This is a genomic window from Micromonospora sp. NPDC050397 (assembly GCF_044901685.1).
Lineage (GTDB): Bacteria > Actinomycetota > Actinomycetes > Mycobacteriales > Micromonosporaceae > Micromonospora_G.
Genome location: NZ_JBJDPS010000004.1, coordinates 279,330 through 336,574, shown reverse-complemented (window position 1 = coordinate 336,574; position 57,245 = coordinate 279,330). Strand labels below are relative to the sequence as shown.

Genomic DNA, 57,245 nt, shown 5'->3' with positions numbered 1-57,245 from the left:
AGGTGGCGCCGAAGATGGTGTCCGGCCGGGTGGTGAAGACCCGGATCGGCTCCACCTCCGCGCCGGTCTCGACCGGGGCGGCGACCGGGAAGTCGATGTGCGCCCCGGTCGAGCGGCCGATCCAGTTGCGCTGCATCAGCTTGATCGGCTCCGGCCAGTCCAGCCGGTCCAGGTCCGCCAGCAGCCGGTCGCCGTACGCGGTGATCCGCATCTTCCACTGCTTCAGGTTCCGCTTGAACACCGGGAAGTTGCCCCGGTCGGAGCGACCGTCGGCGGTGACCTCCTCGTTGGCCAGCACCGTGCCCAGCCCCGGGCACCAGTTGACCGGCGCCTCGGAGACGTACGCCAGCCGGTGGTCGTCGACGACGACGCGCCGCTCCGGTCCGGTCAGCTCGGACCAGGCCCGGCCGTCCGGGGTGGGCCGGGTGCCGGCCTCGAACTCGGCGACCAGTTCGGCGACCGGCCGGGCCCGGCGGGCGGCCGGGTCGTACCAGGAGTTGAAGATCTGTAGGAAGATCCACTGGGTCCAGCGGTAGAAGTCGACGTCGATGGTGGCCACCGAACGCCGGTCGTCGTGCCCCATGCCCAGCCGGCGTAGCTGCGCGCGGTACCGCTCGATGTTCGCCTCGGTGGTGGTCCGGGGGTGGGTCCCGGTCTGCACCGCGTACTGCTCGGCCGGCAGGCCGAACGCGTCGAAGCCCATCGTGTGCAGCACGTTGCGCCCGGCCATCCGCTGGTAGCGGGCGTACGAGTCGGTGCCGATGTAGCCCAGCGGGTGCCCGACGTGCAGCCCGGCACCGGACGGGTACGGGAACATGTCCAGTACGTACAGCTTCTCCGCCCCGGCCCGGGGGTGCTCCGGGTCGGCCAGCGGTCCGACCGGGTTCGGCGCGTGGAAGGTCCCCCACTTCTCCCAGCGGTCCTGCCAGCGCTGCTCTATCTCCCCGGCCAGCCCGGCGGTGTACCGGTAGGGCGGGGTGTCCGCCGCCGCCTCGGCCATCTCACTCATGTCGTCTCCTCGCCGCGCTCACCGTCGTGGGTCTCGCCGGGCACGCTCTGCACATCTGCGCGGGCGCGCGTTCGGTATTTCAGGCATGCTTTTTTCGGGCACAAAAAAGCCCCTCACGCAGGAGGGGCAGCCGTGCTGTCGCGCCAGTCAGCGTCAGCACGGCTCGCTAAGGAGCAGGTAGGCCCGGGCCATACCGGCTAGTCTACGCCCTCGGCCGACGGGCTGTCGCGCCCGGTTGCCCGGTCGGCGTGGTGGGGCCGAGCGGTCAGCAGGACCGACGTGTGGTCGGCGCGAGCGCGAGTTACGGCTAGCCTGATTCCAAGCGGGTGATCCGGGCGAGCCCGGCGTGCGTATTTTCCCGTGAACCTTTCGGCCGGCCCAGCAGGTCTGGACAGAGAAAGCCGTGCAGCGACGAGGAGGAGGCCCGTGACACAACAGACGTGGGACGAGTTGGGCGGCGCGCTACAGCCCGACGAGTTCCGTACCGCCAGCGAAGCCGTCGTGGCCAACATCGAACAGGTCATCGAGGGCAAGACCGCGACGGTACGGCTCGCGCTCGCCGTCCTGCTCGCCGAGGGCCATCTCCTGATCGAGGATGTCCCCGGGGTCGGCAAGACCAAACTCGCCAAGGCCCTGGCCCGATCGATCGACTGCTCCGTGCGACGCATCCAGTTCACCCCCGACCTGCTGCCGAGCGACGTGACCGGGGTCAGTGTCTACAACCAGGAGACGCACGACTTCGAGTTCAAGCCGGGCGCGGTCTTCGCCAACCTGGTCGTCGGCGACGAGATCAACCGCGCCTCGCCGAAGACCCAGTCGGCCCTGCTGGAGTGCATGGAGGAGCGCCAGGTCACGGTCGACGGGGTGACCTACGAGTTGCAGACCCCGTTCATGGTGATCGCGACCCAGAACCCGATCGAGATGGAGGGCACCTACCCGCTGCCCGAGGCCCAGCGCGACCGGTTCACCGCCCGGATCGCGATGGGTTACCCGGACGCCGGGTCGGAGCTGGCGATGCTCGACGGGCACGGCGGGGTGGACCCGCTGCGCGCGCTCCAGCCGGTCGCGGACGCCGCCACCGTACGTCGCCTGATCGCGACCGTACGCGACATCCACGTCGCGGACGCGGTCAAGCAGTACGCGGTCGACCTGGTCACCGCCACCCGCGAGGCGCCGGACCTGCGCCTCGGCGCCTCCCCCCGGGCCACCCTGCAACTGCTGCGCACCGCCCGCGCGGTGGCCGCCCTGGAGGGTCGCGACTACGTCCTCCCGGACGACCTGCAGTCCCTCGCCGTTCCGGTGCTGGCCCACCGGGTCATCCCCACGGCGGACGCGCAGCTCGCCCGGCGGACCACCGACGCGGTCGTCGCCGACCTGGTGCACCGGCTGCCGCTGCCGCACGAACGGCAGCAGCGCTCGCAGTACGACACCCGTCCCGCCACCCCGCCGGACGGCAAGGGCCGATCCCAGTACGAGCCGCGGAGGCGGTGACCGTGCGCGAGGCACTACGCGGCCTCACCACCCGCGGCCGGTCCTTCCTGGCCGCGGCGGTGGCGGCGGCGATCTCCGCCGCGATCCTCGGCGAGCGGGACCTGCTCCGGGTGGCGGTGCTGCTCGCGGTCCTGCCCCTGCTGGCCGCGGCGTACGTCGGACGCAGCCGCTACAAGCTGGCCTGTAGCCGCTCGCTCGAGCCGCAACGGGTGCCGATCGGCGCCAGCTCCCGGGTGGTGCTGCGCCTGCAGAACATGTCCCGGCTGCCGACCGGGACGCTGCTGCTGGAGGACCGGCTGCCGTACGCGCTGGGCAGCCGGCCCCGGGTGGTGCTGGAACGCCTCGGCGCGCACCAGGCCAGCTCGGTCGCGTACACGGTTCGCGCGGACGTACGCGGCCGGTACGAGGTCGGCCCGCTGGTGGTCCGGCTGACCGACCCGTTCGGGCTCTGCGAGCTGACCCGGGCCTTCCCCAGCGTCGACCGGCTCACCGTCATCCCCCAGGTCACCGCCCTGCCCACGGTCCGCCTCGCCGGTGAGTACGCCGGTGCCGGCGAGAGCCGGGCCAGGTCGGTGGCGGTGCACGGCGAGGACGACGCGGCCACCCGGGAGTACCGGCGCGGCGACGACCTGCGCCGGGTGCACTGGAAGTCGACCGCCCGGACCGGCGAGCTGATGGTCCGGCGGGAGGAGCAGCCCTGGGAGAGCCGGGCGACGGTGGTGCTGGACACCCGGGCGGTGGCGCACCGGGGCGAGGGGCCGACCGCCAGCTTCGAGTGGGCCGTCTCGGCGGTCGCCAGTGTCGCCGTACACCTGCGGCAGTCCGGCTACAAGCTGCGGCTGGTCACCGGCTCCGGGATGGACGCCGACGCGACCGAGGGCGGCGGCGAGGGGCTGCTGCTGGACCACCTCGCCGACGTACGGCTCAGCCAGCGCGGTGACGTGGCCACCCTGGTCGAGCAGGTACGGCAGCGTTCCGACGGCGGTCTGGTGATCGCCGTCCTGGGCGCGTTGAGCACGGCCGAGGCGGAGGTGCTCGGCGGCCTGCGCGGCAACGGGGCGACCTGCCTGGCCTTCCTGGTCGACAGCAGCACCTGGCTCACCCTGCCGGCACCGGCACGGGCGGAGGCCGAACACGCCCACGGCGCGGCCGTGCTGGCGCTGATGCAGAGTGGCTGGCGGGTGATCGGCGTCGAGCACGGCAGCCGGTTGCCGGCGCTGTGGCCGCAGGCCGCCCGCGGCTCGCAGGGCTTCGCCTGGCGGGCCGCGATGGCCGAGACGGTAGCCGGAGGGATGCGATGAGAGGACGCCGTCACCTGGGGTTCGTCGCCGCTGCGGCGACCCTGCTCGCGGCAGCGCCGCTGTCGGCCATCTTCGAACGGTGGACCTGGCTGCTCGACTCGGCGATCGTGGTCGCGATGATCGCCGGGGTGGCCACGCTGACCCGGTCGCTGCGGGCACCGGTCTGGGCCCAGGTGCTGAGCATGCTCGGCGCGCTGCTGCTCGGGCTGACCTGGCTCTTCCCCGGCGACGGGGAGCTGCTCGGCGTCATCCCCACGCCGGACACGTTCGCCCACTTCGGCGCGCTGCTGAGCAACTCGGCGGCGGACATGCGGTCGTACGGGGTGAAGGTGCCCGACACCGACCCGTTGCTCTTCGTCACCGTGCTGGGGGTGGGCGGGGTCGCGATCGTGGTGGACCTGCTCACCGTCGGGTTGCGCCGGCCGGCGCTGGCCGGGCTGCCGATGCTGGCCATCTACTCGGTGCCGGTGGCGGTCTACGTCGAGAACGTGCCGGCGTTGCCGTTCGTGGTCGGCGCGGTCGGCTTCCTCTGGCTGCTGGCCGCCGACAACGTGAACCGGGTCCGGCACTTCGGTCGCCGGTTCACCGGCGACGGCCGCGACGTCGACATCTGGGAACCGTCGCCGCTGGCGGCGGCCGGTCGCCGGCTCGCGGTGGTCGGGGTGGTGCTGGCGGTGCTGCTGCCGCTGGCCGCGCCGCAGATGACCGACGGGCTGCTCAACCGCTTCACCAACACCGGCACCGGGCTCGGCGAGGGCAACGGCCGGGGCGGGCCGGGCGGCGGGGTCCAACTCTTCTCGGCGCTGCGCGGTCAGCTCAACCAGACCGCGGTGACCGACTACGTCAAGGTCACCACCAACGAGGAGGATCCCTTCTACCTGCGGTTCGGTACGGCCGACCGGGTGCGCTCGTCCGGCTTCGAGGACCGCGCGCCGACCGGCTCGCCGCTGAACCAGTTGCCCGACCCGAGGGCCAACCCGGCTCCCGGGGTCTCGTTCCAGACCTACCGGGCACAGGTCGAGGTGGCGAACTTCAACATGCCGCTGCTGCCGATCTACGCCAACCCGATCGGGTTCTCGAACGTCGACAACAGTTGGCTCTACGACCGGGGCATGCAGGTCGTCTTCTCGAACCGACGGCAGTCCAAGGGCAAGAAGTACGCCTTCGACTACGTCCGGGCCACCTACACGCAGAAGGTGCTGGAGTCGGTCCAGCCGCTCCAGCCCACCGACCCGATCCGCAAGCAGTTCGCCGAGGTGCCGCCGGTGCCGCAGGTCGAGGAGCTGGTCGGCCGGCTGACCCAGGGCAAGACCACGGACTACGCCAAGGTCCGGGCGATCTACGACTACTTCTCCCGGGACAACGGCTTCAGCTACAGCCTGACCACCGAGGGTGGGACCGGCAACGACGACATCGTCAACTTCCTCACCAACAAGGTCGGCTTCTGCCAGCAGTACGCGAGCGCGATGGCCTGGCTGGTCCGGCAGGCCGGCATCCCGAGCCGGGTGGCGTTCGGCTTCACCGTCGGCGGCGACCGCCGGGAGAACACGTACACACTGACGAACCTGAACATGCACGCCTGGACCGAGGTCTACTTCAACGGTGTCGGTTGGGTGCCGTTCGACGCCACCCCGGCGGCGAACGTGACCGGCTCGACCCGTACCGACTGGGCACCGGACACCGACGCCCCGGACCCGGTCGCGCCGGCCCCGGCACCGAGCACGGCACCGGGGGCGGACCCCACGGCGGGAGCGGCTCCGGACGACCGGCTCGACCGAGGCTTCGACGACGGGAACCTGGTCGGCGGGGACTCGCCCGCCGCCAGCCAGAGCACCTGGCCATGGTGGACCGCGGGCGGGGTGTTGGCGCTGCTGCTCCTGCTCGCCGTACCGGCGTTGCGCCGGTCCGCGCTGCGCCGTCGGCGACAGTTGCTGACGAACACCGCGACCAACGCGGCCGTCGCCGGGGGCGACCCGCCACCGGGCGTGATCCAGGTGGTGGTGACCGGGGCGGAGGCCGACCGGGCCCGAGCGGACGCGCACGCCGCCTGGGACGAGTTGATCGACACGATGGTCGACTTCCGGGTGGAGGTGGACCGGACGGAGACGCCCCGGGCCACCGCCGAGCGGTTGGCCGCCGAAGGGCTCGGTGCCAGCGGGGACGAGGCCGCCCGACTGCTCGGCCGGGCGGAGGAGCGGGCCCGTTACGCCCGTACGCCGCTGACCGGCGGGGAGTTGAACCCGGCGCTGCGGACCGTACGTCAGTCGCTCGCCGCGCGCGCCGACCGCCGGACCCGGCTCGTGGCGGCGGTGCTGCCCCCCTCGGTGCTGCTGCACTGGCGGGTGGCGGTGATGGACGCCTCCGAACGGTTCGTGGCCGCCGTCGGGCAGTTCCGTGACGGGCTCCTGCGGTGGAGCCCACGCCGACTGCTCGCCAATCGGGCAGCCCGGTAGCGGGCGGGTCCGTACGTCAAAGCCCGTGGCATCCCGGACGATTCCGGGATGCCACGGGCTTTTTGTCGGCACCTTGGCGGGAGCCTCAGTTTTGGGGCAAACCAGCACAAAACTGTCGGAACAGGGCGGAGAAGGTCAGCCGACAACCGCCGGAGGACTGCCCGGCGAGCCGCCACGCGGGCGAACCCGCGGTGGCGGAGACGCCTGTGGTCAGCGGTGGCCTTCCGGCCGCTGCCGCCACCGATCCTCGAGACGGTCGATCAGCGACAGGCGACGACCCCGCGTGCGACGGCTGGTGGAACCGCCGACCACACGGAGATCGGGTGCCTGCGCCTTGCGGTGTGACTGCATCGCGAACGCCGCCGCGCCGAGCATGACCACGAAGCCGGCCACCCCGAGCAGGGGCGTCTTGCTCACCGTGCCGTAAACGACCAGTGCAAGGCCAGCGATGATCACGCCCGCGGCGACGAGCAGACGACGGCGCGCGTGGAAGCGCGGGTCGCTGGCACGCACAGCCGAGGCGAATTTGGGGTCCTCGGCAAGCGACTGCTCGATCTGCTCGAACAGCCGCTGCTCGTGCTCCGAGAGCGGCACGGTACTCCTCCCCGGTCACGTTGAGTCGGTCCGGTCGGACCGACAGACCGTGGCAGCCAACCGGCTGCTTGACGCAAGTCTACGAGGGGGCTCGCGCCTCGGAAAGCGGGACGACCTACGGTCGCGCCTGATTTTCCGTCCGGCGCAGGTCATCGCGCCCCAGAAGGCTCGCTGGGCGCACCACCGAACGACCGAAACGGGCCGCGGCGGCGTCCGCGGCGGCCTCCGCCTCCCGCCAACCGTGCTCCGGCTCGCCCAGGGCGAGCTGTCGGGGGGTCTCGCGCGCGTCGGTCAGCCCCTCCATCCGCACCCCCACGAGCCGAATCCGCTCGGTCGACCGGAGTGCGACAAAGAGCGCCCAGGAGACCTCGAACAACTCGTGCGCCACATCGGTCGCACCGGGTAGCGTCCGGGAGCGGTTCACGGTGCGGAAGTCGGCCAGCCGTACCTTGATCGACACCGTCCGCCCCACCTGCCCCGCTCGCCGCAGCCGTACGCCCACCTTCTCGGCGAGCGCGAGCAGCGAGCGCCGGATGACCTCCGGGTCGTCGACGTCGGTGTCGAAGGTGACCTCCGCACCGATCGACTTCTCCACCTGCTCCGGGCTGACCGCCCGGGGATCACGCCCCCAGGCCAACTCGTGCAGGTGCCGGGCCGCCGACTCGCCCAACGCGCCACGCAGCATCTCGAACCGGGCCTGGGCCAGATCGGCGACGGTGTTCAGGCCGAGCCGGCGCAGCGTCTCGGCCGAGCGCTCCCCCACCCCCCAGAGCGCCTCGACCGGCAGCGGGTGCAGGAACTGCAACACCCGCCCCGCCGGCACCACCAGCAGTCCGTCCGGCTTGGCCCAGGTCGACCCGAGCTTGGCGACAAACTTGGTCGGTGCCACCCCGACCGAACACGTGATCCGCTCCTGCTCGGCCACCCGTTCGCGGATCATCCGGGCGATCTCGACCGGACGCCCCAGCAACCGCCGCGCACCCGCCACGTCCAGGAACGCCTCGTCCAACGAGAGCGGCTCGACCAGCGGGGTGACCGCCCGGAAGATCTCCATCACCGCCCGCGAGGCCGCCGAATACTCCGCGAAGTCCGGTGGCAGGAAGACCGCCCCGGGACAGAGCGCCCGCGCCCGCATGGTCGGCATCGCGCTGCGCACCCCGTAGCGCCGGGCCTCGTAGCTGGCCGAGCTGACCACGCCGCGCGGCCCGATGCCGCCGACCACCACCGCCCGGCCCCGCAACTCCGGCCGCTTGCGCACCTCGACCGCCGCGAAGAACGCGTCCATGTCGACGTGCAGGATCGGACACCCCTCGTCATCCCCGTCCGGCCCGAACCCGCCGTTCCCACCACCAGGCTGACCAGGGCGGCGCTCACCGCCGCCGCGAACCGCCTGACTCCGCCCCATAACCGCAGGCTAGACCCCCGGTACGACACCTCCCGGCACCCATCCGCACCAGCCACCCACCGCCGCCTCCACCCACCCCGTCCGGAGCGTTGACTTCGAGTGCACCTCAACTCGTAGCGTGACCCGCGCACACCCCAACGATTGGAGTTGCTCGATGCAGCAGATCACCCTGGGCCGTACCGGCGAGCGGGTCAGCCAGCTCGCCCTCGGCTGCATGCTGATGGGGACGACGACGGACGAGGAGTCGTCCCACGAGATGCTCGACCGCTACCTGGAGGCCGGCGGCAATTTCCTGGACACCGCCAACTGCTACGCCTGGTGGCCGGGGTCACCGTTCACCGGCGGCGAGAGCGAGTCGGTGCTGGGCCGCTGGTTCGCCCGGGGCGGACGGCGCGACCGCGTCTTCCTCGCCACCAAGGGCACCGCCTGGGTGGCCGACCCGGAGACCGTACGCGCGGGTCGCGCCGAGGCCCGCGACAGCTACTCCGGTGCCGGGGCCCAGACCCTGCGCCGGGAGGTGGACGACAGCCTGCGCCGGCTCGGCACCGACCACGTCGACCTCTACTACGTGCACGTCGACGACCGGTCCACCCCACTGGAGGAGACCCTGGAGGCGCTCGCCGGGCTCGTCGACGCCGGCAAGATCCGCTGTCTCGGCTGGTCCAACGTGCACACCTGGCGGCTGGAGCGGATCCGCCAACTCTGCGACCGCTACGGCTGGCCCGCCCCGGTCGCCATCCAACAGCAGCACTCCTACCTGCGCCGCCGCTCCGGGGTGGACCACTCCGCGATCGTCGACGACGAACAGTTCGACTACCTGCGCGCGCACGACGACCTCACCCTGGTGGCGTACTCGCCGATCCTGAAAGGCAGCTACGACGACCCGACCAAGCGGCGTGAGCACCCGGTGCTGGAGCCGTACCGGGGCGCCGACTCGACCGCCCGGCTGGCCGTGCTCGACGACGTCGCCGCCGAACTCGCGATCACCCCGAACCAACTCGTCCTGGCCTGGCTGCTGCACCAGGAGTCGCCGACCGTGGTCCCGCTGATCGGCCCGAGGACGTTGGCGCAGTACGAGGCCGCCCTGCCCGCCCTGGACATCAAGCTGACCTCCGAGCACCTGACCCGCCTCGCCACCGCCGGCGCCTGACCGACCCACCACGTCGACGCCGCGAGCATCGGGGGGCGGCGTCGACACCCCCGACGGGCAACACCCACACGCACCCGGAACGGCCGCACGACGTACCCAAAAATCGATCGTGCCCGCACGGACCCGCCGCCAACCCCCTCACACCCTCAAGAGCTTGTCCAGAGTGATCGGCAGATCCCGCACCCGCACCCCGGTCGCGTGGAAGACAGCGTTACCGACAGCCGCCGCCGTCCCCACGATCCCGATCTCGCCCATTCCCTTGGCCCCCATCGGGTTCACGTACGGGTCGTGCTCCTCCACCCAGTACGCCTCCACCGACCCCACGTCCGCGTTGCTGGCGATGTGGTACTGCGCCAGGTCCTGGTTCACCACGTGCCCGAACCGCCGGTCGAGCACGCTCTGCTCGTGCAACGCCATCGACAGTCCCATGGTCATCCCGCCGACGAGCTGCGACCGGCCGGTCTTCGCGTTGATCACCCGACCGACCGCGAAGACCCCGAGCAGTCGGGGTACGCGCACCTCACCGGTCTCCTCGTGCACCCTGACCTCGGCGAACTGGGCACCGAAGCTGTCCATGGCGAACTTGCCGAGGTGCGGGTTCTCCGGCGTCGGCGCCTCGACCGAGAGCCCGTCCGGCGGGACCTGGCCGCCGTACCGCTCGGCCAGGGTCTGGCGGAACCGCTCCGCCACCCCGACGACGGTCGACCCCCAACTGGCGAGCCCGGCCGACCCACCGGCCGGAATGGCCATCGGCAGGTCCGTGTCCCCGATGACGAGGTCGATCCGGGAGACGTCCACGTCGAGGGCGTCGGCGGCGATCTGGGTCAGCGCGGTCCAGGTGCCGGTGCCCACGTCGGCCGCCGCGATCCGGACCGCGTACCGGCCGTCCGGGCCGAGGGTGATCCGGGCCGCCGAACCGGGGAAGCCCAGCACCGCGTAGGTGGCGGCGGCCACCCCCGTACCGATCAGCCAGCCCGCCTCGCGGCGCAGGCCCGGCGTCGGGTCGCGCCCCTCCCAGCCGAACCGGCGGGCCCCGTCGCGCAGGCACTCGACCAGGTTGCGGCTGGAGAAGGGGAGGCCGGTGGTCGGGTGCTCGGTCGGCTCGTTGCGGACCCGGAACTCGATCGGATCCAGCCCACAGGCGACGGCCATCTCGTCGATCGCCGTCTCCAGCGCCCACATCCCCGGGGCCTCACCCGGTGCGCGCATGATGCTCGGCGTCGGTACGTCCAACGCGGCCAGCCGTTGGGAGCTGCGTCGGTGCGGGGCGGCGTAGAGGGTCTGGGTCATCCGGGTGGCGTGCTCGGCGAACTCGACCAGGCGTGAGGTCTGCTCCACCGAGCTGTGTCCGATCGCGACCAGCCGGCCGTCCGGGTCGGCACCGAGCCGGACCCGCTGGATGGTCGGGGTGCGGTAGCCGACCTGGGCGAACATCTGCTGGCGGGTGAGCGCGAACTTCACCGGCCGACCGGGCAGGGTCCGGGCCGCCATCACGGCCAGCACCATGTCCGCGCGGGGTTGCACCTTCGACCCGAATCCACCCCCGACGTGCCGCGCGACCACCCGGACCCGGTCGGCGTCGAGCGCGAACAGGGCCATCACCGCCTGTTTCACCCCGTACACCCCCTGGCTGGAGGTGTAGAGGGTGAGGCCGTCGTCGGTCCAGTGCGCGATCGTGCTGTGCGGTTCCATCGGATTGTGGTGCACCATCGGCGTGGTGTACGCCGCGTCCAGGGTGAACTCGGCCGAGGCGAGCGCGGCGTCCAGGTCGCCCTGGCTGGTGTCCATCGGGAACCGGGGCAGCACCTGGGCCGGGACCGACAGGTCGGTCCGGTCCGGGCGCAGGTCGAAGTCGGGCCGGTCGGCGGCGTAGGTGAGGCGGACCAGGCCGGCGGCGTACCGCGCGGTCTCCGGGGTCTGCGCCACCACGGCACCGACAAACTGTCCCCGGAAGGCGACCCGGTCCGACTGGAGGATCAGGTGCTCACCGCTGTCCACCCTGGCCAGTCGGGGCGCGTTGAGGTGGGTGAGTACGGCGAGCACGCCGGGTTCGGCGCAGGCGGCGACGGTGTCGATCGAGGTGATCCGACCGGTGGCGACGGTCGACTGCACCGGGTAGAGGTAGAGCGGCGCCTCGACCGGGTGCTCGAAGGCGTACCGGGCCATTCCCCGTACCTTCTCCGGGCCGTCGATCCGGTTCATCGGCCGACCCATCGCCCTCGGTGTGATCGTCATCCGGATGTCCCCCCGACCGTCGGTGCCGCCCCGCCGGTCACCGGCCGCCAGCGGGCGGGGCGACTCACCGGCCGTCCTCGGCCAGGTCGACGCTGAGGTCGAGCAGGCTGCGGATGATCACCGCGCGGGCCAGCGGCACCTTGAAGGCGTTGCCGGGCAGCGGTCGCGCCCGCGCCAGCTCCGCGTCGGCGGCGTCGGCGAAGCTCCGCTCGGTCGCCGGTGCGCCGCGCAGCAGTCGCTCGGCCACGGTCGCCCGCCAGGGCCGGTGCGCCACCCCGCCGAGGGCGAGCCGGACGTCGCGGACCACCCCGTCCACCAGGTCCACCGCGGCGGCCACCGAGACCAGCGCGAAGGCGTACGACGCGCGGTCGCGGACCTTGCGGTAGCGGGAGTTCGCGGCGAAGCCGAGTGGCGGCAGCTCGACATTCATGATCAGCTCCCCGTGCCGGAGCACGGTGTCCCGGCCCGGCTCCTCCCCGGGCAGCCGGTGCAGTTCGGTGAGGGGGATGCGGCGGTCGCCGTCCGGCCCCCGGGTGTGCACCACCGCGTCGAGCGCGGTCAGCGCGACCGCCATGTCCGACGGGTGGGTGGCGACACACTCCGGTGAGGCGCCGAGAATGGCCATGTCCCGCTGGTAGCCCTCGCGGGCCGAGCAGCCCGTGCCGGGCACCCGCTTGTTGCACGGCGTGGTGATGTTCTGGAAGTACGGGCACCGGGTGCGCTGGAGCAGGTTGCCGCCGGTGGTGGCGAGGTTGCGGAGCTGCCCGGATGCCCCGGCGAGCAACGCCTGGGAGAGCACCGGATAGCGGGTACGGATGGTCGGGTCCGCGGCGAGTTCGCTGTTGCGTACCGCCGCGCCGACCAGGATCCCGCCGTCGGGCAGGTCCTCGATCCGCTCCGAGGTGAGCCGCCTGACGTCGACCAGCAGTTCCGGCGTGGCCACGCCCAGCTTCAACAGGTCGACCAGGTTCGTCCCGCCGGCGAGATACGCCCCGTACGGCGCGGCGCCGAGCATCCGTACCGCCTGTGGCACGTCCTGCGCTCGGGCGTAACGCAGCGGTCTCATCCCCGGGCCACCTGGGCGATGGCGGGAACGATGTTGGCGTACGCGGCGCAGCGGCAGAGGTTGCCGCTCATCCGTTCCCGGATCTCCGCCTCGTCGAGCACCACCTCGGCGTCGCCGGCCGCGGTCACCGCGCTCGGCCAGCCCGCGTCGACCTCGTCCAGCATGCCGACGGCGGAGACGATCTGGCCCGGGGTGCAGTAACCGCACTGGAACGCGTCGCACTCGACAAACGCCTGTTGCATCGGGTGCGGGGTGCCGTCCACGGCCAACCCGGCGGCGGTGACGACCTCGGCACCGTCGTGCGCCACGGCGAGGGCGAGACAACTGTTGGCCCGCCAGCCGTCGAGCAGGACCGTGCAGGCCCCGCACTGCCCGTGGTCGCAGCCCTTCTTCGGGCTGGTGATGCCGAGCCGTTCCCGCAGCGCGTCGAGCAGCGTGGTCCGGGTGTCCACGCCCAGCGTGTACCTGGTCCCGTCCACCCGCAGCGTCACTTCGGTGTCCATTACCCGCCCCGATCATCCGAATCACCCGAAATTATCCCAGTTCAGGTATCGAGGCGGCCGGTATGCCCGGTTGATCTTTCGGTCGGTCAGGCCCCGGCGAGTGTCTCTGTCAGAGAGCCGGTGAAACGGGTCAGCCTCCGCCGGACGGGTCAACCTCCGCCGGGTCAGCCTCCGCCGGACGGGTCAGCCCCGGACCACCAGCAGTGGAATCGTCATCTCGGTCGCGGTCCACGAGCCGTGGTACCCCACCAGCTTCGCCTCCAGCGGCGCGTCGGTCCGGCTCGCCAGCACCACGTACGACTCCCGGCAGCAGACCACCACGTCACCGATCCGGCTCAGGTGCGCCTCCGGCACCGGCCCGAACCAGCCGGCGCCAACCGCCTCGGCTCGGGACGCCACCCACGCCGCCGGGCCGAGCACCTCGGTCCACGCGGCCAGCACGTCGTCCACCGCACCGGGCTCGGTGTGCAGGTAACGAACCCGTGGCTCACCGGCGACCACCCGTACCCCGGCCCGAAGCCGAGGATCGAGGTCGAGGTCGAACCTCCGGTCCGGCGGCACGTTGAGCTGCCCGTGGTCGGCCGTGACCAGCAGCGCGGCATCGGCCGGCAGGCCGGCGACCAGCCGGTCGAGCAACCGGTCCAGGTCGCGCGCGGCGTCCCGCCAGCCGGCCGAGTCGACCCCGGTCAGGTGTCCACGCTGGTCCAGGTCCGGGTGGTAGCCGGAGACCAGGGCGGGACCGGGGCCGGCGGTGAGCGCGGCCAGCATCTCGGTGGCCAGGGCGTCCACCCCGGCCGCGCCCCGGTAGTCACCGCCGGAGTTGGCGGCCAGCGTCAGCCCGCTGCCGGCGTACTCGGGGCGGCTGACCACGGTGACGGTCACCCCCGCGGCTCGGGCCAGTTCGAGCTGGGTCGGCAGCGGCTGCCAACGCCGGGGTTCCGGGTCCGGGGAGCGCGGGTCGGCGGTCGGGCCGGACCAGTTGATGTGGGTCAGCACCCGGTCGGTGCCGGGCACGTTGACCCGGAAGCCGAGCACCCCGTGCGCGCCGGGTGCCGCCCCGGTGCCGAGGCTCACCACACTGGTCGGCGTGGTCGAGGGGAACCCGCTGGTCAGCGGGCGGGCGGTGCGGGCCGCGAGGTCGGCCAGGACCGGGGCGTACCGGGCCGCGGTCGGCACCTGGTACCAGCCGAGCCCGTCGACCAGGAGGACGGCGACCCGGCGTACGCCGGACAGCGGCCCGACCAGGCCCAGCGGATCGGCCGCCCCCGGCACCCCGAGCACCGCCAGCGCGCTGGGCAGCAGGTCGGCCAGGCTGTCGCCGCCGTACTCGGGCCGGACCAGGTCGAACGGCCCGGTGGCACCGAACGGGCCGAGCGGAACAGCGCCGGCGGGCGGGACGGGGCCGGCGGGCGGGACGGTCATTGCGGGCGGCGGGCGAAGAGGTGCAGTTGGGCGGCGACGTCCCGGTACGGTGGCCGGGCCGCCGCGCTGATCTCCAGGTCGAGCAACGCCTGCGGGTCACCGTCGGCGACGGCGGCCGGGATCAGGTCGGCGAAGACGCGTACGCCGTGGGTCTGCTCCACCCGCAGCCCGGCGGCGCCGAGCAGCGCGGCGGCGCTCTCCGCGTCGTAACGCCGCCGCAGCGTGTCCCTCGGCCCGGCGCAGCCGTCCGGGTCTGCCAGGAGCGCGGCGGCGACATCGAGGTGCCCGTTTGTCGCCCGGCTGAGTACGGCCGCCGCCCGGCTCGCCACCAGCACGCTCGCCGCGCCACCGGGACGCAGGGCGGTCGCCAGCGCCGCCACCACGTCGGCCGGGTCGTCCACCACCTCGAGCACGGCATGGCAGAGCACCAGATCCGCGCTGGCCGGTTCGACCAGCCCGGCGAGGGCGTCACCGTCGCCCTGCACGGCCCGGATCCGGTCGGCCACCCCCGCCTCGGCCGCCCGGCGGGTCAACGCGGCGAGCGCGTCCGGGCTGGCGTCGACCACCGTCACCAGGTGTCCCGCCTCGGCCAGCGGTACGGCGAAGCCGCCGGTGCCGCCACCGACGTCGAGTACGGTCAGGGTGCGCCCGGCGAGCCGGTCGAGTTCGCGGCGCAGCACCGCCCAGACAACGGCGGTACGTGGGGCCGGATGCGGTCCGGATGCTGGCGCCGGCCGGCCGCGCGTCGCGCCGGACCCGATCTGTGTTCGCTCCACCCGGACGAGCCTAGGCCACCCGGCCGCCAGACCGACCGGGAGAATCCGCCCCGCCCCCGCCGGCCGTCCCCGGGTGGGCCGGCACGGGCCGGTACCGGTCGCCCCCACGGCCTGCCGCGCGTCGGCCGGTCCGGGTCAGCGGAAGTCGCGGGAGGCGGGCGTGACCGGCGCGGTGATCGCGTCCAACCGGTCGGCGAGCAGGTTCGTCACTCCCTCGGCCCGCTCCAGCCGACCCCGGATCACCAGCGCGTTGCTGGTCCGGGCCACCTTCCGGTAACGCTGCCACAACCCCGGCGAACAGATCACGTTGAGCATGCCGGTCTCGTCCTCCAGGTTCAGGAAGGTGACCCCACCGGCGGTGCCGGGACGTTGCCGGTGGGTGACGATGCCGCCGACCCGGACCCGGCGGCCCGCCTCCACCCGGGCCAGTTTCGCGATCGGCACCGCGTCGAGCGCGTCGAGCCGGTCCCGGACGAACCGGGCCGGGTGGCTCTCCGGGGAGAGACCGGTGGCCCACACGTCGGCGACCAGCCGGTCCACCGCCGCCATCCCGGGCAGGGTCGGCGCCACCACGCCGGTCACCGTGCCCGGCAGCCGACCCGGTTTCTCCTGTGCCGCCGCGCCGGCCGCCCAGAGCGCCTCCCGCCGGGTCAGCCCGAAACAGGCGAAGGCGTCCGCGGTGGCCAGCGCCTCGATCTGCGCGGCCGGCAGGCCGACCCGGCGGACCAGGTCCGGCATGTCGGCGTACGGGCCGTGCGCGCTCCGTTCCGTCTCGATCCGGGTCGCCAGGTCGGCGCCGACGGTGCGGACCCCGGCCAGCCCCAACCGGACCGCCGGCCCGCCCAGCCCCCACCGGTGCGGCGGCTCGCCCGGCTCGCTGCCCCACCGGGTCTGCGGGGTGGACTCCAGCACCGCCTGCGCGCCGCTGGCGTTGATGTCCGGCCGGCGCACCTCGACCCCGTGCCGGCGGGCGTCGTCGACCAGGGTCTGCGGCGAGTAGAAACCCATCGGCTGGGCGTTGAGCAGCGCGGCCAGGAACGCCGCCGGGTGGTAGCGCTTGAGCCAGGAACTGGCGTAGACCAGGTAGGCGAAGCTCATCGCGTGGCTCTCCGGGAAGCCGAAGTTGGCGAACGCGGAGAGCTTGAGGTAGACGTCGTCGGCCACCTCGCCGGTGATGCCGCGCTCGGCCATGCCGACGTAGAGGCGGTCCCGGATCCGGGCCATCCGCTCGGTCGAGCGCTTCGACCCCATCGCCCGGCGCAACTGGTCCGCCCCGGCCGCGTCGAAGCCGGCCAGGTCGATCGCGAGCTGCATCAACTGCTCCTGGAACAACGGCACACCGAGCGTCTTCTCCAGCGCGTTGCGCATCAGCGGGTGCGGGAAGGTGATCGGCTCCTGCCCGTTCTTGCGCCTGATGTACGGGTGCACCGAACCACCCTGGATCGGGCCGGGCCGGATCAGCGCCACCTCGACCACCAGGTCGTAGAAGACCCGGGGCTTGAGCCGGGGCAGGGTGGCGATCTGGGCCCGGCTCTCCACCTGGAACACCCCGACCGAGTCCGCCCGGCAGAGCATGTCGTAGACCTCGGGGTCGTCCAGCGTCATGGCGCTCAGGTCGAGGGTGGTGCCGATCATGTCGTACGCGTAGTGCAGCGCGGAGAGCATGCCGAGCCCGAGCAGGTCGAACTTGACCAGCCCGGCGTTGGCGCAGTCGTCCTTGTCCCACTGCAACACGGTGCGTCCGGGCATCCGCCCCCACTCCACCGGGCAGACCTCGATCACCGGCCGGTCGCAGATCACCATGCCGCCGGAGTGGATGCCCAGGTGCCGGGGAAAGGTCTGCAACTCGTTGGCGTACGCGACGACGTGCTCGGGGATCTCCTCGACGTCCACGCTCGCCACCGCCCCCCAGCGGTCGATCTGCTTGCTCCAGGCGTCCTGCTGCCCCGGGGAGAAGCCGAACGCCTTGGCGATGTCCCGCACCGCCGACCGGGGCCGGTACGAGATGACGTTCGCGACCTGCGCGGTGTGCTCCCGGCCGTACTTCGTGTAGAGGTACTGGATCACCTCCTCGCGCCGGTCGGACTCGATGTCCACGTCGATGTCGGGCGGCCCGTCGCGCTCCGGGGCGAGGAAGCGCTCGAAGAGCAGGTGGTGGCGGACCGCGTCGACGTTGGTGACCCGCAGCGCGTAACAGACCGCCGAGTTCGCCGCCGAACCGCGCCCCTGGCAGTAGATGTTGTTCCGCCGGCAGAACGTGACGATGTCGTGGACCACCAGGAAGTAGCCCGGGAAACCCAGCTCGTCGATCATTCTCAGCTCGTGTTCGAGCTGCTCGTACGCCCTCGGGTGGGCCTCGGGTGGGCCGTACCGCTCCAGCGCGCCGTCCATGGTCAGTTCGCGCAGCCAGCTCATCTCGGTGTGCCCGGCCGGCACCGGGTGGGCCGGCAGGTCGGGTGCGACCAGTTGCAGGTCGAAGGCGAGTTCGGCGCCGAACCGCGCGGCCCGCGCCACGGCGCCGGGATAGGCCGCGAACCGGGCCGCCATCTCGGCTCCGCCGCGCAGGTGCGCGGTGGCCGCCGCCGGCAGCCAGCCGTCGAGTTCGTCCAGGCTGCGCCGGGCCCGTACGGCGGCCAGCGCGGTGGCCAGCCGGCGCCGCGACGGGGTGGCGTAGTGCACGTTGTTGGTGGCCACGGTGGGCAGCCCGGACCGGGCGGCCAGGTCGGCGAGGGCGTCGTTGCGGTCACCGTCGATCGGGTCGCCGTGGTCGGTCAGCTCCACCGCCACCGTCTCGGCGCCGAAGAGCGCGGTCAGCCGGTCGAGTTCCCGGGCCGCCGCGTCGACCCCCTCGGTGAGCAGCGCCGCCGGCACCGGCCCCTTGCGGCAGCCGGTCAGCACCAGCACGTGGCCGCGCAGGTCGGCGGCGATCTCCTCCAGGTCGGCGGCGACCGGGTGCCCGGTGCCGGTGATCCCGGTGCCGGTGGTCCCGGTGCCGTCCGCGCCGGTGCGGTGGGAGCCGTAGACCGGGCGCCCCTTCTCGCCGCCGCGCAACTGGGCCCGGGCGATGGTCCGGGCCAGTCGGGCATATCCCTCCGGGCCGTGGGCGAGCACCAGCAGGTGCCGGCCGAGCGGGTCGGGCTCACCGTTCGCCGGTCCGGGCAGGCCGAGCGAGAGTTCGGCACCGAAAATGGTGGGCAGGTGCAGCGCCCTGGCCGCCTCGGCGAACCGGACCACGCCGTAGAACCCGTCGTGGTCGGTCACCGCGAGCGCGGTCAGCCCCAACCGGGCCGCCTCCTCGGCCAGCTCCTCCGGGTGGCTGGCCCCGTCGAGGAAGCTGAAGTTGGTGTGCGCGTGCAGTTCGGCGTACGGCACCGTGTCGTCGGCGGGCGTGATCGGCCGCGCCGGTGTGGTGTAGCGCTCCCGGCGTCGGCTGCTCGGCGCCTCGTCGGCGAGCGGGTCGACCACCCGCAGGTGACCCGCCGCGTCGTCGGCCGCCCCGCCCGCGCGCCGCCCGGAGAGCGTGCGTTCCAGCTCCGACCAGGGCATCTTCGGGTTGTGGAAGCTCACCGCAGCCCACCACCGTGATCGGTCATGGGTCGCCCACCACCGTGGTCAGTCATAGATCGCCTCCACCGCCCACCGGCCCCCGGCGAGGGAGAGCAGCAACGCGCCCCCGTCGACGAGCCGGACCTGGAAGCGGGCCCGCCGTCGGGCCTCGGCCGGCGCCCACCAGCGCTCGTCCAGCGGCCAGGGCCCGGCCCAGCCGACGATCTCCACCGGGGCGGCCGTGCCCACCACGAGCCGGGCCGGGGCGGCGCTGACCTCCAACCTGGCCGTCACCGCGACCGGTACGCCCGCGCCGTCGTAGACCTCGGCCGGCACCGGCGCGGGCAGCACCACCGCCGGCGCCGGCGGCGGCAACCGTCCCGGCCAGGGCGGTGCCGCCGGGCGCCCCGGAATCCGCTCGTCCCCCCACGGCACCAACCGGGCCTGGTCGGCCGGGGAGCGCCCACCCCCGAGCACCGCGGTGAGCACCGCGTCGGGACCGAGAATGCCCTGCACCCGGCTCAACGCCCGGTCTGCCCGCTCCCGTTCGGCACCGGTCTCGCCCCACAGCCCGGGTTGGAGGGCGGCCTGGGCGAGCAGCCCGTCCGGCACCAGCCGCAGCCGGATGATCCCCGAGGTGGGGCGGGGCGGGACGGGACGACCTCCGGCACCGGGACGCCGGCTGGTCCCGGAGAGCCAGCCGTCGAGTTGCCAGCGGACCCGGTCGGCGATGGCGGCCGAACTGAGCAGCCCGTCGTGCCGCCAGACCCGGTGCAGTTCCTGGCCGTCCGCGGTGACCGCCTCGATGCCGAGGCGGGTGCAGGCCAGGGCGTGTCCGGCAAGGGTCTCGTGCAGCCGCTCGGCGAGGGCACGGGCGGCGAACGCGGCCGCGTCGACCCGGTCGAGCGGTTCGTCGTACGTCTCGGTCACGGCCAGGTCCGGCGGCGGGCGGCGGACCGCGAGCCGCCGGTGGTCGTGGCCGGCCGCCAACCGGTGGGCGAGCGAGGCGTCGAACCCGAAGCGGGCCAGCACCGACCCGGCGGGCAACGCGGCAAAATCGGCCAGGGTACGCAGCCCGAGCCGGCGCAGCAGGTCGGTCAGGGTCGGTCGGCCGAGCGCCTCGACCGGCAGGTCGGCGAGGAACCCCGGGCTGCCGCCCGGCGGGACGACCTGCCCGGTACGCGCGGCCAGCCCGGCGGCGAACAGTCCGTCGGCGATGCCGATCTGGCTCTCCACCAGGCAGGTCTGGGCAACGTGTTCGACGATCCGTTCGGCGGCCCGCTCCTCGCCGCCGAAGTAGCGGGCCGGGCCACGGGCGACGAGCGCGCAGGCGCCCGGCCGGATCACCTCGACCCCGGCGGCCACCTCCTCGACCGCGGCGACCACCGTCTCGAAGGCGCGGGCGTCCCGGCCGGGGTCGTGGTCGACCACGAGCAACTGCGGGCAGCGGCTCTGCGCCTCCCGTTTACGCAACCCGCGCCGCACCCCCTCGGCCCGGGCGGCGGGGGAACAGGCGTGGACCCGGTTGGCGTGGAGCACGGCGACCGGGGCCGACGCCGGCACCCCGTCGACGATCTCGGCCGCGACGACCGGCCAGTCGGGGCACCAGAGGAGCAGCGTGCGCACCGGTGCCGACCGCCCGGCGTCCCCCGTCCCGCCCGCCATCGCACCTCCTCGACCAGCCCCGTCGAGTCACTTTAGAACATGTGTTCGATTCCCGTTCGATCGGGTCCGACCAGGGTGAGCGCGGTACGCCGGCCGACCGCACCCTCCGGCCGGGCGGCCGGGGACGCTCCGGTGGTACGGGTGCCACCGGCCGACCTGACCGTGCGGGTGGCCTCGTCGCCCGGCATCCAGACCTTGATCTCCTTGGGGCGGGCGGCGGCACCACGTCCCCGGGCGGAGACGGTCACCTCCCGTCGGCGCAACCTGCCCCGGCCCTGCCCGAGCCCCTCCCACGCGCCACCGACGACCTGGAGGGTGACGTCGGCACCGGCCCACCGGCCGTACGAGACGAGCACGCTGCCCCGCTGACGGGCCCGGGCAGCCAGCCGATCGGTGACCGAGGCGCTGACCGTGCCGGGCACCGCGATGACGACCACGTCGACCCCATCGATCAGGGCCGCGACCACGGTCGCCCACTCCGGACCGGGGTTCGGCACCAGGGCGAGCCGGTCCAACGCGATGCCGAGTTCGGCAGCCGCGCCCACACCGAGGGTCGGTACGCCGACCACCGCGCACCACGAACCGGTGCGGGACGCCTCGGCGAGCAGTGCCAGCAGGAGCGAGGTGCCGCCACTGCGGGCCGGCTGGGCGGCGCCGACCGCGACCGTGCTGCCTCGGCGCAGTCCACGGTTGGGCAGCAGGCCGATCAGTTCGGGCAGCACCGGCAACGTCCGGTGGGCGGCGGCCGCGTCCGGGGCGCTCGCCGGCCGGACCAGGTCCGCCAGCGCGGTCGACCCGACCGTCATCCGGCCCGCCATGGGCTCACCCACCCCCGTCCGTATCCATCTCACCTAGCCGCACCAACGGAGTCGCCCGGTCAGCGGGGCGGAAGTCGCCCCGCCCGGGTCAGGCGGCGAGTCCGTCGAGGGCGGGCTGGTGGGACAGGCCGAGCGCGGCCTCGACCACGGCCACGAACTGCTCGGCCGAACGGAGCAGGTCGTCGGCCTCCCGGGCGGTCACCACCCGGGGTATGCCCGCCTCGGCGGCGGCCCGCTTGTTGGCTCCGGTGGCGAAGTAGGTGGCCCACTCCCCCATCTCGGGGGCGACGAGCACGAGCAGGGCCCAGACGCTGGTGACCCGGTTGCGGCGAGTGGGCGCGGGGCGGGCGCGGGCGGCGAGCATCGCCGCCGCGGCACGCAGGGCGGCCAGGTGCGCCGCCGCGTAACGCAGGCCCTCGGGCCGGGTCTGGGCGGCCTCCGCCAGTCCACGCCGGGCGATCACGAGCAGTTGGGCCGGGGTCCGGTGCGGCAGCATGTGCGCCGGCACCGTGGGCACCTGAACCGGGCTGGTCGGCATGGGACTCTCTCCTCCGCGTCGCCGCCACGTCGCCACCGACGGGCCGGAGCCCGGATGGCCACGCACTGTTCGAATAGCCCGCTGCGGAGGAAGCGCACCGGTGGTGCCGGCCGGATGTGGGTGCTTCCCCACACCGCACCCGGCCGGCTGAACCGGCTGGGTCACCGCCCGCCGCCCGGGGGTCGTGGGCGGCGAACGGTGAACCTGCCGTGGTGGCCCGGACTGGTCTGCCCGGAGCCCGCGCGGTCCGCGGAACCGCGCGCCGGGAGCCACGCCGCGAACGTCGCCCCCGACCGCCAGAACGCCCGTACGACTCAATCGAACACGCGTTCTAACTACCGATGACAGTACACCGCGCCCCCGACAAAAACGCAACCATCGCCGTGCCGCCTCCGCCCGACCGAGATCCACTGGTCGGACACCGAAGGACATCGGGCCACCTGGATCGATCACCACTGCGGCCACACCCTCCGCCCGGACCGGCGCCGAGGCGCGGACGACCCGACCACAGCGCGCTTCACGACCCCGCCGCACCGGCTTCACCTGCCCTTCCCCTGATCAGCGGGAAGGCTGGCTAACCTCCCGAAAGTTGATCAATTCGGTCCAGCGGGCCGACCCTCACCCGGACCCGACAGGTCCACCCGATCCGTCCCCGGTGATTCACCGGCACCGCCGTCCCGGGCGGTGTTCGACGGGCGCGCCGGCACCGACTCCGTACGGATCGGTGCCGCGAGCGTGGACCCGCCGCCGATGCCACGGCGGGTCCACGCGGTGCGTCGAACCCGCCGGCACGGTCGCCGCGTGACCACCGGCGGTGGCGGCCGTCGCCGGAGCGGGGCCCGAGCCCGACCGGTCGCCACCGGTCGGACCCCGCGCACCGGAAACCTCGGGCCGCGAACCGGAGACCTCGGCTGCGAACCGGAAACCTCGGGCCGCGCACCAGAAACCTCGGGCTGCGAAGCCGACACCGGCCTGGAGGGAGAAACCCGCAGGTGGAGCGGGACAGCCGGCGGACGGGCACGAACCCTCGGCCGACCGCCCGAAGGATGGGAGTAACGGGTGGGTGGCGGGGTGGGTACTGACGTTACGCCGGTAACCTCAGCCGGTGACAACTCGTAACCCGGGGCTCGGCGTACTGATGGTGCTCTCCGCGAGCGTCCTGTTCGCGGTCAACGGGACCGTCTCGAAACTGGTGCTCCGGGCCGGTGTCGAGGCACCGCAGCTCACCCTGATCCGGGCGGCGGGCGCCTTCGCCGGGCTGCTGCTGCTGAGCGTGCTGCTGCGTCCGGGCGTACGCCGGCTCCGGGTGACCGCCCGCGACCTGCCACTGCTGATCGGCTTCGGCCTGGCCGGGTTCTTCCTCACCCCGATGCTCTACTTCACCGCGATCTCCCGGTTACCGGTCGGCATCGGGCTGCTGTTCGAGTACACCGCCCCTCTGCTGGTCGCGCTCTGGGCCCGGTTCGGCCAGCACCAGCGCGCCCGACCCCGGCTCTGGCTCGGCCTGGCCGCGAGCCTGGCCGGACTGGCCTGCGTGGCCGAGATCTGGGGCTCCCTCGAACTGGACGGGCTGGGCGTGCTCGCCGGGCTCGGCGCGGCCGTCGTGCTGGCCTGCTACTACGTGCTCGGCGCGCGGGGCGTGCAGCAGCGGGACACGCTCTCCCTGACCACCTGGGCGTTCGGCGCCTCGGCGGTGGCCGGACTGGTCACCCGGGCGGTCACCGTGGGCGGCGGCGGTTGGGAGCCGCTCGGCGAGCGCAGCGGTGGCGTGCCGGTGGCGCTGCTCTGCGCGTACGTGGTGGTGCTCGGCTCGATCGTGCCGTTCCTGCTGGTCTCCGGTGCGTTGCGGCACCTCCCCGCGACCAGCGTCAGCATCCTCGGGATGGCCGAGCCGGTGATCGCCTCGGCGGTCGCCTGGCTGGCCATCGGCACCGGCGAGGCGCTCACCCCGGTCCAGATCGCCGGTGGGCTGGTGGTGCTGGCCGGCGTGGCCCTGGCCGAGACCGCCCGCCTCCCCTCCCCCACCCAACCCTCCGCCCCACCCCCACCCCCCGTACCCCCGGTCGTTGACCATGAAGTTGTCCCCCTCGGACCTCCCGGTCCACCGCGATAACTTCATGATCAACACACCGAGGCGGGGGTGGGTCAGGTGGGTTTGATGGTGGCCAGTTGGACCAGGAGCTGGACCAGGGAATATGCCTGGGCCATGTCGGGGGCGGTGAAGGTGACGGTGCGGGCGCCGGGGGCGCGGGACACCCCGGGCACGAGCACGGCCAGGTCGACGGTGTACGGACCGTAGAGGTCCACCTCCACCGCCAGCGGCCCGGCCAGGGTGAACGGACGCACCCGCTCCCGGTCGGCGACCGCCGCGCCGGCCGCCGCGCGCAGAAGTTCCCGGGCCTCCTCCGGATGGATCGTCTCCGCCGCCGCCTGCCCCAGCGCGAACTTCACCGGCACCGCCCGCGCCTGCGGCACCAGGTCGGTCAGCTCCGCGCACGCCACCTCGTCGCCGGCCACCAGGACCACCGGCGCCCCGTGGTGCCCGGCCATCGCGGCGTTGAGCCCGATCTCGCCCAGCGAACGGCCGTTGACCCGTACGTCGAGCACCGCGTCGCTCATCGTGTGGGCGAGCACCGCCGGACCGCTCCCGGCCCGGGCGTGGTAGCCGACGAACAGCACCGCCGACGTGTCCCCGTCCAGCCCGCCGAGCATGCCGAGCGGCCGGGGCCTGCCCCGGACCAGGCGGGCCCGCCGGTCGAGTTCCTCCGGCAGCAGGTTGCGGAACGACCCGTGCGCGTCCGCCACCCGCACCACGGCATCCGGCTCGGCCTCCAGGACACCCTCGACCACGGCGTTGACCTCGGCCGTCATCAACCGTCGGCCACGTTCGTAGTCGTAGCGCTCCGGGTTGGTCTCGCTCGGGTGGACGATCCCGGCGACGCCCTCCAGGTCCGCCGAGACCAGTACCCGCAGTGGATTCCTCATCGGGCCAACATAGATCCGTCCACTCCGACCGTCCGCCCACGACCACCCGGAACGGGGGGCTGACGGAGGGTAGGCGGACCGGCTGGGCAAGATAGGGGCATGCAGCTACATGCCAATGTACGGGCGGTGCAGGAGACGCTGGACCAGGCTCGGGCGCTGGACGGCTCCGGTCGCCCGGTCCAGGTCCGGATCCTGCCGGACGCGGTGCACACCGCCGCCGCGGCGGCGGCCGCCCTCGACATCGAGGTCGGCCAGATCGCCAACTCGCTGATCTTCGACGCGGACGACACCCCGCTGCTGGTGCTCACCTCGGGCGCGCACCGGGTGGACACCTCGCGGCTGGCCGCCGCGCTCGGCCTCACCGCGCTCAGGCGGGCCAGCCCGGAGTTCGTCCGACGACACACCGGTCAGCCGATCGGTGGCGTCGCCCCGGTCGGGCACCCCGCCCCGGTCCGTACCCTGGTCGACATCGCGCTGGACAAGTATCCGGAGGTCTGGGCGGCCGGTGGCGTGCCGCAGGCGGTCTTCCCGACCACGTACGCCGAACTGCTGCGGATCACCGGTGGCAGCGCCGCCGAGGTGGCGTGAACCCGGTTCCCGACCTCGTCACCCTGCACGTCTGGCGGACCCCACGCCGGGCGCTGCCCCGGGTGCTGACCCGGATGGCGGTCGACCGGCGCCGGCTGCGGGCGACTCCCGGCGTACGGTTCGGCAAGCTGCTCGGCACCGGCACCGGCACCACCTTCGGGCCGGGTGACGCCGACCCGACCCGCTGGGCCGCGCTGGTGGTCTGGTCCGACCCGGACCGGGCGGCCGATTTCGACGACAGCCCGGTCGGTCGGGCCTGGGGCCGGATCGCGCTGGCCGGTGCCCGCCTCGACCTGCGCCCGCTGGCCAGTCGGGGTCGCTGGGCCGGCGTCGAACCCTTCGGCTCCCCGACCAGCCTCAGCCGACCCGACCCGACCATTCCCACCAGACCCGACCCGACCAGCCCCACCGGACCCGCCCCGACCAGCCCCACCGGACCCGACCCGAGCGCCCGGTCGGCCCGCGTGGACGGGCCGGTGTTGGCGTTGACCCGGGCCCGGTTGCGCCCGAGCCGGGCGGCGACGTTCTGGCGGGGCGTCCCGCCGGTCGTCGCGGAGCTGGACCACGCCCCGGGGCTGGTCGTCCGGCTCGGCGTCGGCGAGGCGCCGCTCGGCTGGCAGGGCACGGTGACCGTGTGGCGCAGCAGCACGGACCTGCTCGACTTCGCGTACCGTCAGCCGGAGCACCGCCGCGCGATCATGCGCACCCCGACCGAGCGGTGGTACGCCGAGGAGCTCTTCGCCCGGTTCGAGGTGCGGGCGGTGCGCGGTGACCGGGACGTACTGGACTGGACCGGTCACGATGACAACTCAGAGTGATGATTGCCGAGAGTGACGATGGCGACGAGGAGCGGGCAGGCATGAGGCTGGTGCCGTGGCAACCGGACGATCTCGTCCGGCGGCTGGACGACGTGGTGACGGTCTACGGCGAGGCCATGGGCTACCGGCCCGAGCTGCTGGAGGCTCGGCGGGGCTACATCGCCACCCACGTACGTCGCCGTGGCTTCCGGGCGGTGGCCACGCTGACCAACGACGGGCGGTTGGCCGGCTTCGGTTACGGCTACCACTCGTACTCCGGGCAGTGGTGGCACGACCAGGTGTACGCGGCGCTGCCCGACGACGCGCGCAAGACCTGGTTCACCGACTGCTTCGAGGTGGTCGAACTGCACGTACGCCCGGCGGCGCAGGGGCACGGGCTGGGTGCCCGGCAGCTCTCCGCGCTGCTCGGCATGGCCCGGGGAAGCACCACGCTGCTCTCCACCCCGGAGGCCGACGAGCAGAAGTCGCGCGCCTGGCGGCTCTACCGGCGGTTCGGCTTCACCGACGTACTGCGCGACTTCCACTTCCCCGGCGACGAGCGCTCGTTCGCCGTACTCGGCCGGGAACTGCCGCTGACCCCACCCGACCCCGACCCGTCCGCACCGACCGGAGCCACCGGACCAGCCGGAGCCACCGGACCCGGGCAAGCGGACCAGGCAGCCGGTTAGGCAGTCGGAGGATCGATTGGACCGCAACCGGTTGCGCTGGCTGCCGCTGGTCGTCCTGGTGCTGGCGCAGATCGGCTACCCGCTCACCGAGGGTCAGGACCGGGCCCGACTGACCGTGGCCACGGTCGCGCTGGGCTACCTGCTGTCGGTCGGGCACGCCCTCTCCACCCGGGGTCTCCGGACCGCCGCCGTGCTGGTCCTGGTCACCACCGGCGGCGGCTGGGCGGTCGAGGCGCTGGGCGTGACGACCGGTTTTCCGTTCGGCGACTACCACTACTCCGGGCAGCTCGGGCCGAAGCTGGGCGGCGTACCGCTGGTCATCCCGCTGGCCTGGACCTGGATGGCCTGGCCGGCCTGGCTGGTCGCGGCCCGGCTGGTCCGGCCCGGCGCCGGTCGGGTGGCGCTGGCCGCGCTCGGCCTGGCCACCTGGGACCTCTTCCTCGACCCGCAGATGGTGGCCGAGGGCTACTGGACCTGGCACCGGCCGACCCCGGCCCTGCCCGGCGTGCCGGGCGTACCGGTCGGCAACTACCTGGGCTGGCTGCTGGTCGCGGCCGTGCTGATGACGCTGCTGGCCCGCCTGCTCCCGGCCGGAGCACAGCGGGACACCGACGACGCCCCGATGTACGCGCTCTACCTCTGGACCTACGCCTCCAGCGGGCTCGCCCACGCGGTCTTCCTCGATCTTCCCGGCTCGGCCGTCTGGGGGATGCTGGCCATGTCGGTGGTCGCCGTGCCACTGGCCGGCGCGCTGCTGCGGGCCCGGCAGACCCTGGGGGTACGCGCATGAGCGGCGGAACCTCCCGGACGCCCCGGTGAGCTGGGCCGACACCGGACCGCTCGGGGTCCTCGCCGTGCTGGTCGCCGCGCTGACCCTGCACAGCCACGTCAACGCCACCCGCTGGCTGCGCCGTACGCCGCGACGGGGCACCCTGGACGAGCCGGTCTCGGTGCTGTTGCCGCTGCGCGACGAGGCCGACCGGCTCACCCCGTGCCTGCGGTCACTGCTCGACCAGCGGGGCGTACCCGGGCTGGAGATCCTGGTCCTGGACGACGGTTCCACCGACGGCACCGCCGAGGTGGTGCGCCGGGTCGCCGCCGGTGACCCGAGGGTGCGCCTGCTCACCGGCGCGCCACCGCCGGCCGGCTGGCTCGGCAAGCCGTACGCGTGCCAGCAACTCGCCGACGCCGCCGCACCCGACTCGACCGCCCTGGTCTTCGTCGACGCCGACGTGGTCCTGCGCCCGTACGCGGTGGCGAGCGCGGTCGGCGCGTTGCGTACGGCGCGCGCGGCGCTGCTCACCCCGTACCCCCGGATCGTCACCGGCTCGGTCGGTGAGCGGCTGGTCCAGCCGTTGTTGCAGTGGACCTGGCTGACCTTCCTGCCGCTGCGGCTGATGGAACGCTCGCCGCGCCCCTCGCTCGCCGCCGCCGGTGGGCAGTTCCTGGTGCTGGACCGGGCCGGTTACCGACACGCGGGCGGGCACGCCTCGGTACGGGACCGGATCCTCGAAGACGTCGAGCTGTCCCGCGCGGTCAAGCGTTCCGGCGGCCGAATCGCCCTCGCCGACGGCTCCGCGCTCGCCGACTGCCGGATGTACGTCTCCTGGGCCGAGTTGCGCGACGGCTACACCAAGTCGCTCTGGGCCTCGTTCGGCTCGCCGCTGGGCGCGGCGGCGGTGCTGGCGCTGCTCCTGCTGCTCTACACCGTGCCGCCCCTGGTCACGGTGGTGGCGGCGGTCGCCGGGGCCGGTCCGCCGGCCCTGGTCGCCCTCGTCGCCTACCTGCTCGGCGTCGCCGGCCGGCTGGTCACCGCCCGGGCCAGCGGTGGCCGGCGCTGGCCGGACGTTTTGGCACACCCGCTCTCGGTCGCGCTACTGGGTTGGCTGACCCTGCGGTCGTACCATCTGCGCAGGCGTCGACGGCTCTTCTGGCGCGGCCGACCGGTGCTCTGACCAGCCCCGACCGAGGAGGCGCACGGCATGAGTCGGATCGTCGTTGTCGGTGCCGGGGTCGGCGGTCTCGCCGTGGCGGCCCGGCTCGCCGCCACCGGGCACGAGGTCACCGTCTTCGAGCGGGCCGAGACGGTCGGCGGCAAACTCGGCCGCCACCGTCGCGAGACCCCGGCCGGTACGTTCCACTTCGACACCGGCCCGAGCCTGCTCACCCTGCCCCAGGTCTTCACCGACCTGTTCCTGGCCACCCACGCCAAGATCGACGAGTACCTGGACCTGGTGCCGCTGGACCCGATCGTGCGTCACCACTTCCCGGCGCACGCCGCCACCCCCGCGACCGTGCTCGAGTCGTGCGCCGAACCGGGGACCTTCGCGGCCCGGATCGGCACCGTCTTCGGCCCGGACGCCGAGGCGGACTGGCGGCGGCTCTGGCGCCGGGCCGGCCGGATCTGGCAGGCCGCCTGGCGGGACGTGCTGCGGGAGAGCGTCGACTCGCCGCTGCACCTGGCCCGACTCGCCTGGCGGCTCGGTGACCTGGCCGCCATCCGGCCCGGTCAGAGCCTGCGTGGGCTGGGCCGCGCCCACCCACGCGACCCGCGCCTGCGGATGATGCTCGACCGGTACGCCACCTACGCCGGCGCCGACCCGCGCCGGGCACCGGCCGCCCTCGCCGCGGTGCCGTACGCCGAACTGGCCTTCGGCGGCTGGTACCTGCGCGGCGGCCTCGGCTCGCTCGCCGACGCGTTGCTCTCCCGCTGCCTGGACCTGGGCGTGGTGGTGCAGACCGGCACCACGGTCACCGGCATCGACGCCGCCGGGGGCAGGGTCCACGGGGTACGCCTGGCCGGTGCGACCGCCCCGGCTCCGGCCGACGTGGTGGTGGCCAACGTGGACGCGCTGACCGTCTACCGGGACCTGCTCCCCCGCCCGGACCGGCTCGCCGGGCTGACCGACCGGAGCCTCGCCGGTTTTGTCCTGCTGCTCGGCGTACGCGGCGCGTCCGGGCTGGCCCACCACAACGTCTTCTTCCCAAACGACTACGACGCCGAGTTCGACGCGGTCTTCGGCGACCAGGGGCGGGGCGTGCCGGCCCGACCGGCTCCGGACCCGACCGTCTTCGTCAGCGTGCCCGACGACCCCGCCGTCCGGCCGGCCGGGCACGAGTCCTGGTTCGTGCTGGTCAACGCGGCACGGCAGGGCCACTCGCTGACCGCGATCGACTGGCGCCGCCCGGGACTCGCCGACGCCTACGCCGACCGGATCCTCGACGTGCTCGCCGAACGCGGTGTCGACGTACGTGACCGCCTGCTGTTCCGCGAGATCCTCACCCCGGCCGACCTCGCCGCCGCCACCGGCACCCCGGGAGGGGCGATCTACGGCACCGCCGGGGGTCTGCTCCGCCCGCCCAACCGGGGTCCGGTGCCCGGACTCTTCCTGGTCGGCGGCTCCACCCATCCCGGCGGTGGCCTACCGATGGTCACCCTCTCGGCCCAGATCGTCGCCACCCGAATCGGCCCCGCCTGACCCCACCCGGTCGCCCCGACGTTCGTCCCCCGTTCAGTCCAGGCAGAACTCGTTGCCCTCGACGTCCTGCATCACGAGGCACGACTCGTTGACGCCGTCGGCGCGCAGTAGGCGCACGCGTACCGCGCCGAGCGGGAGCAGCCGGGCGCATTCGGCCTCGAGCGCGGCCAGGCGCTCCTCACCCACGAGCCCGGTGCCGACCCGTACGTCGAGGTGCAGCCGGTTCTTGACGACCTTGCCTTCGGGAACACGCTGGAAGAACAGTCGCGGACCGACACCCGTGGGATCCACGCACGCGAAGGCCGAACCCTGACTCTCGGGCGGCAACGAGCGATTGAACTCTTCCCAGTCGGCGAAACCCGGCGGCGGGGGCGGTACGACGTACCCCAGCACCTCGCACCAGAAACGGGCGACCCGCTCGGGTTCGGCGCAGTCGAAGGTGACCTGGAACTGCTTGACCGATGCCATCGGTCCACCTTAGAGGCTGAGTCCTCGTCGTCGCCAAAGGCCCGCCCACGAGCCTCGGCCGTCAACCTGGGTTGACAGCCGGAGTTTGTCAACTTACCTTGACAGGGTGGATGACACCCAGGGACTCGCCACCGCGGCCGGGACGGCCGATCCGGCCACCGGGCTACGGGCGGTCGCCGCCCTCAGGAAGCTGGTCGACCGCCTGGAAGCGCTCCAGGTGCGCCACGCCCGGCAACAGGGTTGGGCGTGGCAGGCGATCGCGGACGCGTTGGGCGTCACCCGACAGGCCGTCCACCAGAAGCACGCCCGCCGGACGCGAGAGTAGGAGCACAGGCGATGTTCGAACGATTCACCAGTAACGCGCGCCGCGTCATCACCGGCGGCGTCGACGCCGCCGCCGAGGCCGGCGCGGGCAAGGCCGGACCGGAGCACCTGCTGCTCGGACTCGCCGACGACGAGCAGGGCCTCGGGGCGCGCGTCCTGGCCGAATACGGTGTCACCCCGGCCGTGCTGCGGGCCGCCTCGGCCGCCCGTCCCGGACGAGCCGGCCTCACCGACGACGAGATCAGCGCCCTGCGCTCGCTCGGCATCGATGCCGAGGAGGTGTTCCGCCTGGTCGAGGAGACCTTCGGTGCCGACGCCTGGGACGACCCGGACCCGGCCCGGCCGGCCCGGCGCCGGGGGTGGTTCGGCGGTCCGGTCGACCAGCGGGCCAAGAAGGTGATCGAGCAGGGACTGCGGGAGGCGGTCGCGCTACGGCACCGCTCGATCAACTCCGGTCACCTGCTGTTGGCACTGCTGCGGCAGGGCGTACCCGGGTCGATGTCCACGGTGCTCACCGAACACGGCGTCACGTACGACGACGCCAAGCGTCGCCTGGCCCTGGCCCGCCCCGAGGCGTGACCACGCGAGACGGCCGGACACGGTCGGACGGCCCCAAACCCCAACCCCACAACGCCACCCACGCCAACCCCAACCCCGTCAGAGCAGAGCCCGCCGAACCGCCCCCAACAACTGCACCAACCCGAACCCCGCCAACAGCACCCAAACCACGGCCACCACCGTGATCGTCCCCGCCGCCAGATCGAACTGGATCAACCGCGCCGCCCCCGCCACCACCAGACCGACCAACGCGACCAGCACCCGGCTCGGCCGCTCCCCCACGGTCACCGCCCCGATCTCCCGCATCCCCGCCGACACCGACCGGGCCCGGACGTACTCGTGCAGCCAGGACAGGGCACCGGCCGCCACGACCACCGGGCCAGGGGCGCCGAGCAGCCAGAACGCGATCAGCCAGGCGGCCTCCCCGACCCGGTCGGCGACCGAGTCGTAGACGTAGCCGAGCCGACTGGTCCGGCCGGTGACCACCGCGATCGCCCCGTCGACGCTGTCCGCCACCGCCGCCAGCAGCACGAAACCGGCCGCGATGAACGGCCCGGCCGGCTCCCGGAGCACCACCAGCGGGACAACGACACAGAACAGGGTGCCGACCACGGTCACCGCCGTGGGCGGCACCCGGAAGCGGCCGAGCAGGTGCCCGATCTGGTACGCGAACCGCAGCCAACCCTGCACCGTCGGCGCGGCGCGGCGCGGGTCGAAGTCACCGTGCAGCCGCGCCCAGGCGGTCGCGTACTCGTCCCAGTCCAGCCGCTTGCCCGCCACGGGTCAATTGTCGGCGTAACCGTGGGCCGACGCGACGGGCTTGCTCACACCTCGGCGCCGACCTGGAGGTTCTGCCAGATCTCCCGGGTCGCGGTGGAGCGGTTGAAGGTGATGAAGTGGACACCGGGCACACCCTCGGCGAGCAGCCGCTGGCACATCTCGCTGGTCTGCTCGATGCCGAGCGCGCGGACCGCGTCCGGGTCGTCGGCGACCCGGGCGAACCGCTCGGCCAACGCGGGCGGGAACGGCGCGCCGGAGAGCTGCTCGGAGCGCTCGATCGTGGTGATCTTGGTCACCGGCATCACCCCGGGCAGGATCGGGGTGTCACAGCCGGCCGCCGCGACCCGGTCCCGCAACCGCAGGTAGTCGTCGGCGTCGAAGAACATCTGGGTGATGGCGAAGTCCGCCCCGGCCCGGCACTTGCGGATGAAGTACTCGGTGTCCGTGGCCACGTCGGGCGAGCGCGGGTGCTTGTACGGGAACGCCGCCACCCCGACGCTGAAGTCACCGGCCTCCCGGACCAGCCGGACCAGCTCCTCGGCGTACAGCACGCCCTCGGGGTGCCGAACCCAGTCGCCGGTCGGGTCACCCGGCGGGTCGCCCCGGACCACCAACAGGTTGCGTACGCCCACCCCGGCGAGCCGGCCGACGATGTGGCGCAGCTCGGCGACCGAGTGGTTGACCGCGGTCAGGTGCGCCATCGGCAGCAGCGTGGTGTCGGTGGCGATCCGCTCGGTCACCGCGACGGTGGTGTCCCGGGTCGACCCGCCGGCACCGTAGGTGATCGAGACGAATGAGGGCTGGAGCGACTCCAGCTCGCGGATCGCCTGCCAGAGCAGCCGCTCGCCCTCGGGCGTCTTCGCCGGCCCGAACTCGAACGAGAACGACGGACGGGGTCCACGGACGAGGTCCCCGATCGCTGGTTGCGGATTGGGGAGGACAGAGGGAAGACCGAGCGCCACCGTACGACCTTACCGGCCGATCGGATCGAATATCCGTACCTTCCCATTTCCCGGCCCGTCGCCCCACCTCGCGCCGACCGCCCGTGCCGCCGCGCGGAGACCCCGGCGAGCACCGGGCCGCGGCGGCGGTTCTGTCAGCGAACGGATAGCGTCAGGGCGTGACCGATGCTGCCCCTGTCCCGCCCCTGGACCGTGCCGGCCTCCGGCAGCGGACCAACCAGGCGTTGGCCGACTTCCTCGCCGGGCAACGCGCCTGGCTCGCCGCCGCCGACGACGCCCTGCTCCCGGTGGCCGAGGCGCTGGAGGAGTTCGTGTTACGGGGTGGCAAGCGGTTGCGCCCGGCGTTCGCGTACTGGGGCTACCGGGGGGCCGGCGGTGTCGACTCCGACCGGGTGGTGGCAGCCCTCGCCGCCCTGGAGTTCGTACAGGCCAGCGCCTTGATCCACGACGACCTGATGGACCGCTCCGACACCCGCCGGGGAGAGCCCGCGGTGCACCGCCGGTTCGCCGCCCGGCACCGCACGGCCGGCTGGCCCGGCAACGCCGACGGGTTCGGCGACTCCGCCGCGATCCTGCTCGGGGACCTCTGCCTGGTCTGGTCCGACCAGCTCCTGCACGGCGCCGGCCTGGATCCCCACCAGGTGCACCGGGCTCGGCCGGTCTTCGACGAGATGCGTACCGAGGTGACCATCGGCCAGTACCTGGACGTGCTCGCCCAGGCGTCCGGGGACACCTCGGTGGAACGGGCCGGCAAGATCGCCCGCTACAAGTCGGCGAAGTACACGGTCGAGCGCCCGCTCCTGCTCGGCGCCGCGCTCGCCGACGCGCCCGCGCCGCACCGGGACGCGTACTCCGGGTACGGGTTGCCGCTGGGCGAGGCGTTCCAGCTCCGCGACGACGTACTCGGTGTGTTCGGTGACCCGAGGCAGACCGGCAAGCCGGCCGGCGACGACCTGCGCGAGGGGAAGCGGACCTTCCTGGTCGCGGCGGCGTTGGAGACCACCGACGCCACCGGCCGGGCGTTGCTGACCAAGCGCCTCGGTGACCCGGCGCTCGATCCGGACGGGATCGACCAGCTCCGCGAGATCATCACCGACAGCGGCGCGCTGGCCCGGACCGAGGAACGGATCACCACGCTGACCGACACCGCGCTGGCCGCCCTGGACCGGGCGGAGCTAACCGCCGAGGCCCGTGAGGTGCTGGTCGACCTCGCCATCGCGGCCACCCGCCGGTCCCTCTGACCGGGAGCCGGTGGGCACCGACCGGACATCCCGGCCCCACCGGCGGTCCACCCGGCGGATAGGTCGACGTCAACGGGCGGTGCGACCGTCGGGGCGTGCCTGGTCCGGAACACCCGGCTTCACCCCATCCCTCGCGACTGCGGTTGGCCGGTCTCGCCGGAACCGCGTTGATGGCCGTCGGCGCGTACGGTGCCGGCGCGCTGCCCGGTCCGCAACCGGAGCACCGGACGGCGACCGAAACGTGGCTCTACTGGCTCGGCCTGGCCGGCTGGCTCGTCGGGCTGGTCCTGCTCTGCGTCGCCTGGTGGCGGCTGGGCAGGTCGCTGACCCGACCGGGGCGCCCGCCGGTGACGCCACGCTGGCTGCTGCTGACCGCCGCCCTCTGGGCCGTACCGCTGCTGGCCGCGCCGCCGACCGGCAGCCGGGACCTGTACGCGTACGCCTGTCAGGGTGCGCTCTGGCTGGACGGGGTCGACCCGTACGCGGTCGGGGTGGCGGCCGGCGGCTGCCCGTGGACAGACTCGGTGCCGTCGCTGTGGTGGCACACCTCCACCCCGTACGGTCCGCTGGCGATCGGGCTGGCCGGTGCGGTGGTGGCGCTCGCCCGGCTGCTGGTCGCCGCACCCGGCGACCAGTTGCTCGTGGCGGTCCTGCTGTTCCGGGCGGTCGCGCTGGCCGGCGCGCTGCTGCTGGCCCGCTACCTGCCCCGGCTGGCCCGGGCCTGTGGCGCGGCACCGACCACCGCCGTCTGGCTGGCGCTGCTCTCCCCGCTGACCGCGGTGCACCTGGTCGGCGGTGCGCACAACGACGCCGTGCTGGTGGGCCTGGTCGTGGCGGCACTGGCGCTGGCCACGGGTCACTCCCGGCCGGATCAGTCCCGGCCGGATCACTCCCGGTCGGGGCGGGCACCGGGCCGGCTGGTCGCGGCCGGAGTCCTGGTCGGCCTGGCGGTGGCGGTCAAGGTGACCGCGGTGGTCGCGGTGCCGTTCGTCGCCCTGCTCGCGCTGCTACCCCCGCCCGGCGACCGGTCCCCGTCAGTCCCCCCGCCCCGGGACGGGACGCCGACCCCCCAGGACGGAACGCCGATCCCCCGGGACGAGACGCCGATCCGCCGGGACCGGACGCCGAATTCCCGGGACCGGACTCGGGGCGCCCTCCCGGTGCGGCTCCGGACCGCCTCGGCCGGGCTCGCGGTCGTCCTGCTCGCCGCCACGCTGGCGTTCACCTGCGTCACCCTCGCCACCGGCCTGGACGCCGGTTGGCTCGGCGGGTTGCCCGACACCGGCCGGATGGTGCAGTGGACCTCGCTCCCCACCGGTCTGGGCATGGCGGTCGGTTACCTGCTCCGGCTGCTCGGTCAGCCCGCCGCGTTCGACCCGGCGGTGGCGGTGGCCCGGGCCATCGGCCTGGTGTTCCTGCTGGCGGTCGCGGTGGCCCTGGTGGTCCGGGCCTGGCGGGCGAGCGCCGACCCACCGGCAGTCGCCAACCCACCGGAGGCCGCCCGCCGGACCGTGGTCGCCTCGGCCGGTCTCGCGTTCGGCGCGGTGGCGTTGCTCTCGCCGGTCTTCTACCCCTGGTACGCCCTGGCCACGGTGGCCGTGCTCGCCGTGGTGGTGAGCCGGCGGTGGTGGCGTCCGCTGGCCGCGACGGTGCTGGTGCTCGGGTTCCTGGTGCTGCCGGACGGGCTGGGGCTCGCGACGCGGACCAAGCTGCCCGGTGCGCTGTTCGACGTGGTCCTGGTCACCGCACTGGTGGTGTTCGCGGTACGCGCACGGCGACGGCGGCGGACGGTCAGCGCGACCGCGCCCGGTCCCGCCACCGCCGGTAGAGCGGGTTACCGGCCCCGGCGGCCGGGCCTGCCTGCACTCCGCGCCGTCCCAGCCAGACCCAGGTGGAGAGGGTGAGCAGGACCAGGGCGAAGCCGAAGAGCAGGTCCTCCACCGGGGCGTGGACCAGCCGTACCCCGACGATCGCCGCCGGGTCGTAGCGCACGATCCCGCGCCCGGTCAGGATGCCGTTGGAGATCAGTTGGAAGAACACGATGATGGGGTACGTCGCCCAGAAGACCCGACGGCGAACCAGCCGGGTACGCAGCACGTACAGGTCGACCAGGACGGCGCCGGCCACTCCGAGCAGCGCGGCGGCGGTGTAGCTCACCGGAGCACCCGACTCACCGTTCGTCACCCGCCGGCCAGCCCCGGACCGCCCGGACGGCCTCGAACCCGAGCACCGCGCAGGTCGGCACGACGAGGAAGAAGAGCACCTCGTCCAGGGGAAGGCCGCCCGGGAGCAGTATCCCGGTGATCTGCTCCGGGTCGAAGGTCCAGTGTCCGGCGGCGATCGCGGCGAGGTCCCAGAGCACGAAGACCGCCGCCACCGGGGCGATGGTGAGCAGCAGCCGACGCCAGCGGCGCAGCACGTTCACCCCCAGGATCGGCTCCAGCCAGAGCGCCCCGGCGAGGCAGCCGGCGAGCACCGCGAGGTAGGTGAGATGCGCCATGGCGGGCGTTCGGGGCTAGAAGCCCAGCGCCTGCGCCCGGCGCTTGACCTCCCGGGCCTGGTCACCCCCGAGTGCCCGGGCCGGGGTGCCGGGGAGCGTGTCGTCCGCCTCGTAGAGCCAGCGCAACGCGTCCTCGTCGTCGTAGCCCGCATCCTTGAGCAGGTTCAACACGCCCGGCAGGTGCTTGCGTACGGTGTCGTTCGCCACCAGGTCGGCCGGGATCCGGCGGATGCCGTCCCGGCGCACCGCGAGCAGCTCGCGGTCCCGGATCATCTGGTGCACCTTGCTGATCGTCACGTCGAGCCGCACGGCGACGTCCGGCAGGGTCAGCCAGTCCGCGTCATCGGTCGGGCCGGCGTGTGGGGAATCGGTCACTCGACCACAGTGCCACGACCTTCCCCCCGTTTCACCGGCACCCCCACCCGGTGTTTCCCCGCCGATCACGCATTTCACCGGCACAGCGTGTCCACGGCGACACGTCGGGTAATTTTTCCAGGGGTCGGAATGACCACACCGCACTGCCTGTGGCATCCTGTTCTGCCGTCACCCGCTGGAGACATAGACTGCCTGCCGATGGACATTCAGGTCGCCGACACGTTACTGGGCTCGCTCATCGACGGGCGCTACCGCATTCGCGGCCGCGTCGCCCGTGGCGGGATGGCGACCGTGTACACCGCCACCGACGAACGCCTCGAGCGGACGGTCGCCCTCAAGATCATTCACCCGAACCAGGCACAGGGAGCCCACGGCCGGCTGGCCGGCTTCCTGGCCCGGTTCACCGAAGAGGCGAAGACGATCGCCCGGCTCACCCACCCCAACGTGGTGGCCGTCTACGACCAGGGCACCCACGACGGGCTGCCGTACCTGGTGATGGAGTACGTGCGGGGTCGCACCCTGCGCGACATCCTGGCCGAACGGCGCCGGCTCAACCCCGGTGAGGCGCTGGCGATCCTGGAGCAGATGCTCGCCGCCATCGCCGCCGCGCACCGGGCCGGACTGGTCCACCGGGACGTCAAGCCGGAGAACGTGCTGGTCGCCGAGGCGCCCAGCGGCGGTTCCGGCAACCTGGTGGACAGCGTGGTCAAGGTCGCCGACTTCGGCCTCGCCCGCGCCGTCGAGGCGAGCGCCGACGACGACTCCGGCAGCCAGTTGATGGCCACCGTGGCGTACGTCGCACCGGAGCTGGTCACCGACGGCCGGGCCGATCCCCGTACCGACGTCTACTCCGCCGGCATCGTGCTGTTCGAGATGCTCACCGGGCGGGTGCCGTACGACGGCGACCGCCCGGTCGACGTGGCCTGGCAGCATGTCGACCGGGACGTACCGGCTCCCTCGACCCTGGTCCCCGGCCTGCCGCCGGTCCTCGACGACCTGGTCGTGCGGGCCACCCGGCGCGACCCCGGTGCCCGGCCCACCGACGCCGGAGCGCTCCAGGCCGAGGTGCAGGTGGTCCGGGACGACCTGGGCAACGCCAACGCCAACACCGCCCTGCTGCGCCAGGTGGCCCAGCCGACCATGGTGGTCGCCTCGGTCCGCCCCGCCGACCGGCCCACCTGGGCCCGGCTGCCCGACCAACCGGAGCCGCGCGGCGGCACCGGCGGGCGACCACACCGCCGTCGCGCCGCGCCGGAGCCGTCCAGCCCGCTCGGTCGGTTCCAGGCCCTCCGGGACCGGGTGATGGGCGACCAGCAGGGCCGTCGGGCGGTCGCCGCCGTGGTGGTGGTGCTCGGGCTGGTCGCCGCGATCGGCGGCTGGTGGTTCGGCGTCGGCCGCTACACCGAGGCACCGCAACTGGTGAGTCTCTCCAAGGCCGAGGCCGAGGCGACGGCGACCCGGGAAGGCTTCACCCTGGCGTACGGCACCGCCCGCTACGACGAGACGGCCGGCAAGGACCAGGTGCTCGGGCAGGAGCCGGCCTCGGCGGCCCGGATGGTCAAGGGCGGCACGATCACCCTGATCCTCTCTCTCGGCCCGGAGCGCTTCCAGGTGCCGGACGTGGTGGGCAAGACGCTCGACGTGGCCCAGGCGGACCTGGAGCGGGTCAAGCTCCAGGTGACCAAGGGCCCGGACCGGTACGACGAGAACCTGCCCGCCGGCACGGTGGTCGCGGTGGATCCCAAGGTCGACAGCGAGGTCAAGGCCGGCGACAAGGTCACCGTCTTCGTCAGCAAGGGTCGGTCCCCGCTCTCCGTACCGAACCTGGTCGGCAAGAACATCAACGAGGCCCGGAACGAGTTGCAGCGGCTCGACCTGCGGGCGGTCGAGCAGTACGAGGACTCCGACAAGCCCAAGGACCAGGTGATCGGCCAGGACCCGGCGAACGGCGTCGGGGTCGAGAAGGGCGCCGAGATCAAGCTCAAGGTGAGCAAGGGTCCGCCGGCTGTGCTCGTACCGCAGGTCACCGGCCTGCCCTGCCCGGAGGCGCAGGCGCGCCTACAGGCCGTGCAGCTCACGCCGGTGGTACAACTCAATCCGAACGGTACGGTGGCGTTCCAGAACCCGGGCGAGGGCACCCAGCTACCCCCGGGCAGCCAGGTCACCATCACCTGCCTCTGACCAGCAACCAACCAGCACACGGGCCGCCGGCCGAACGGGACCGGCGGCCGGATCCGAACCAGTGGGTGAGCCGATGAGAACAACAACCGACCGACCGATCGGCTCACACACCCCGACCTCGGGCGGGCTGGCCAAGGCCGCCCTGCCGTACCTCGACGCGGCGGAGTCGGAGGTGGCGCAGGTCTACGTCTCCAACTCCCGGGGATGGGCGTTGCCGCCCGGCGACCCGGCCCAGGACACCGCCTTCCGGGAGGGCTGCGAGCAGCGCGGCGTGCCGGTCTACATCCACGCGTCGCTGCTGGTCAACCTCGGCTCACCGACGGCGGCGACGGTGGAGAAGTCGGCCGCGACGCTGGCCCACGCGCTCCGGCGGGGCGCCGCGATCGGCGCCGCCGGGGTGGTCTTCCACGCCGGCAGCGCGGTCGACGCCGGCTACGCCGAAACCGCCATGACCCAGGTACGCGAGGCCCTGCTCCCACTGTTGGACAGCGCCGCCGCCAGCGGCGGACCGAAGCTGCTGGTGGAGCCGACGGCCGGTGGCGGCCGCTCGCTCGCGTCCCGGGTCGAACACCTCGGCCCCTACCTGGACAGCGTCGAGCGGCACCCGTGGCTGGGCGTCTGCTTCGACACCTGCCACGCCTGGGCCGCCGGGCACGACCTGGCCCGCCCGAACGGCATGAACGAGACGCTGGACCTACTGGTCGAGACGATCGGCCCGGACCGGCTCTGGCTGGTCCACGCAAACGACTCGCGGGACGCCTGCGGCTCCATCCGGGACCGGCACGAGACCATCGGCAAGGGCACCATCGGCGAGCCGGCGTTCGCCGAACTGATGACCCACCCGGCCACCGTCGGCGTACCCGTGGTCGCGGAAACCCCCACCGAGGGCCACGTCGGTCACGCCCACGACATAGCCACCCTCAAACGCCACCGCCCCTGACCCACCCCGGACGCCCCGGTCACCGGACGACAGACAGCACCCCAGAAGCTTCACACCGGGTCTCGGAACATGCGCCATTCCCAACGGTCGGTCACGGCTCAGGGTTTTGGGGCGGCGTGCCCCACGACGGGATCAAGCCTGACCGCCCAGAGTGGGGCACGCCGCCCCCGAAACCCCTACCTACCGCCGGAAAATTGACGCGAGAACCGAGACCGCCCGCTCCACCCCGGCATCGTCCAGATCCAGGTGCGTCACCAGTCGCGCCGTCCGTGGACCGAGCACCGAGATCAGCACTCCCTCGGCCCGAGCCGCCGCCGCGAGCGACGGTGCGTCCAGCGCGAACTTCGTCAGGTCCAGCGGCACCAGGTTGGTCCGGACCGGCCCGGCCAGCACCCCGAAGGGGGCCAGCGCCTCGGCCAACCGGGCCGCGCGTACGTGATCCTCGGCCAGCCGGTCGATGTGCTCGGCCAGGGCGTACCGGCCGGCGGCGGCGAGGATGCCGGCCTGCCGCATGCCGCCGCCCATCCGCTTGCGGACCAACCGGGCCCGTTCGATCTTCTCCGCGCTGCCCACGACCAGCGAGCCGGCCGGGGCGCCAAGCCCCTTGGAGAGGCAGACCGACATGGTGTCGAACAGCTCGCCGTAGCTGGCCAGCGGCACCCCGTCCGCGACGTGGGCGTGCCAGATCCTGGCGCCGTCACAGTGCAGCCCGATCCCGGCGTCGTCGGCGATCTGCCGCAACTGGTGCAGGGTGGAGAGCGGAATGACCCCGCCCCCGCCCCGGTTGTGGGTCTGCTCGACCGCGATGGCCCGGGTCGGCACGGCCCAGTAGCCGTCCGGCCGGACCATCGCCGCGACCAGGTCGGGGTCGATGTCCGCGCCGACCGCCGGCCAGGTACGGGTGGAGATGCCACCGTACGCGGCGGCAGCCGCCATCTCGTACGTCACCACGTGCGCGTCGGCGTCGACGAGCAGCTCACCGGCGGGCGGGACCAGCACCTGCAACGCGATCTGGTTCGCCATCGTCCCGGTCGGGGCGAAGAGCGCGGCCTCGTGCCCGAAGAGCGCGGCGACCTCGGCTTCGAGCGCGTTGACGTTCGGGTCCTCGACGTAGACGTCGTCGCCGACCTCGGCCTCGGCGATCGCCCGGCGCATCGCCTCGGTCGGCTGGGTCACGGTGTCGGAACGCAGGTCGACCCTGGCTGGTTCAGCCACGGAGCATCTCCGCCACCAGGAACGCCAGCTCCAGCGACTGCTGGGTGTTCAGCCGGGGGTCGCAGGCGGTCTCGTACCGGTCGGGCAGGTGCTCGTCCTCGATCGCCTGGGCCCCGCCGAGGCACTCGGTGACGTCCTCGCCGGTCAGCTCGACGTGCAGGCCGCCCGGGTGGGTCTCCAGCCCACGGTGCACCTCGAAGTAGCCGAGCACCTCGTCCACGATCCGGTCGAAGTGCCGGGTCTTGTAGCCGTTGGACGACTCGTGGGTGTTGCCGTGCATCGGGTCGCACTGCCAGACCACCTTGGCACCGGAGGCGGTGACCTTCGCCACGATCGGCGGCAGGGCGTCCCGGACCTTGTGGTTGCCCATCCGGCTGACCAGGGTGAGCCGGCCCGGGACGTTCTCCGGGTTGAGCTTCTCGCAGAGCTCGATCGCCTGGTCCGGCGTGGTGCCGGGGCCGATCTTGACACCGATCGGGTTGGCGATCCGGGAGATGTAGTCGATGTGCGCGCCGTCGATCTGCCGGGTCCGCTCGCCGATCCAGAGGAAGTGGCCGGAGAGGCCGTACGCCTTGCCGCCGGAGACCCGGGTCAGCGCCCGGTCGTACTCCAGGGCGAGCGCCTCGTGGGAGCAGTAGAGGGTGACCGTGCGCAGCGCCTCGTCGTCGGTCACGCCGCAGGCGCGCATGAAGGCGACCGCCCGGTCGATCTCGCGCGCGATGGCGTCGTAGCGCTCGCCGGCCGGCGAGTCGCGCACGAAGCCCTTGTTCCAGTCGTGCACCGCGTGCAGGTCGGCGAGCCCACCGGCGAGGTACGCCCGGAGCATGTTCATCGCCGAGGAGGAGTTGGCGTACGCCCGGATCATGCGCTGCGGGTCGGCGACCCGCGCCTCCGGCACCGGCTCCAGCGAGTTGATCATGTCGCCGCGGTACGCCGGCAGCCCGCGCGCGTCGGTCGGCAGCGACCGGGGCTTGGTGTACTGCCCGGCCACCCGGGCCACCTTGACCACCGGCAGCGACGCGCCGTACGTCAGCACGACCGCCATCTGCAACAGTGTGCGCGCGTTGGCGAGCAGGTGGCTCTCGGTGTTGTCGGTGAAGGTCTCGGCACAGTCGCCACCCTGCAACAGGAAGGCCTTGCCCTCGGCGACCTGGGCCAACTGGGCCCGCAGGTGATCGACCTCATAGGGCGCGACGACGGACGGCACGGTCGAGAGGACCTGGGTCACCTCGTCGACGGCCTTCTGGTCGGGCCAGGGCGGGGTCTGTGCCCGCGGCAGATCCCGCCAACGGTCCAGCCCCAGGGCCTCGTCCTCGACGGAATCGTCGGTGGGACGGCTGGTCTGCGGGCCGAGGGTGCCCACCGTGGGGTAGCTCAACTGATGCCACTCATGGCGCATGAGGAAAAGCGTACGGCGACCGTCGCCGTACGCCACCAGCGAGGGTGGCCATGGTCCGATGCGTGGGAGGTCGCTGGTCGCCGTCACCGCCGATCGGCGGGTACCCTGCGCGCTCCCGGCACCGGTTCAGGGCGTGGTGCTCCCGACGGTGCCCGAGGGGGCCGGTGTGCCGCCACCGCCGGCCGTCTCGTCGGCGATGCACCAGTCCACCTCGTCGGGCACGACGGTGAAGACGATCTGGACCGGCATCGTGGTGCCGCCGACCGCGACCGTGACGGAGGCGCCGACCCGTACCTCAACAGCGGTGGCGCGTACGTCGGTGACGGTGGCGCGTACGTCGGTGATGGTGGCCCCGGCGACGGTGAAATGGTCGGCGAAGTCACCGTTCGGCCCGGTGGCGGACCGGTCGAAAGCCTCCCGCATCGGCGCACAGAACTGGGCCCGCCCGGTCACGAGATCCTTGGTCCGCATCGCGTCGAGGTAGCCCCGCACCCGGGCCCGCGCCCGCTCCGGACCCTCGTCCGGCGCGGCGCCAGCGGTGGTGCCAGCCGTGGCGCCAGCGGTGGTGCCGGCCGTGGTGCCGGCCGTGGTGCCGGCCGTGGTGCCGGCCGTGGTGCCGGCCGTGGTGCCGGCCGTGGTGCCGGTGGGCGCGGAGCGGCCGGTGCCGCCGCCCTCGGCACACCCGGTCAGCCCGAGCGGCAGCATGGCCAGTGGTCCGACCGGACCGGCCAGGTGGCGCCATCGCCGGCTCATCGCGCTCTCCCACCGATCCCGGACATCTTCGCAATCCGCCCATCCGGGCCGGCTCCGGCGGATGCGCGGGCCGACCCCGGGCGACGGCCACTCGTCGCCGATCGCGGCGACCATCGCACGGTTCGGTACAACGACGGAGGGGCCCGGTGGTGGCGGTCGACACCACCCCCGGGCCCCTCTCCTGTTCCCTCTCCTCACGCCCGGTCGGGGCCCGCCCGGTCGGGGCCGCTCAGTCGAGCAGGGCGGTCACCGTGCCGGCGGCGACCGTGCGCCCGCCCTCCCTGACCGCGAAGCCGAGCCCGACGTCCATCGCGATCGGCTGGCCGAGCCGTACCGTCACCGGCGCGACGTCGCCCGGCGCGACCTCGGGCAGGTCGCCCAGCTCCAACGTCCCGACCACGTCGGTGGTCCGGAAGTAGAACTGAGGCCGGTAGTTGGCGTGGAACGGCGTGTGCCGTCCCCCCTCGGCGGTGGCCAGCGCGTGCAACGTCGCCGCGAAGGTACGGTGCGGGGTCACGCTGCCCGGCACCGCCAACACCTGGCCGCGCTGGACCTGGTCTCGCTTCACCCCGCGCAGCAGCACCGCCGCGTTGTCCCCGGCCTCGGCCGAGACGAGGGTACGACCGAAGCTCTCCAGCCCGGTCGCGACCGTGACCAGCGTCGGCCCCAGCCCGACCACCTCGACCGGGTCACCCGGGCGCAGGGTGCCACGCTCGACCGCACCGGTGACCACGGTGCCGCGACCGGAGATGGTGAGCACGTTCTCGATCGGCATGAGGAACGGCTCGCCGAGTTCCCGGGGTGGTACCGGGACGTACCGGTCCACCTGGTCGAGCAGTTCCCCGATCGAGGCCATCCACTCCGGGTCGCCGGTCAGCGCCCGCAGCGCCGAGACACGTACCACCGGCACCTCGTCGCCGGGGAAGCCGTACTCGCTCAGCAGCTCCCGCACCTCCAGTTCGACCAGGTCGAGCAGTTCGGGGTCGGTCACGGCGTCGGCCTTGTTCATCGCCACCACCAGGTAGGGCACGCCGACCCGCCGGGCCAGCAGCACGTGCTCGCGGGTCTGCGGCATCGCGCCGTCGAGGGCCGAGACGACCAGGATCGCCGCGTCCACCTGCGCCGCCCCCGTGATCATGTTCTTCACGTAGTCGGCGTGGCCGGGCATGTCCACGTGGGCGTAGTGCCGGTTCGCGGTCTCGTACTCGACGTGCGCGATGGTGATGGTGATGCCCCGCGCGATCTCCTCCGGCGCCCGGTCGATTCCGTCGAACGAGACGAACCGGTTGACCGCCGGGTCCCGGTCGGCGAGCACCCTGGTGATGGCGGCGGTCAATGTCGTCTTACCGTGGTCGACGTGCCCCATCGTGCCGATGTTCAGGTGTGGCTTCGTACGGACGAACTGAGCCTTGGCCATGATGACTTCTCCGCGAGCGAATGATGCGAATGGCGGACGGAAATGCGCGGGCGGATGCCACTCCGCGAGCAGGAAGACCGCGCCAGAACCGCGCGTCGCGGCGTCACGGGTGGGCGACGCCGGGAAGACCGGGCCACCCTCCTCCGTGGGTTCTGCTGGTGCGGGAGGAGGGTCAGCTTCGCGAATCAGCCAGCCACGGGCAGCGATCGGCGGCAGCCGGCAGGTGTAGACCTGCGGGCCGCGCGACGGCTGCGGTGGCGAACATGGCGATCACGTTAGGCGGCGGTGTCGCGGTTCACCAGCGATATTCCACCGGACGTCCCGGCAACCCGCGGATCCTCCACCCGACTTCGACCAGGCCGGATACTTCGACCAGGCCGGGTATCAGGACACGGACTGCACGCACAGACAGCACAAAATGCTTCGCAGGCGATTAGACCCAGACCGGAAGAGAACGCACTTGCATACGTCGGAACGACGCTGGTTCGACCTGGTCGAGATGCCGGATCCGTGGGTTCCGGAGCGGGTCGCCGATCATCGACGTGGCGTACCCGGCCGAGTCGCTCGATCCCGGTGCTGGGACCGGCCACCGCACGGCGACCGGCAGAAGGCCCCCGGGCGTTGACGCCGGGGGCCTTCTTTGTTCTGCTGACCGTGAGTTCCCGGCCGACCCGTGGGCGCGGGTCGGCCGGGGACCGTCCTACTGCCGGTGGTACGTGTCGCGCCGTACCTGGAGCTGGCGTCGGCCGTCGGCCACGCCGCCCCGACCTCACATGTTAGGAAGGGCCCCTTCCTATACAGAAAGCGATAACAAGGGGCCCTTCCTTACACCTCAGCCGAGGCCGTTCTTGACGGCGGTGATGAGTTCGCCGTTGCTGGTGTCGCCGGAGAGCTCCCAGAAGAAGGAGCCGCCGAGACCCTGGCTGTTCGCGTACGACATCTTGCCGTTGATGGTGCTGGGGGTGTCGTAGCTCCACCAGTTGCTGCCGCACTTGGCGTACGCCGTGCCGGCGACGGTTCCGGTGGCCGGGCAGGTGTTCTTGAGGACCTTGTAGTCCTCGATGCCGGCCTCGTAGGTGCCCGGTGCCGCCCCGGTGGCGCTGCCGCCCGGCGCGGCCTGGGTGACGCCGGTCCAACCACGACCGTAGAAGCCGACCCCGAGCAGCAGCTTGCTGGCCGGGATGCCCTTGCTCTTCAGCTTCTGGATCGCCGCGTCCGAGTTGAAGCCGGCCTGCGGGATGCCGGTGTACGAGGTCAACGGCGAGTGCGGGGCGGTCGGGCCCTGGGCGTTGAACGCGCCGAAGTAGTCGTACGTCATCGGCATCAGCCAGTTGAGGTTGTTGATCGCCCCGGCGTAGTCGGTGGCGTCGATCTTGCCGCCGTTGCTGCCGTCGGCGGTGATCGCCGCGGTGACCAGGGCGGACGACCCGAACCGGGTACGCAGCGCGGAGATCACGTTCTTGAACGCGTTCGGACCGCTGGCGTCACAGGTCAGGCCGCAGGCGTTCGGGTACTCCCAGTCGATGTCGATGCCGTCGAAGACGTCGGCCCAGCGCGGGTCCTCGACCAGGTTGTAGCAGGAGTTCGCGAAGGCGGTCGGGTTCTGCGCGGCCTGGGTGAAGCCGCCGGACCAGGTCCAGCCGCCGAACGACCAGATCACCTTGATGTTCGGGTAGGCCGCCTTGAGCTTGCGGAGCTGGTTGAAGCTGCCGCGCAGCGGCTGGTCCCAGGTGTCGGCGACGCCGTCCACACTCTCCGCCGCCGTGTACGCCTTCTCGTAGTCGGCGTAACTGTCACCGATGGTGCACTGGCCGTTGGTGGTGTTGCCGAAGGCGTACATGATGTGGGTCAGCTTGGACGCGGACCCGCTGGTCACGATGTTCTTGACGTGGTAGTTGCGGGCGTAGACGCCCCACTGGGCGAAGTAGCCGACGACCTTCTTGCCGCCCGGCGGCGGGTTGGTCGGCGGGGTCGTGGGCGGGGTGGTCGGCGGCCGGGTGGTGGGCGGGGTGGTCGGGGGCGTCGTCGGCGGCCGGGTGGTCGGCGGCGTGGTGGGCGTGGTGCCGCCGCCACAGGAGACGCCGTTGACGGTGCAGTTCAGCGGCGCCTTGTAGGCGCCGGTCCCGTTGTAGCCCCAGGAGAACGAGGCGCCCGGCGCGATCGCCCCGGCCCAGCTCTTCTTGACCGCGACGTAGTGGTTGCTGGTCCGGGTGACGTCGGCGTCCCAGAAGCTGCCGATCGTGGTGCCGGCCGGCAGGTCGAACTCGATCCGCCAGGTGGCCAGCGCGGCGTCGGTGCCGTTGGTGATGGTTACCCGGGCCTCGTGGCCAGTCCCCCAGTCGGAGGCGGCGGCGAAGGTGGTGGTGACGTTTCCGGCACCGAAGGCCGAGGTCATCGGGACGGCGGCGACCGTCAGCGCGACCACGGCGCCGGCCCAGAGCGCCCGACGGAGGGAAATCTTCATGCGGCGTCTCCCCAAAACAGTTAGGAAACTTTCCAAATAGCTAATGAGACGCTACTCACGGGTTCACCACTCCGTCAAGATGTGCATGTTTCGATTTCCGGATGCCGGCGAGGACCCGCTCGACCGGTACCCTCACACCATGACGATCTTCGACATCCAACTGGCCGCGCTCGGCGGCGGCCCGGCCGGACTCGACCAGCACCGAGGCAGCGCGGTGCTGGTCGTCAACGTCGCCTCGAAGTGCGGCAACACCCCGCAGTACGCCGGTCTCCAGGCGCTCCAGGACAGCTACCGCGAACGTGGGCTGGTGGTGCTCGGCGTACCGAGCAACGAGTTCGCCGGCCAGGAGCCCGGCACCGACGACGAGATCGCGGAGTTCTGCCGGACCACCTACGGCGTCACCTTCCCGATGACCGAGAAGATCGAGGTGAACGGCGACGACCGGCACCCGCTCTACGCCGAGTTGGTGGACGCCGCCGACGCGGACGGCTACACCGGCGACGTTCGGTGGAACTTCGAGAAGTTCCTGGTCGCGCCGGACGGCACGGTGGCCGGCCGGTTCAACCCGAAGGTCGCGCCCGAGTCGGCCGAGCTGACCGCCGCGATCGAGAAGGTGCTGCCCCGCTAACGGTCGCCGGACAGTGCCGCCCGGATCGGCGCCAACTCGGTCAGCGCCTCGTCGAGCGCGCCGCCGTTCCGGGCGCCGCACCCGACGGCGCCGCAGCCGGCGCGCGCCGCAATCGACGCGCCGCACCTGACGGCGCCGTACCCGACGGCGCCGCAGCCGGCGCGCCGTACCCGACAGCGCCGTACCCGACAGCGCCGGAGGCGGCGCCTGCACCGTTTCGCTGGTCGCGGAATCGCATCGTCCGGACCGTCGGGTCGTGCTTCGATCATGAGATGAATCTGGTCTCGGAGGCCCACGGGTCGGGTTTGCCGATGCTCTGCCTGCCGGGGTTCAGCCTGGCCCGTTCGGCGATGGTCGCGGCGATGGAGCCGGCCGTCGCCGCCAACTCCGCGCTCCGCCGGATCTACCTCGACCTGCCCGGCACCGGACAGGCACCGGGTGGGCCGCCGGACTCCGACGGGGTGGTCGACTGGATCGGCGAGTTCGTGGACCGGGAGATCGGGCCGGAGCGGTTCCTGGTCGCCGGCTGGTCGTACGGCGGTTACCTGGCCGCCGCGCTCGCCCGGCGTCGCCCGGAACAGGTCGCCGGCCTGCTGCTGATCTGTCACGGCACCCGGATCCTCCGGACCGACCGGGACGTGCCGCTCGCGCCTGCGGTCTCCGAGGACGTCGAATGGCTGGTCGATGTCCCACCGGACCTGCGCGCCCACCTGTCGGTGGCGCTGGGCAACCGGGTCCGCGAGGCCGCCGCCCGGGTCGCCACGGTGCTGGAGACCGCCGGACCGGGCGACGAGGAGTATCTAGAACGGTTGCGCACCACCGGCTACCAGCTCTCCGACGAGGGCTCGACCACGACCTACCCCGGGCCGACCAGCGTCATCGCCGGCCGTCAGGACTACATCGCCGGCTACGCCGACCAGTTCCGCGCGCTGGCTAGCTACCCGGCGGCGAGTTACGCCCTGCTCGCCGACGCCGGCCACTACCTGCCGTTCGAGCAGCCGGAGGCGTTCCGCGGCCTCGTCCTCGACTGGCTGGCCCGCTGCGCGGCGACCCTCGGCGGCCCACCGCTCGACCAACCGGCCGGATGACCGGCGACCAGGTGACGCTCGGTTGCCGACCGCTCGACCAGCCCGGTGTCCACCAGACGACCGGCGCCTAGCGGGTTCGGGCGACCGAGGTCATCGACGGCTGGAGCCGGCCGAGGAACGTACGCAGGACCCGGTGCCACTCGCCCGGCCACTCCAGATGCGGGTCGGCCCCGGCCTCGGGCAACTCGGTCGACTCGCTGCCCGGCAGCAGGTCCAGCATCAACCTGACCTGCTCCGGCGGCACCCCGCCCCGGACCAGCAGGGTGGGGCAACGGACGGCGCGCCAGTCGGCCCAGAACGGGCGATCGGCCCACTCGCGCAGCGACTCCACCACCAGCTCCGGCACGAACCGGGGCCACCAGCCGTCCTCCGCCTCGGCCAGCCCGTCGGCCCGGACCCGCCCCCGGTGGCCGCCGCCGAAAAAACGCACCGCGTCCGAGTACGACGGGAACGGCACCGGCCAGGCGGCCAGCCAGTCGCCGAACCGGCGCGACGCGATCGGGTCGCCACCCGGCCCGGTGTCCACCATCACCAGCGCTCGGACCAGCCGCGGGTAACGAGCCGCTGCGAGCATGGCGGTGTGCCCGCCGAGTCCGTGCCCCACCAGCACCACCGGCGCGACCCGTAACGTGCTGATCACGGCGGCGACGTCGGCGACGTACGCCGAGCGGGTGAGCTGGGCCGGGCGACGCTCACTGCGCCCGTGGCCCCGCTGGTCAAGGGCGAGTACGTGGTGACTGCCCCCGATCGCGGCGGCGCTCGCGTCCCACTCCCCCGCGTACCCCGCCGGGCCGTGCAGGAAGAGCACCGCCGGTCGCGGTCCCGGATGGTCCAGACAGGCCAGTCGTACGCCGTCCCGACTCAGGTCGCGCCAGTCCCCGGCCAGCACCATGGGCACCCCCTCGTGGACGGGCCCCCACCCGTCCCATCGAACCGAATTCTCGACCGGCCCCACCCCGACCAGGCAATATCCTCCAGTAACGATTTGATTACTTGCCGTGCTGCACTTGCCTGCCCGTCTCATCAACGGGACTCTTTTGTGCGAACCGCTCCCCCGGTGTCCGCCGTACCCAGGAGGCAGTATGCGCAACGCCCGCCCGTACACCCGTACGCTCCGCCAACTCCTGGCGCTCGGCACGGCCGCCCTGATCGGGGTCGGCCTGACCACGGTCGCCGCCACCTCGGCGAGTGCCGCCGGGGTCGGCTACGTCCGGCTCGCCCACCTCTCCCCGGACACCCCGGCGGTCGATGTCTACCTCGCCGAGGCGGCCGGATCGGCGGAGCCCCGGGTCTTCCCGGCGGTCGGATACGGCGTGGTCTCGGGTTACCTTTCCCTGGCCGTCGGGCGGTACGCGGTCGCCATGCGCCAGGCCGGCGCCCCGGCGACCGCCCAGCCGGTGCTGACCACCGAGGTCGCGGTGACGGCCGGGAACGCGTACACGGTCGCCGGGGTGGGTCGCTACGCCGACCTCGGGCTGCGGGTGCTCGACGACGACCTGAGCGCACCGGCCGCCGGCCGGGCCAAGGTACGGGTGGTGCAGGCATCGGTACGGGCACCCGTGATCGACGTGGCGGCCGGCTCCGGCCCGACCATCGCCGACGGGGTGCGGTTCGCCACCACCACGCCCTACTCCCAGGTCGAGCCCGGCTCCTGGAAGCTGCGGCTGGACAGTGCCGGGAGCTCGTCGACCACGGCCGACGTACGGCTCGCCGCCGGCACGGTCTACTCGCTCCTGGTGCTCGACGCGGAACAGGGTGGACTCACCACCGAGCTGCGGGTGGACGCCAGGGGCGGTTCGGTGGTGCCGGACGGCGGAGTGGAGACCGGCGCCGGCGGCGCCAGGGACGCGGTGGCAGGCCAGGACACGGTGACAGGCCAGGACACGGTCGCCGGCCACGAGCCGGTCCGGCTCGCCGAGAAGGTGGACGGGGGCGAGCCGGGCGGGCGGGCGTACTCCCTGATCGCGGCCAGCGCCGTGGCCGGCGTGCTGCTCGCGGCCATCGCGGCGGCGGTGGTCCTGTTCCGGCGCCGCACGCGGCGCACCTGGTGACCTCGGCGCCGCCCGCGAGGGGGGCCGCGACCGTGCGGCAGCGTGGGTCATGGCGTTCGTGGTCCGGGCGGTCCGGGAGCGCCGGCTCCCGGACCGCCCGGCTGCCCCTGCCCGGCCTGGCCCTGCTCCTGCTCGCGGTGACCGGCGGCGCGGACTCCGGTTCGACCGCCGGACCGCCTCCACCGCCGGCTGCGGGCTCGCCGGCCGGTCAGCCCGGCGGATGGCAAGCCGGCCAACCCGGCGGTTGGCAACCCGACGGGCGGCAAGCGGGTCAACCCGACGGATGGCAGACGGGTCAACCCGGCGGGTGGCAGACGGGTCAACCCGGCGGGTGGCAGACGGGTCAACCCGGCGGGTGGCAGGCCGGGCAGTCTGGCGACTGGCCCGGTGCGGCGGCGGCCGGCTGCGTAACCGGCTGCCCACCGAGCACCACCGCCACCGGCACGAGGCCCGTCGCCGGCACCGAGTCACTGCCCGCACCGGCGTCGACCGGGACGTCCGACGGCCCGCCGACCCGGGTACGGATTCCCCGCATCAAGGTTGACTCGTCCCTGGCCACACTGGGGCTGGACCGGTCCGGGAAGCTGGCCGCGCCGACCGACTACGGCCAGGCCGGCTGGTTCGGCGCCGGTACGGCACCCGGTGACACCGGTCCGGCGGTCATCGCCGGTCATGTCGACTCCACCAGCGGGCCGGCGGTCTTCTACCGGCTGCGCGAACTGCGCCCCGGGGACCGGATCGAGGTACGGCGCGGAACCCGCTGGCTGCCGTTCGTGGTGGTGTCGACCAGCCGCCACGACAAGGACGAGTTCCCGACGGCCGAGGTCTACGGTCCCACCCCCGGCCCGGAACTGCGCCTGGTCACCTGCGCCGGCAGCTTCGACCCCCACGCCGGAAGCTACCGCGACAACCTGGTCGTCTTCGCCGTCGCGGTGTAAGGAAGGGCCCCTTGTTAACGCATAGCGTTAACAAGGGGCCCTTCCTTACACCTCAGACGGGGCGGCGGCCGGGGAAGCCGCACTCGGCGCGGTGGTACCAGCGCACGTCGTCGTCCCCCTCCAGCCAGCACCAGAGCACCTGTCGGCCCTCTCGCTCACCGGCGAAGTCGAGCAGCACCGGGGCGAAGCCCTTGACCTGGATGCCGTGGTCGTCGAGCTCGTCGAGGATGCCGTACAGGCGCGCTTCCAGGGCCTTGAGCTCCGGCACGCCGCCGAGCGGACTCAGCCCGCCGCCGCTCAGGTCGGCCCGGAGTTCGGCCAGGTCGGCCCGGATCGAGATCAGCTCGTCGATCCGGGGACGGAGCGTGGCAACCAGGTACCTGGCCTGGGCGAGGGTGAACACACCGGACAGTATGGGGCACCGGTCTCCGTACCGGGGCCAGCCCGGCACCGGGTCGTTCAGTCGCTCTGCGCGGCGATCTCGCGGGCCCGGTCCCGGGCCGCCTCCAGCGCGGCCAGCAGCGCCGCGCGTACGCCGTGCCGCTCCAACTCTCGTACGGCGGAGATGGTCGTGCCGGCGGGCGAGGTGACCGCCTCGCGCAGCTTCACCGGATGTTCACCGGAGTCGCGCAGCATCGTCGCCGAGCCGATCGCGGTCTGCACGATCAGCTCGTGTGCCACCTGCCGGGGCAGCCCGAGCAGGATGCCCGCGTCGACCATCGCCTCGACCAGCAGGTAGAAGTACGCCGGGCCGGAGCCGGAGAGCGCGGTGACCGCGTCCTGCTGCGACTCGGGCACCCGGATCGTCGCGCCCAGTGGGGTGAACATCTCCTCGGCCAGGCTCAGGTGCGCACCGGTCGCGTACGGGCCGGCGGAGATCGCGGTCATCGCCTGGTCGACCAGCGCCGGGGTGTTTGTCATGACCCGGACCACCGGTGTGCCGTCCGGCAGCCGCCGGCCGAAGAAGCTGGTCGGCAGGCCGGCACAGAGGGAGATCACCAGTTTGTCGGACGGCACCTTCGGGCCGATCTCCTCCAGGAGGGCCGCCGCGTCCTGCGGCTTCACCGAGATGGCGAGCACGTCCGCCTCGGCGACCGCGGTGAGGTTGTCCACCACCCGGACGCCGTACCGGGTGGCCACCTCCTCGGCCCGGGCCAGCCGGCGCGTGGTGGCCAGCAACCGGCTCGCCGGCCAACCGGCCCGCAGCAGTCCGGAGAGCATCAGCTCGCCGATCTTCCCGGTGCCGATCACGGCCACGGTGTGCCCACCCGGCATCCGCTTCTCCATCCGTGTCGCGCCGGTCCCGTCGGGCACCGGCTGGTGACCCGGACCGGTGCGACCGGTCCGGGCGTGGTCGACCCGCCGCGCCGGCCCGGGTGGACCCCGCCGGCCGGTCGGGCCGGCTCGGCGTGGTCCACCCGGGATCGGGTACGGCAGGCGCCGGACTAGCTGCCGAAGAAGACCTCGGCCTCTTCGTAGCGCTCCAGCGGCACGGTCTTCAGCTCGCGGGTCGCGTCCGCCAGCGGCACCCGCACGATGTCCGTGCCCTGCATAGCGACCATCTTGCCCCAGTCGCCGTCGTTCACGGCGTCGATCGCGTGCAGGCCGAGCCGGGTGGCGAGCACCCGGTCGAACGCGGTCGGGGTGCCGCCGCGCTGGATGTGCCCGAGCACGACGGTACGGGCCTCCTTGCCGGTCTTCGCCTCGATCTCGCCGGCCAGCCACTGGCCGATGCCGCCGAGCCGGACGTGACCGAACGAGTCCAGCTCCTGGTTGTGCAGCACCATCTGCCCGTCGAGCGGCTGCGCGCCCTCGGCGACCACCACGATCGGCGCGTACTGCTTCTGGAACCGCTTCTCGACGTAGGTGGCGACCTGGTCGACGTCGAACTGCCGCTCCGGCAGCAGGATGACGTTGGCGCCACCGGCGAGACCGGCGTGCAGGGCGATCCAGCCGGCGTGCCGGCCCATCACCTCGACGACCAGGGTGCGGTGGTGGCTCTCGGCCGTGGTGTGCAGCCGGTCGATCGCCTCCATCGCGATGTTGACCGCGGTGTCGAAGCCGAACGTGTAGTCGGTCGCGCCCAGGTCGTTGTCGATCGTCTTCGGCACGCCGACCACGTGTACGCCGAGTTCGGTCAGCTTGGTCGCGACGCCGAGGGTGTCCTCGCCGCCGATCGCCACCAGCGCGTCCACGCCCTGCTGGGCGAGGTTGTCCTTGATCCGCTCGACCCCGTTCTCGATCTTGAACGGGTTGGTCCGGGACGAGCCGAGGATGGTCCCGCCGCGGGGCAGGATGCCTCGGACCTCGTCGATGCCGAGCGGCTTGGTCAGCCCCTCGAGCGGACCACGCCAACCGTCGCGGAAGCCCACGAACTCGTGACCGTAGGTGGCAACACCCTTACGAACCACTGCCCGGATCACCGCGTTCAGACCCGGGCAGTCACCGCCGCCGGTGAGCACGCCGATACGCATGATCTGCTCATCCTCCAGGAGCTTCAGGTAAGCCCAATTCAGCCCCAGGAGCGAGTCACGCAGACCATCGGCATCATTGCCGGCCCGGGGCGGGCCGTCAATGCGCACTGTAGTCGTCGGGCGGAAGGCAGGCCAGCACGCCTCACGGCAGGCGACCGGAAGGCCGCCTGTTATTAACGAAGGATTTTCCCGACCGGGTTGGGCGGGGTTCAACCACCCATTGCCCGCCACCGGGCCAGGTTGTGCCGGGCGTCGACCAGCGCGTCGTGCCGCTCGGCGTCGGCGTCCGGCAGGGGCGGCCGCCCCTGGTCGTCCCAGCGCTGCCGCAGGTCCTTGGTGAACCGGGGGATCTCCCGGGGCAGCGCCGGCATCGGCCCCCAGAGCTGCGCGAGCGCCACGTGGTCGTACGCCGCGTACCAGGCCCACAGCTCGATCTGCTCGTCCGGGCGTCCACGCACCGGCTCGACCAGGAACTCGTGGAGCTCGTCGCGGATCCGCTCCCGGGAGCGCCAGACCCGGTCCCCCGGGGACGGGAGCTTGTCCAGCACGTTGCGGCGGACCCAGGGCACCGCGCGGGAGTCGTCGAACTGGGTGGAGACGGCGTAGAACTCACGGCCGTACTCGTCGACGACGCCGATCGACACGAGGTCGACTATCCGGCCGTCCTCGATGAACTCGCAGTCGTAGAAGTAGCGGTAGACCATCCCGGTCATCCTGGCCCACCGGCTCGGCGGTCCCGGCGCCGGGGCCCGTACCCACCACGGGCCCGATCGCCCTGGGCGCTCCGGGCGGCCCTCCGGCTGCCACCGGTCCACCACACCGCCGCCCCCCGCGACCGGCCGGACGGCGACGCGTCCACGCGCCGTCCGGCCGGTCGCGGCACCCCGCGACCCCAACCCGCCACGCCCCCGTACAGCCCCCACCCAGCGGCGGATCTGGTCACCAGGATGCCGGCCATCGGGACGTCGGACTGTCACAGAAGCGATTCGAGGGGTGTACAGCACGCGACAGGACCGTCATGATCTGATGTGTACCGCTACCGGACAGGTCATCCGGTGTCATCATCTGGCTCTCGGGGGCGAGGGCCTCGACCGAGTGCAGACTGTGAGGGGTTGAGCCTTGGAGGTTCGCCTGCCGGAGCCGGGTGACGCGCTCACGGGTGTACAGATGTTCGCCGGCCTCGAGCCGGAGGTGCGGCAGCGGGTGATCGCCGCCGCGGTGCCGCGCACCTACCGCAAGGGTCAGTTGCTGTTCGTCGAGAACGACCCCGGCGAGTCGCTCATCGTGCTCCGGCGGGGCGCGGTGGTCGTCTTCCGTACGGCGCCGACCGGCGAACGCGCCGTACTGTCGGTGATCCGTCCACCGGACGTGCTCGGTGAGGTGTCCCTCCTGGACGCCTCGACCCGCTCCCTATCCGCCGAGGCGATCGAGGACTGCACCGCGCTGGCCCTCTCCCGGGGTGCCTTCATGGAGCTGGTCCACTCCAACCCGCGCATCCTCGACGCGGTGATGCGGTCGCTGGGCGGGCTGATCCGTCGGCTCACCGAGCAGAACGCCGACCACGTCTTCCTCGACCTGCCCGGACGGGTGGCGAAGACGCTGGTCCGGCTGGCCGGCGAGAGCCAGGCGCCGATGATCACGATCGAGCTGAACCAGAGCCAGCTCGCGGAGATGGCCGGTGGTTCCCGGCAGAGCGTGAACCAGGCGATCGGGTCCTTCGCCAGCCGGGGGTGGCTGCGCACGGAGGGTCGGCGGATCGTGGTGACGGACGTGGGGGCGTTGCGGCGTCGAGCCGGGATGTCCGACCGCTGATCTCGTCGCCGGGCGGTGCGGGTGCTCGGTCGTGGCGGGGCCGTGGGGGGGGGGGGGGGGCCCGGCGGGGGGGGGGGGGGGGGGGGGGGGGGGGGGGGGCGCCGGCGGCGCCGCGGACCAGATCAGGCCCCAGGTCTTACTGAACCCCGCCCAGCGTCCCCGCCCCC

51 protein-coding genes (1 of these 51 only partly in view) are annotated in these 57,245 nt (G+C 72.9%); 22 read left to right on the top strand and 29 right to left on the bottom strand.

Translation table 11 applies throughout. The features are described from left to right. Nucleotides 1-1,000: the start of a leucine--tRNA ligase gene (gene leuS / locus ACI2K4_RS17240; RefSeq protein WP_404512967.1), read on the bottom strand. Its footprint begins 1,856 nt before the window's first position; 1,000 of the gene's 2,856 nt are visible here — the first part of the coding sequence; the start codon lies at nt 998-1,000; its stop codon lies beyond the left edge, outside the window. 435 nt (nt 1,001-1,435) lie between these two features. Between leuS and ACI2K4_RS17235 the strand changes: the two genes are divergently transcribed. From ACI2K4_RS17235 to ACI2K4_RS17225, 3 genes are read left to right on the top strand one after another with little or no spacing between them, the layout of a single operon-like run. Beyond that, a complete protein-coding gene (locus ACI2K4_RS17235; RefSeq protein ID WP_404512397.1) occupies nt 1,436-2,500 on the top strand; it encodes an AAA family ATPase in 1,065 nt (354 codons plus the stop codon). Nucleotides 2,501-2,502: 2 nt separating this feature from the next. Further along, complete coding sequence (locus tag ACI2K4_RS17230; protein ID WP_404512966.1) at nt 2,503-3,801, top strand: DUF58 domain-containing protein; 1,299 nt, start codon at nt 2,503-2,505, stop codon at nt 3,799-3,801. After that, complete coding sequence (locus ACI2K4_RS17225; RefSeq protein ID WP_404512395.1) at nt 3,798-6,254, top strand: DUF3488 and DUF4129 domain-containing transglutaminase family protein; 2,457 nt, start codon at nt 3,798-3,800, stop codon at nt 6,252-6,254. Before ACI2K4_RS17230 ends, ACI2K4_RS17225 begins: the two co-directional genes overlap by 4 nt. Before the next feature lie 210 nt (nt 6,255-6,464). Here ACI2K4_RS17225 and ACI2K4_RS17220 read toward each other — a convergent pair whose 3' ends face one another. Next, nucleotides 6,465-6,848 carry a DUF3040 domain-containing protein gene (locus tag ACI2K4_RS17220; RefSeq protein WP_404512393.1) on the bottom strand — a complete coding sequence of 128 codons (384 nt, stop codon included), beginning with the start codon at nt 6,846-6,848 and terminating at the stop codon, nt 6,465-6,467. Nucleotides 6,849-6,963: 115 nt separating this feature from the next. Then, nucleotides 6,964-8,253: a DNA polymerase IV gene (locus tag ACI2K4_RS17215; RefSeq protein WP_404512391.1), complete on the bottom strand. Its 1,290-nt coding sequence runs from the start codon at nt 8,251-8,253 to the stop codon at nt 6,964-6,966. 154 nt (nt 8,254-8,407) lie between these two features. On the opposite strand from ACI2K4_RS17215, the gene ACI2K4_RS17210 reads away from it, so the two are divergent. After that, nucleotides 8,408-9,403, top strand: a complete 996-nt coding sequence (locus ACI2K4_RS17210) for an aldo/keto reductase (protein WP_404512389.1) — start codon at nt 8,408-8,410, stop codon at nt 9,401-9,403. 138 nt (nt 9,404-9,541) lie between these two features. On the opposite strand, the gene ACI2K4_RS17205 is transcribed toward ACI2K4_RS17210, so the two are convergent. The 9 genes from ACI2K4_RS17205 to ACI2K4_RS17165 form a co-directional block, all read right to left on the bottom strand. Next, nucleotides 9,542-11,638: a xanthine dehydrogenase family protein molybdopterin-binding subunit gene (locus tag ACI2K4_RS17205; protein WP_404512387.1), complete on the bottom strand. Its 2,097-nt coding sequence runs from the start codon at nt 11,636-11,638 to the stop codon at nt 9,542-9,544. 64 nt (nt 11,639-11,702) lie between these two features. Then, nucleotides 11,703-12,704, bottom strand: coding sequence for an FAD binding domain-containing protein (locus ACI2K4_RS17200; RefSeq protein ID WP_404512385.1), 1,002 nt, complete (start codon nt 12,702-12,704; stop codon nt 11,703-11,705). Beyond that, a complete protein-coding gene (locus ACI2K4_RS17195; protein ID WP_404512383.1) occupies nt 12,701-13,207 on the bottom strand; it encodes a 2Fe-2S iron-sulfur cluster-binding protein in 507 nt (168 codons plus the stop codon). The genes ACI2K4_RS17200 and ACI2K4_RS17195 overlap by 4 nt, the downstream gene beginning before the upstream one ends. 183 nt (nt 13,208-13,390) lie before the next feature. Next, nucleotides 13,391-14,629 carry an alkaline phosphatase family protein gene (locus ACI2K4_RS17190; protein ID WP_404512381.1) on the bottom strand — a complete coding sequence of 413 codons (1,239 nt, stop codon included), beginning with the start codon at nt 14,627-14,629 and terminating at the stop codon, nt 13,391-13,393. Then, complete coding sequence (locus ACI2K4_RS17185; protein ID WP_404512965.1) at nt 14,626-15,435, bottom strand: methyltransferase domain-containing protein; 810 nt, start codon at nt 15,433-15,435, stop codon at nt 14,626-14,628. The genes ACI2K4_RS17190 and ACI2K4_RS17185 overlap by 4 nt, the downstream gene beginning before the upstream one ends. Nucleotides 15,436-15,540: 105 nt before the next feature. Next, nucleotides 15,541-18,972 (bottom strand): error-prone DNA polymerase, encoded by a 3,432-nt coding sequence (locus ACI2K4_RS17180; protein ID WP_404512379.1) that lies wholly within the window; start codon nt 18,970-18,972, stop codon nt 15,541-15,543. A 45-nt stretch (nt 18,973-19,017) separates the two neighbouring features. Next, nucleotides 19,018-20,616 carry a DNA polymerase Y family protein gene (locus tag ACI2K4_RS17175; RefSeq protein WP_404512377.1) on the bottom strand — a complete coding sequence of 533 codons (1,599 nt, stop codon included), beginning with the start codon at nt 20,614-20,616 and terminating at the stop codon, nt 19,018-19,020. 32 nt (nt 20,617-20,648) lie between these two features. Next, the gene (locus ACI2K4_RS17170) at nt 20,649-21,434 is read right to left on the bottom strand and encodes a hypothetical protein (RefSeq protein ID WP_404512375.1); all 786 of its coding nucleotides are present in this window, start codon (nt 21,432-21,434) and stop codon (nt 20,649-20,651) included. A gap of 88 nt (nt 21,435-21,522) precedes the next feature. Continuing rightward, the gene (locus ACI2K4_RS17165) at nt 21,523-21,972 is read right to left on the bottom strand and encodes an SAV_6107 family HEPN domain-containing protein (RefSeq protein ID WP_404512373.1); all 450 of its coding nucleotides are present in this window, start codon (nt 21,970-21,972) and stop codon (nt 21,523-21,525) included. A gap of 1,105 nt (nt 21,973-23,077) precedes the next feature. Between ACI2K4_RS17165 and ACI2K4_RS17160 the strand changes: the two genes are divergently transcribed. After that, nucleotides 23,078-24,085, top strand: a complete 1,008-nt coding sequence (locus tag ACI2K4_RS17160) for an EamA family transporter (protein ID WP_404512371.1) — start codon at nt 23,078-23,080, stop codon at nt 24,083-24,085. A gap of 32 nt (nt 24,086-24,117) precedes the next feature. Here ACI2K4_RS17160 and ACI2K4_RS17155 read toward each other — a convergent pair whose 3' ends face one another. Then, nucleotides 24,118-24,957 carry a M55 family metallopeptidase gene (locus tag ACI2K4_RS17155; protein ID WP_404512369.1) on the bottom strand — a complete coding sequence of 280 codons (840 nt, stop codon included), beginning with the start codon at nt 24,955-24,957 and terminating at the stop codon, nt 24,118-24,120. A gap of 99 nt (nt 24,958-25,056) precedes the next feature. Between ACI2K4_RS17155 and ACI2K4_RS17150 the strand changes: the two genes are divergently transcribed. The 6 genes from ACI2K4_RS17150 to ACI2K4_RS17125 are packed head-to-tail and all read left to right on the top strand — an operon-like array spanning nt 25,057 to nt 30,510. Then, entirely contained in the window at nt 25,057-25,545 is a 489-nt protein-coding gene (locus tag ACI2K4_RS17150) for a YbaK/EbsC family protein (protein WP_404512367.1), read from the top strand. Next, the gene (locus ACI2K4_RS17145; protein ID WP_404512365.1) at nt 25,542-26,363 is read left to right on the top strand and encodes a monooxygenase; all 822 of its coding nucleotides are present in this window, start codon (nt 25,542-25,544) and stop codon (nt 26,361-26,363) included. Before ACI2K4_RS17150 ends, ACI2K4_RS17145 begins: the two co-directional genes overlap by 4 nt. Nucleotides 26,364-26,404: 41 nt before the next feature. Beyond that, nucleotides 26,405-27,031 (top strand): GNAT family N-acetyltransferase, encoded by a 627-nt coding sequence (locus tag ACI2K4_RS17140; protein WP_404512363.1) that lies wholly within the window; start codon nt 26,405-26,407, stop codon nt 27,029-27,031. A 16-nt stretch (nt 27,032-27,047) separates the two neighbouring features. Beyond that, nucleotides 27,048-27,821, top strand: a complete 774-nt coding sequence (locus ACI2K4_RS17135; RefSeq protein WP_404512361.1) for a carotenoid biosynthesis protein — start codon at nt 27,048-27,050, stop codon at nt 27,819-27,821. A gap of 25 nt (nt 27,822-27,846) precedes the next feature. Then, nucleotides 27,847-28,986: a glycosyltransferase gene (locus tag ACI2K4_RS17130; protein ID WP_404512359.1), complete on the top strand. Its 1,140-nt coding sequence runs from the start codon at nt 27,847-27,849 to the stop codon at nt 28,984-28,986. Between the two features lie 27 nt (nt 28,987-29,013). Then, a complete protein-coding gene (locus tag ACI2K4_RS17125) occupies nt 29,014-30,510 on the top strand; it encodes a phytoene desaturase family protein (protein WP_404512357.1) in 1,497 nt (498 codons plus the stop codon). A 33-nt stretch (nt 30,511-30,543) separates the two neighbouring features. On the opposite strand, the gene ACI2K4_RS17120 is transcribed toward ACI2K4_RS17125, so the two are convergent. Beyond that, entirely contained in the window at nt 30,544-30,978 is a 435-nt protein-coding gene (locus tag ACI2K4_RS17120) for a VOC family protein (protein ID WP_404512355.1), read from the bottom strand. A gap of 106 nt (nt 30,979-31,084) precedes the next feature. On the opposite strand from ACI2K4_RS17120, the gene ACI2K4_RS17115 reads away from it, so the two are divergent. Both ACI2K4_RS17115 and ACI2K4_RS17110 read left to right on the top strand, forming a co-directional pair. Beyond that, on the top strand, nt 31,085-31,303 hold the full coding sequence (locus tag ACI2K4_RS17115; protein ID WP_404512353.1) for an RNA polymerase subunit sigma-70: 219 nt from the start codon (nt 31,085-31,087) through the stop codon (nt 31,301-31,303). An 11-nt stretch (nt 31,304-31,314) separates the two neighbouring features. Beyond that, nucleotides 31,315-31,881, top strand: coding sequence for a Clp protease N-terminal domain-containing protein (locus ACI2K4_RS17110; RefSeq protein WP_404512351.1), 567 nt, complete (start codon nt 31,315-31,317; stop codon nt 31,879-31,881). A gap of 78 nt (nt 31,882-31,959) precedes the next feature. Here ACI2K4_RS17110 and ACI2K4_RS17105 read toward each other — a convergent pair whose 3' ends face one another. Next, nucleotides 31,960-32,640, bottom strand: a complete 681-nt coding sequence (locus ACI2K4_RS17105) for a CDP-alcohol phosphatidyltransferase family protein (RefSeq protein WP_404512349.1) — start codon at nt 32,638-32,640, stop codon at nt 31,960-31,962. A gap of 44 nt (nt 32,641-32,684) precedes the next feature. Then, complete coding sequence (metF, locus tag ACI2K4_RS17100; RefSeq protein ID WP_404512347.1) at nt 32,685-33,602, bottom strand: methylenetetrahydrofolate reductase [NAD(P)H]; 918 nt, start codon at nt 33,600-33,602, stop codon at nt 32,685-32,687. A gap of 158 nt (nt 33,603-33,760) precedes the next feature. Here metF and ACI2K4_RS17095 point away from each other — a divergent pair, with 158 nt between their 5' ends. Next, on the top strand, nt 33,761-34,843 hold the full coding sequence (locus tag ACI2K4_RS17095) for a polyprenyl synthetase family protein (protein ID WP_404512345.1): 1,083 nt from the start codon (nt 33,761-33,763) through the stop codon (nt 34,841-34,843). Between the two features lie 95 nt (nt 34,844-34,938). Further along, nucleotides 34,939-36,747 carry a polyprenol phosphomannose-dependent alpha 1,6 mannosyltransferase MptB gene (gene mptB, locus ACI2K4_RS17090; RefSeq protein WP_404512343.1) on the top strand — a complete coding sequence of 603 codons (1,809 nt, stop codon included), beginning with the start codon at nt 34,939-34,941 and terminating at the stop codon, nt 36,745-36,747. On the opposite strand, the gene ACI2K4_RS17085 is transcribed toward mptB, so the two are convergent. The 3 genes from ACI2K4_RS17085 to ACI2K4_RS17075 are packed head-to-tail and all read right to left on the bottom strand — an operon-like array spanning nt 36,635 to nt 37,718. Further along, entirely contained in the window at nt 36,635-37,000 is a 366-nt protein-coding gene (locus tag ACI2K4_RS17085) for a lycopene cyclase domain-containing protein (RefSeq protein ID WP_404512341.1), read from the bottom strand. The genes mptB and ACI2K4_RS17085 overlap by 113 nt on opposite strands. Before the next feature lie 13 nt (nt 37,001-37,013). Further along, the gene (locus ACI2K4_RS17080) at nt 37,014-37,343 is read right to left on the bottom strand and encodes a lycopene cyclase domain-containing protein (RefSeq protein ID WP_404512339.1); all 330 of its coding nucleotides are present in this window, start codon (nt 37,341-37,343) and stop codon (nt 37,014-37,016) included. Between the two features lie 15 nt (nt 37,344-37,358). Then, nucleotides 37,359-37,718, bottom strand: coding sequence for an Rv2175c family DNA-binding protein (locus tag ACI2K4_RS17075; protein ID WP_404512337.1), 360 nt, complete (start codon nt 37,716-37,718; stop codon nt 37,359-37,361). 198 nt (nt 37,719-37,916) lie between these two features. Here ACI2K4_RS17075 and pknB point away from each other — a divergent pair, with 198 nt between their 5' ends. Beyond that, nucleotides 37,917-39,899 carry a Stk1 family PASTA domain-containing Ser/Thr kinase gene (gene pknB, locus ACI2K4_RS17070; RefSeq protein ID WP_404512335.1) on the top strand — a complete coding sequence of 661 codons (1,983 nt, stop codon included), beginning with the start codon at nt 37,917-37,919 and terminating at the stop codon, nt 39,897-39,899. Nucleotides 39,900-39,972: 73 nt separating this feature from the next. Further along, entirely contained in the window at nt 39,973-40,839 is an 867-nt protein-coding gene (locus ACI2K4_RS17065) for a deoxyribonuclease IV (protein WP_404512333.1), read from the top strand. 180 nt (nt 40,840-41,019) lie between these two features. On the opposite strand, the gene ACI2K4_RS17060 is transcribed toward ACI2K4_RS17065, so the two are convergent. From ACI2K4_RS17060 to ACI2K4_RS17040, 5 genes are all read right to left on the bottom strand, one after another. Further along, nucleotides 41,020-42,054 carry a threonine aldolase family protein gene (locus ACI2K4_RS17060; RefSeq protein ID WP_404512331.1) on the bottom strand — a complete coding sequence of 345 codons (1,035 nt, stop codon included), beginning with the start codon at nt 42,052-42,054 and terminating at the stop codon, nt 41,020-41,022. Further along, the gene (locus tag ACI2K4_RS17055) at nt 42,047-43,453 is read right to left on the bottom strand and encodes a class II 3-deoxy-7-phosphoheptulonate synthase (protein WP_404512329.1); all 1,407 of its coding nucleotides are present in this window, start codon (nt 43,451-43,453) and stop codon (nt 42,047-42,049) included. Before ACI2K4_RS17055 ends, ACI2K4_RS17060 begins: the two co-directional genes overlap by 8 nt. 126 nt (nt 43,454-43,579) lie before the next feature. Beyond that, entirely contained in the window at nt 43,580-44,206 is a 627-nt protein-coding gene (locus ACI2K4_RS17050; protein ID WP_404512327.1) for a hypothetical protein, read from the bottom strand. Between the two features lie 229 nt (nt 44,207-44,435). After that, a complete protein-coding gene (gene tuf / locus ACI2K4_RS17045; RefSeq protein WP_404512325.1) occupies nt 44,436-45,623 on the bottom strand; it encodes an elongation factor Tu in 1,188 nt (395 codons plus the stop codon). 832 nt (nt 45,624-46,455) lie between these two features. Continuing rightward, the gene (locus ACI2K4_RS17040) at nt 46,456-48,087 is read right to left on the bottom strand and encodes a glycosyl hydrolase family 18 protein (protein WP_404512323.1); all 1,632 of its coding nucleotides are present in this window, start codon (nt 48,085-48,087) and stop codon (nt 46,456-46,458) included. Nucleotides 48,088-48,226: 139 nt separating this feature from the next. Between ACI2K4_RS17040 and ACI2K4_RS17035 the strand changes: the two genes are divergently transcribed. Both ACI2K4_RS17035 and ACI2K4_RS17030 read left to right on the top strand, forming a co-directional pair. After that, the gene (locus ACI2K4_RS17035) at nt 48,227-48,715 is read left to right on the top strand and encodes a glutathione peroxidase (protein WP_404512321.1); all 489 of its coding nucleotides are present in this window, start codon (nt 48,227-48,229) and stop codon (nt 48,713-48,715) included. Nucleotides 48,716-48,987: 272 nt separating this feature from the next. After that, a complete protein-coding gene (locus ACI2K4_RS17030) occupies nt 48,988-49,803 on the top strand; it encodes an alpha/beta fold hydrolase (RefSeq protein ID WP_404512319.1) in 816 nt (271 codons plus the stop codon). Nucleotides 49,804-49,870: 67 nt separating this feature from the next. Here the strand turns inward: ACI2K4_RS17030 and ACI2K4_RS17025 are convergent, their stop codons facing one another. Then, nucleotides 49,871-50,695 carry an alpha/beta fold hydrolase gene (locus tag ACI2K4_RS17025; RefSeq protein ID WP_404512317.1) on the bottom strand — a complete coding sequence of 275 codons (825 nt, stop codon included), beginning with the start codon at nt 50,693-50,695 and terminating at the stop codon, nt 49,871-49,873. 190 nt (nt 50,696-50,885) lie between these two features. On the opposite strand from ACI2K4_RS17025, the gene ACI2K4_RS17020 reads away from it, so the two are divergent. Together ACI2K4_RS17020 and ACI2K4_RS17015 are read left to right on the top strand one after the other, a co-directional pair. Then, nucleotides 50,886-51,854 carry a DUF4397 domain-containing protein gene (locus ACI2K4_RS17020; RefSeq protein ID WP_404512315.1) on the top strand — a complete coding sequence of 323 codons (969 nt, stop codon included), beginning with the start codon at nt 50,886-50,888 and terminating at the stop codon, nt 51,852-51,854. Nucleotides 51,855-51,886: 32 nt separating this feature from the next. After that, complete coding sequence (locus ACI2K4_RS17015; RefSeq protein ID WP_404512313.1) at nt 51,887-52,792, top strand: class F sortase; 906 nt, start codon at nt 51,887-51,889, stop codon at nt 52,790-52,792. A 52-nt stretch (nt 52,793-52,844) separates the two neighbouring features. On the opposite strand, the gene ACI2K4_RS17010 is transcribed toward ACI2K4_RS17015, so the two are convergent. The 4 genes from ACI2K4_RS17010 to ACI2K4_RS16995 all read right to left on the bottom strand — a co-directional run bounded on the left by ACI2K4_RS17010 (nt 52,845) and on the right by ACI2K4_RS16995 (nt 55,970). Next, nucleotides 52,845-53,195, bottom strand: a complete 351-nt coding sequence (locus ACI2K4_RS17010) for a DUF2203 domain-containing protein (RefSeq protein WP_404512311.1) — start codon at nt 53,193-53,195, stop codon at nt 52,845-52,847. A 56-nt stretch (nt 53,196-53,251) separates the two neighbouring features. Continuing rightward, complete coding sequence (gene proC, locus ACI2K4_RS17005; protein WP_404512964.1) at nt 53,252-54,067, bottom strand: pyrroline-5-carboxylate reductase; 816 nt, start codon at nt 54,065-54,067, stop codon at nt 53,252-53,254. A 170-nt stretch (nt 54,068-54,237) separates the two neighbouring features. Beyond that, complete coding sequence (locus ACI2K4_RS17000; protein WP_404512309.1) at nt 54,238-55,266, bottom strand: 6-phosphofructokinase; 1,029 nt, start codon at nt 55,264-55,266, stop codon at nt 54,238-54,240. 209 nt (nt 55,267-55,475) lie between these two features. Further along, the gene (locus ACI2K4_RS16995; RefSeq protein ID WP_404512963.1) at nt 55,476-55,970 is read right to left on the bottom strand and encodes a polyadenylate-specific 3'-exoribonuclease AS; all 495 of its coding nucleotides are present in this window, start codon (nt 55,968-55,970) and stop codon (nt 55,476-55,478) included. A gap of 415 nt (nt 55,971-56,385) precedes the next feature. On the opposite strand from ACI2K4_RS16995, the gene ACI2K4_RS16990 reads away from it, so the two are divergent. Continuing rightward, nucleotides 56,386-57,078, top strand: coding sequence for a Crp/Fnr family transcriptional regulator (locus ACI2K4_RS16990; RefSeq protein WP_121155877.1), 693 nt, complete (start codon nt 56,386-56,388; stop codon nt 57,076-57,078). Nucleotides 57,079-57,245 lie beyond the last annotated feature (167 nt).

Coding starts and splice junctions, on each gene's coding strand:
- ACI2K4_RS17025 (WP_404512317.1), bottom strand. CDS start 50,695: ATGGTGCTGGCCGGGGACTGGCGCGACCTGAGTCGGGACGGCGTACGA.
- ACI2K4_RS17030 (WP_404512319.1), top strand. CDS start 48,988: ATGAATCTGGTCTCGGAGGCCCACGGGTCGGGTTTGCCGATGCTCTGC.
- proC (WP_404512964.1), bottom strand. CDS start 54,067: ATGCCGGGTGGGCACACCGTGGCCGTGATCGGCACCGGGAAGATCGGC.
- ACI2K4_RS17215 (WP_404512391.1), bottom strand. CDS start 8,253: ATGGGGCGGAGTCAGGCGGTTCGCGGCGGCGGTGAGCGCCGCCCTGGT.
- ACI2K4_RS17165 (WP_404512373.1), bottom strand. CDS start 21,972: ATGCCGACCAGCCCGGTTCAGGTGCCCACGGTGCCGGCGCACATGCTG.
- ACI2K4_RS17155 (WP_404512369.1), bottom strand. CDS start 24,957: ATGAGGAATCCACTGCGGGTACTGGTCTCGGCGGACCTGGAGGGCGTC.
- tuf (WP_404512325.1), bottom strand. CDS start 45,623: ATGGCCAAGGCTCAGTTCGTCCGTACGAAGCCACACCTGAACATCGGC.
- ACI2K4_RS17150 (WP_404512367.1), top strand. CDS start 25,057: ATGCAGCTACATGCCAATGTACGGGCGGTGCAGGAGACGCTGGACCAG.
- ACI2K4_RS17200 (WP_404512385.1), bottom strand. CDS start 12,704: ATGAGACCGCTGCGTTACGCCCGAGCGCAGGACGTGCCACAGGCGGTA.
- ACI2K4_RS17020 (WP_404512315.1), top strand. CDS start 50,886: ATGCGCAACGCCCGCCCGTACACCCGTACGCTCCGCCAACTCCTGGCG.
- ACI2K4_RS17035 (WP_404512321.1), top strand. CDS start 48,227: ATGACGATCTTCGACATCCAACTGGCCGCGCTCGGCGGCGGCCCGGCC.
- ACI2K4_RS17120 (WP_404512355.1), bottom strand. CDS start 30,978: ATGGCATCGGTCAAGCAGTTCCAGGTCACCTTCGACTGCGCCGAACCC.
- ACI2K4_RS17080 (WP_404512339.1), bottom strand. CDS start 37,343: ATGGCGCATCTCACCTACCTCGCGGTGCTCGCCGGCTGCCTCGCCGGG.
- ACI2K4_RS17040 (WP_404512323.1), bottom strand. CDS start 48,087: ATGAAGATTTCCCTCCGTCGGGCGCTCTGGGCCGGCGCCGTGGTCGCG.
- ACI2K4_RS17195 (WP_404512383.1), bottom strand. CDS start 13,207: ATGGACACCGAAGTGACGCTGCGGGTGGACGGGACCAGGTACACGCTG.
- ACI2K4_RS17125 (WP_404512357.1), top strand. CDS start 29,014: ATGAGTCGGATCGTCGTTGTCGGTGCCGGGGTCGGCGGTCTCGCCGTG.
- ACI2K4_RS17175 (WP_404512377.1), bottom strand. CDS start 20,616: ATGGCGGGCGGGACGGGGGACGCCGGGCGGTCGGCACCGGTGCGCACG.
- ACI2K4_RS17225 (WP_404512395.1), top strand. CDS start 3,798: ATGAGAGGACGCCGTCACCTGGGGTTCGTCGCCGCTGCGGCGACCCTG.
- ACI2K4_RS17110 (WP_404512351.1), top strand. CDS start 31,315: ATGTTCGAACGATTCACCAGTAACGCGCGCCGCGTCATCACCGGCGGC.
- ACI2K4_RS17140 (WP_404512363.1), top strand. CDS start 26,405: ATGAGGCTGGTGCCGTGGCAACCGGACGATCTCGTCCGGCGGCTGGAC.
- ACI2K4_RS17065 (WP_404512333.1), top strand. CDS start 39,973: ATGAGAACAACAACCGACCGACCGATCGGCTCACACACCCCGACCTCG.
- ACI2K4_RS17190 (WP_404512381.1), bottom strand. CDS start 14,629: ATGACCGTCCCGCCCGCCGGCCCCGTCCCGCCCGCCGGCGCTGTTCCG.
- ACI2K4_RS17205 (WP_404512387.1), bottom strand. CDS start 11,638: ATGACGATCACACCGAGGGCGATGGGTCGGCCGATGAACCGGATCGAC.
- pknB (WP_404512335.1), top strand. CDS start 37,917: ATGGACATTCAGGTCGCCGACACGTTACTGGGCTCGCTCATCGACGGG.
- ACI2K4_RS17000 (WP_404512309.1), bottom strand. CDS start 55,266: ATGCGTATCGGCGTGCTCACCGGCGGCGGTGACTGCCCGGGTCTGAAC.
- ACI2K4_RS17055 (WP_404512329.1), bottom strand. CDS start 43,453: ATGCGCCATGAGTGGCATCAGTTGAGCTACCCCACGGTGGGCACCCTC.
- ACI2K4_RS17170 (WP_404512375.1), bottom strand. CDS start 21,434: ATGGCGGGCCGGATGACGGTCGGGTCGACCGCGCTGGCGGACCTGGTC.
- ACI2K4_RS16995 (WP_404512963.1), bottom strand. CDS start 55,970: ATGGTCTACCGCTACTTCTACGACTGCGAGTTCATCGAGGACGGCCGG.
- ACI2K4_RS17210 (WP_404512389.1), top strand. CDS start 8,408: ATGCAGCAGATCACCCTGGGCCGTACCGGCGAGCGGGTCAGCCAGCTC.
- ACI2K4_RS17050 (WP_404512327.1), bottom strand. CDS start 44,206: ATGAGCCGGCGATGGCGCCACCTGGCCGGTCCGGTCGGACCACTGGCC.